Origin of the sequence: Bartonella sp. AA23NXGY, assembly GCF_042197165.1 — a bacterium.
Taxonomy (GTDB): Bacteria; Pseudomonadota; Alphaproteobacteria; order Rhizobiales; family Rhizobiaceae; genus Bartonella.
The window spans coordinates 1-57,671 of record NZ_JBHIRO010000003.1; the positions used below are offsets into that span (position 1 = coordinate 1).

The window sequence follows — 57,671 nt, forward strand, 5'->3', positions numbered from 1 at the left end:
GTTTTGCTATTCGTGAAGGTGGTCGTACTGTTGGTGCCGGTATCGTCTCTAAGATCATTGAATAAATAATGCTTGTTGAGTGCTTTGATTATTGAAGGCACTTTGTATAACAGGGAAATAAAGAGCATGAACAGTCAGAATATTCGCATTCGCTTGAAAGCGTTTGATCATAGAATTCTTGATACGTCGACGCGTGAGATCGTATCGACTGCTAAACGTACCGGTGCAAATGTCCGTGGTCCCATTCCGCTTCCAACGCGGATTGAGAAGTTTACGGTCAATCGTGGACCGCATATCGATAAGAAAAGTCGTGAGCAGTTTGAGATGCGAACACATAAGCGTCTTCTTGACATTGTTGATCCAACGCCGCAAACAGTGGATGCGCTTATGAAGCTCGATCTTTCTGCTGGTGTGGATGTAGAAATTAAGCTCTGAGGTTTGAGGACAGAAGGAACAGACCCGATGCGTTCAGGTGTAATAGCACAGAAGCTGGGCATGACCCGTATTTATAATGATGCTGGTGAGCATGTGCCGGTGACGGTACTTCGTTTGGAGAATTGTCAAGTCGTTGCTCAGCGTACAGTTGAAAAGAATGGTTATACTGCTGTTCAATTAGGTGTAGGCTTTGCTAAGGTTAAGAATACTTCACAAGCTCTTCGTGGACATTTTGCTAAGGCTTCTGTTGAGCCTAAAGCCAAAATAGCAGAGTTTCGTGTGAGTCCCGACAATCTTCTTGATGTTGGGACTGAGATTACAGTGGAACATTTTGTTCCAGGACAAAGAGTTGATGTGACTGGTACCAGTATTGGTAAGGGGTTTGCTGGTGTTATGAAACGACATAACTTTGGTGGGCATCGTGCTTCTCATGGTAATTCGATTACACATCGTGCTCATGGTTCTACAGGGCAGTGCCAAGATCCTGGTAAAGTTTTTAAAGGTAAAAAAATGGCTGGCCATATGGGGCAAGTGCGTGTAACAACACAGAATATTGAAGTTATTTCCACTGATAGTGAGCGTGGTTTAATTTTAGTGCGTGGTGCTGTTTCTGGTTCTAAAGGTTCTTGGATTTTGATACGGGATGCTGTGAAGAAGCGTCTTCCTGATAATGCTCCAAAGCCTGCTGGTATTCGCCGTCTTGTGAAGGAGAAAGCGGAAATGGTTACTCCGGTGACGGAAACCTCTGAGGTTGAGGGAGCCTAATAATGGATCTTGTAATTAAAACTCTTGATGGTAATGAAGCTGGCAAATTAAAGGTTTCTAAAGCTATTTTTGATCTTGTTCCGCGTGAGGATATTTTGCAACGTGTTGTTCGTTGGCAGCTTGCACGTCGTCAGCAGGGAAGTCATCAATCCCAAGGTCGTTCTGATGTGTCGCGAACAGGGGCAAAAATGTTTAAACAGAAAGGAACTGGGCGTGCTCGACATTCATCTGCACGTGCACCGCAGTTTAGGGGTGGGGGTAAGGCTCATGGACCAGTGGTTCGTAGCCATGCGCATGATCTTCCTAAAAAGATTCGTGCTCTTGGGTTACGTCTTGCTTTATCTGCAAAATTAAAAGCAAAAGATTTAATTATTGTGGATGAGTTGACTGTTAAGGATGCTAAAACGAAAATGCTTGTTTCTCATTTTTCTAAGCTTGGATTTAATAACGCTCTCTTGATTGATGGTAAAGAGATTGATATTAACTTTTTTCGTGCAGCCTCTAATATCCCTAATATTGACATTTTGCCTATTCAGGGAATTAATGTTTATGATATTTTGCGTCGCAGCAAACTTGTTTTATCAAAAGCAGCTGTTGAGGCTCTTGAGGAGCGTTTTAAATGACAGATCTTCGCCATTATGATATAATTATTAGTCCAGTTATTACTGAAAAGGCGACTATGATTTCTGAATATAATCAAGTTGCTTTTAATGTCGCGCCGAAAGCGACGAAGCCTGAGATTAAGGCTGCTATTGAAGCGCTTTTTAGCGTAAAAGTTAAAGCAGTTAACACGGTAGTCCGTAAGGGTAAAGTGAAGCGTTTCAAAGGTATAGTTGGTCGGCAGAGTGATGTCAAAAAAGCGATCGTAACTCTGGCCAGTGGTCAGACTATCGACGTTTCGACAGGTCTTTAAGAGGCTCGGAGATAGGAATAATGGCACTTAAGCAATTTAATCCAACGACACCTGGGCAGCGTCAGCTTGTTATTGTGGAACGTTCTTGTCTTTATAAGGGAAAACCTGTAAAGATGTTAACTGAGGGTTTGTCTTCAAAGGGTGGGCGTAATAATCGCGGTCGTGTTACTGCTCGTTTTCAGGGTGGTGGACATAAACGTAGTTATCGGTTTGTCGACTTTAAGCGTCTTAAACGTGATGTTTCAGCAAAGGTTGAGCGTTTAGAATACGATCCTAATCGTACCGCTTTTATTGCTTTAATCCGCTATGAGGATGGGCAATTGAGTTATATTCTTGCACCACAGCGTCTTGGTGTTGGTGATTCTGTTATGGCTGGTTTAAATGTGGATGTTAAACCAGGTAATGCTATGCCTCTTGCTAATATGCCTGTAGGTACAATTATTCATAATGTTGAGATGAAGCCAGGGAAAGGCGGACAGATTGCACGTTCAGCAGGTGCTTATGCGCAGTTGGTTGGACGAGATCATGGTATGGCTATTCTTCGTTTAAATTCTGGTGAGCAGCGTTTGGTTCCGAGTAGCTGTTTTGCAACTGTTGGCGCTGTTTCAAATCCTGATCATGGGAATATTAATGATGGTAAGGCGGGGCGGTCACGTTGGCGTGGTAAACGTCCACATGTTCGTGGTGTTGCTATGAACCCCGTTGATCACCCACACGGTGGTGGTGAAGGTCGTACATCGGGGGGGCGCCATCCAGTTTCTCCTTGGGGTAAACCTACAAAAGGTAAGCGTACGCGCTCCAATAAAGCCACTGATAAATTTATTATGCGTACGCGTCATCAACGCAAGAAATGAGAAAGGTAGTCTGAGGTGGTTCGTTCAGTGTGGAAAGGTCCGTTTGTTGACGGCTATCTTCTTGGTAAAGCAGAGAAGGTACGTGCAAGTGGGCGCAACGAAGTTATAAAAATATGGAGTCGTCGCTCTACTATTTTACCGCAATTTGTTGGTTTAACTTTTGGTGTTTACAACGGTAATAAGCATATTCCTGTTTCTGTTTCTGAAGAGATGGTTGGGCATAAGTTTGGTGAGTTCGCTCCTACCCGGACTTATTATGGTCATGGTGCTGATAAGAAAGCGAAGAGGAAGTAGGAATGGGAAAAGCTAAAGTTTCGCGCCAGCTTAAAGATAATGAAGCAAGAGCTGTCACGCGGACAATTCGTGTTAGTCCGCAGAAGCTTAATTTAGTTGCTGCAATGATTCGTGGTAAAAGAGTTAATGTAGCGCTCGCTGATTTGATGTTTTCACGCAAGCGTATTGCTGCTACTGTGAAAAAAACGCTTGAATCAGCAATTGCAAATGCAGAAAATAACCACGATCTTGATATTGATTCGCTTGTTGTGGCGGAAGCTTATGTTGGTAAGTCGATAGTGATGAAGCGCTTTCATGTTCGTGGTCGAGGGCGTGCTAGTAGAATTGAACGTCCATTTTCGCATCTTACTGTTATTGTTCGTGAAGTTACCGAAAAAGTGGAGGCCGCGTAATGGGGCAGAAGATCAATCCAATAGGACTTCGTCTTGGTGTTAATCGGACTTGGGACTCTCGTTGGTATGCTGATAGTGGTGAATATGGGCGCCTTCTTCATGAAGATTTGAAAATTCGTTCATATGTGCTTGAGGAGCTTAAACAGGCGGCTATTTCTAAGGTTGTTATTGAGCGTCCTCATAAAAAGTGTCGTATTACAATTCATTCTGCACGTCCTGGTTTGATTATTGGTAAAAAGGGTGCTGATATCGAAAAGCTTCGTCGTAAGCTATCAGAAATGACGGATGCTGAAACTTCATTGAATATTGTGGAGATTCGTAAACCGGAGATTGATGCGACAATTATTGCGCAATCAATTGCTCAACAGTTAGAGCGTCGTGTTGCTTTTCGTCGTGCAATGAAGCGTGCTGTTCAGTCTGCTATGCGTCTTGGTGCGGAAGGTATTCGTATCAATTGTTCTGGCCGTCTTGGTGGTGCTGAAATTGCTCGTATGGAATGGTATCGTGAAGGTCGTGTTCCACTTCATACCTTGCGTTCTGATGTTGATTACGGTACAGCAGAAGCTAAGACCGCTTATGGTATTTGTGGTATTAAAGTTTGGGTCTTTAAGGGTGAGATTCTTGAGCATGATCCGATGGCTTCAGAACGTCGTGCTACGGAAGCTGATCAATCTGGTTCTTCATCGAATCGTCGCCGCGAAAATGCTTAGTTTTTGAGATTGAACTAAAATTTGGAGTAGAGAACAATGTTGCAGCCAAAGCGCACAAAGTTCCGTAAACAGTTCAAAGGCCGTATTCACGGTTTTGCGAAGGGTGGTACGGATTTGAATTTCGGTGCCTACGGTTTGAAGGCTGTTGAGCCGGAGCGGGTTACTGCTCGTCAAATTGAAGCGGCGCGTCGTGCGATTACACGTTATATGAAGCGTTCTGGTCGTGTGTGGATTCGCATTTTTCCAGATCTTCCGGTTACATCTAAACCGACTGAAGTTCGTATGGGTAAAGGTAAGGGAAGTGTTGATTATTGGGCTGCACGTGTTGCTCCTGGGCGCGTCATGTTTGAGCTTGATGGAGTTCCGGAGGATGTTGCACGTGAAGCACTAAGATTGGGTGCTGCAAAGTTGCCTATAAAAACGCGTTTCATCCAGCGTATTGCTGAATAATGAGGTTAAGCGATGAGAGCCACAGAATTACGGGCGCAAACGCTCGACCAAATGAAAGATGAATTGGCTAAGTTAAAGAAAGAGCAATTTAATTTGCGTTTTCAAAAAGCAACAGGTCAATTAGAAAAGACTGCGCGCGTTAGACAAGTTCGTCGTGATATTGCGCGTATTAAAACTTTTCTTCGTCAAAAGATAAGTGAAAGTAAGGTTTAAGGAAATAAGAGATGCCTAAACGCGTTTTGCAGGGTGTTGTTATTAGCGACAAAAGTGATAAGACTGTTGTTGTCAAAGTTGAACGCCGTTATTCTCATCCGCTTCTTAAGAAGACTGTTCGGCAGTCTAAAAATTATAAAGCGCATGACGAAAACAACCAATTCAAGATTGGGGATCAAGTTTCTATTCAAGAATCTAGACCAATTTCGAAAGATAAATGTTGGATTGTTGTAAAAGACAATGTAGCGTAAAGAGTTAAGCTTATTGTTTTAGAATTTAACAGTGTGGTTATCATTGATAAATTTGAAGACGATAACTTTATCGTTATTTGGCAGGCAAATCCGAGTGTGTAAAGATACAATCGGATATATGTGTTAAGAGAAGGTGGCCAGTCATGATTCAGATGCAAACAAACCTCGACGTTGCTGATAATTCTGGAGCGCGTCGTGTCATGTGCATCAAAGTGTTAGGCGGTTCAAAGCGGAAATATGCTTCGGTCGGTGACATTATTGTTGTTTCGGTTAAGGATGCAATTCCTCGTGGCCGTGTTAAAAAAGGTGATGTTATGAAAGCTGTTGTGGTTCGTACTGCTAAGGATATTCGTCGCGCAGATGGTAGTGTCATTCGTTTTGATAGTAATGCTGCGGTTTTAGTGGATAACAAAAAAGAGCCGATCGGTACTCGTATCTTTGGACCTGTTCCTCGTGAATTGCGTGGTAGGAATCATATGAAGATCATCTCGCTTGCTCCTGAAGTTCTGTAAGGAGTAAATGTTATGCAAAAGATTCGAAAAGGTGATAAAGTTGTTGTTTTGTCCGGTAAGGATAAAGGATGTAGTGGTGAAGTAATTAAGGTTAATCCAAAAGAGAATAAGGCTTTTGTTCGTGGGATTAATATGATTAAACGTCATCAACGTCAAACGCAGAAGCAAGAAGCTGGAATTATTTCTAAAGAAGCTCCGATTCATCTGTCTAATTTGGCGATTGCTGATCCTAAAGATGGTAAGCCTACACGTGTAGGCTTTCGTATGAATGCAGATGGTAATAAAGTTCGTTTTGCCAAGCGTTCGGGAGAGTTGATTAATGGCTGAGGAAAGACAAATACCGCGTATGAAAGCGCATTATTTTGAAGTGATTCGTAAAGTGCTTCAAGAGAAGTTTAATTACAGAAATGCGATGCAAATTCCGCGGATTGATAAAGTTGTAATAAATATGGGGATAGGTGAAGCAACTGCTGATTCGAAGAAGCCTTCCCTTGCCGCTGAGGATTTAGGGCTAATAACGGGTCAGAAGGCTGTTGTTACGCGTGCGCGTAATTCTATTGCGACCTTTAAGGTTCGTGAAGGAATGCCTCTTGGGGCTAAAGTTACATTGCGTAAAGATCGTATGTTTGAGTTTTTAGATCGTCTTGTGACGATTGCTCTTCCGCGGGTTCGTGACTTTCGTGGTTTAAATCCAAAGAGTTTTGATGGTCGTGGCAATTTTGCTATGGGTATTAAAGAACACATTGTGTTTCCAGAAATCAACTATGATAAAGTTGATCAAATTTGGGGCATGGATATTATCGTTTGTACGACAGCGAAAACGGATGATGAAGCTCGTGAGTTATTGCGTGCTTTTAATTTTCCTTTTCGTTCGTAACGGCAAACGTAGTGAGGTGAAATTATGGCCAAAGTAAGTGCCGTTGAAAAAAATAAGCGTCGTGAGGTGATGGTAAAGCGCTATGCTGCCCGTCGTGCACGTTTGAAAGCAATAGTTATGGATCAGAAGGTTTCTCTTGAGGAACGTTTTAAAGCTTCTGTTCAGTTGGCAGAGTTGCCGCGTAATTCTTCGAAAGTTCGTATTCGTAATCGCTGTGAGGTTTCAGGTCGTCCGCGGGCTTATTATCGTAAATTAAAAATGTCGCGAATTGCGTTGCGTGAGCTTGGCTCTATTGGCTATATTCCTGGTATTGTAAAGTCTAGTTGGTAAGAGGAGATTATTTAATGTCTATGTCAGATCCTCTTGGTGATATGTTAACACGTATTCGTAATGCACTTGGTCGTAAAAAAGGTAAAGTAGTTACTCCAGATTCGAAGCTTCGTGCGCACGTTCTTGATGTTCTTCAGTCGGAGGGTTATATTCGCGGATATAATCGAATTGATTTAGGTGATGGGAAAGCGGAGATTGAAATCGAATTGAAGTATTTTGAAGGGCTGGCTGCTATTCGTGAGATTTCACGTGTATCAAAGCCAGGGCGTCGTGTGTATGTTTCTGCTAAGTCACTTCCTCAGGTGGCAAATGGCCTTGGTATTTCGATTTTATCGACTCCTAAAGGCGTCATGGCAGATCATGAGGCGCGTGAACAGAATGTTGGTGGAGAACTCCTTTGTCGTGTTTTCTAAGTTATGTCAAGAAAACGGAAGAAAAAGTAGGTTAGAACAATGTCTCGTATTGGAAAGAAACCCATTTCAATTCCTTCTGGAGTTGCTGCTACTGTTGAAGGACAGCTGGTTAAGGCAAAAGGTCCAAAAGGTGAGCTGAGTTACGTCGTCAATGATGAAGTCTTAGTCAAACTTGAGGAGAATATCATATCAGTTATGCCGCGGGATCAGTCAAAAGATGCGCGTTCTAAATGGGGTATGTCGCGCTCAATGATTGAGAACATTTTTTGTGGTGTGAAAGATGGTTTTGAAAAGAGGTTGGAGATTAATGGGGTTGGTTATCGTGCTGCTTTGCAGGGTAAAGATGTTCAACTATCTCTGGGCTTTTCGCATGATGTGGTTTATAAAGTTCCGTCGGGTGTTACTGTGACTGTTCCTAAGCCAACGGAAATTGTTGTTTCTGGAATTGATAAACAGCAAGTTGGACAAGTTGCAGCGGAAATTCGTGAGTATCGTAAGCCTGAGCCTTATAAAGGTAAAGGTGTTAAGCATGCAGATGAACGTATCTTCCGTAAAGAAGGTAAAAAGAAATAAGGATTTTGTATTATGGTTTCATCTAAGGACATTATCCAACGTCGTGCAAGGCGCGTTCGTCGTAGAATTAAAATGGTTTCTCATGATCGTCCTCGGCTTAGTGTTTATCGTTCAAATCAGAACATTTATGCTCAAGTTATCGATGATTTGCGGGGATGTACACTTGTTTCAGCCTCTACCCTTGAAAGTGATTTGAAAAAATCGTTAAAGAGTGGTGCTGATAAAAAGGCGGCCTTTGCTGTTGGTAAGTTAATTGCTGAGCGTGCGAAGAAAGCGGGTGTTAATGAGGTGGTTTTTGATCGTGGAGCGTATGTGTACCATGGTCGCGTCAAAGCTTTAGCTGAAGCTGCTCGTGAAGGTGGTTTGAGTTTCTAAAATTTCTTATTTATGAATGAGTAAGGAGAGTTTAGAGTATTTCGTTTAAGTTCTTCCAGTTTGATGAGGGACTTTGTTATCGTGCTTCCGGAAAAGAAAAAGGAATGAGGAATGGCACAAAAAGAACGTGGTGAGAGAGAAGAACGCGATAATGAATTTGTCGATAGGCTCGTTCATATCAATCGTGTTGCTAAAGTTGTAAAGGGTGGTCGGCGTTTTGGTTTTGCTGCTCTTGTTGTCGTTGGAGATCAAAAAGGCCGTGTGGGTTTTGGACATGGTAAAGCCCGTGAAGTTCCAGAAGCCGTTCGTAAAGCAACGGAATCTGCAAAACGTGGGATGATTTATGTTCCACTTCGGTCTGGGCGTACATTGCATCATGATCTTGAAGGTCGTCACGGAGCTGGGCGTGTTTTGCTACGCTCGGCTTCTGCTGGTACTGGTATTATTGCTGGGGGGCCAATGCGTGCTATTTTTGAAGCTCTTGGTATGCAGGATGTCGTTGCAAAATCACTAGGATCGTCGAATCCTTATAACATGGTTCGTGCAACATTTGATGCATTGAAACATCAAATGCATCCTAGAGATATTGCTGCTCAACGTGGTATAAAGTATTCGACTTTGCAGGCGCGTCGTCGCCATTTAGTCGACCTAGAAGGGTAGTTTCTGAGATTATCAGAAAAGGAATTAGGAAATGGTTCAGAAAAAATCTCAGAGTGGTAAAACTGTGACGGTGGAACAAATTGGAAGCCCTATTCGAAACTCACAGATTCAGCGTGCAACCTTAAAGGGGCTTGGACTAAATAAAATGCGTCGTCGGCGCGTTTTAGATGATACACTTTGTGTGCGGGGTATGATTGCTCGGGTTCGGCATCTTGTTCGCGTTATAGATGAAGGTTAAGGGTTGCGGGAGTATTAGATATGAAACTCAATGAACTGCGTGATTGCGAAGGCGCAACAAAAAATCGTAAGCGTGTTGGGCGTGGTATTGGTTCCGGTACGGGTAAGACTGGCGGTCGTGGTGTAAAAGGGCAAAAGTCACGTTCTGGTGTTTCCCTTAATGGTTTTGAAGGTGGGCAAATGCCCATCTATCGTCGTTTGCCAAAACGTGGATTTAGGAATTTCTTTACTAAAACCTACAATGAAGTTTCACTAGGACGTATTCAGTTGGCAGTTGATGCAGGTAAGTTGAATATTGAAAAGCCTGTTGATATGGTTTCTTTGAAAGAGGCTGGTATTATTCGTCGTGAAAAAGATGGGGTTCGTCTTCTTTCTGATGGTGATTTGAAGGCTAAGATTACCTTTCATGTTTCTGGTGCTTCACAAGCTGCTCGTGTTAAGATTGAAAAAGTGGGTGGTCAGGTTATTCTTCCTGATATTGCTCGATAATTTTTTAATATGAATAGAGACCTAAAGAAGAATAATATCTGTTTTGTGGGATCTTTTGTGGAGAATTGTTTAAGTTCTGCATTTGTTTGTGTATGCATATATGAATTTTAGGATTATACTTCTGTGATTTGAAGAACTGGAGTGTAAAGTGGAGACGTTTTATGGCATCAGCAGCAGAGCAATTTGCTTCCAATATAAATTTCGGCACCTTTTCGCGTGCAACTGAATTAAAGAAACGCATCTGGTTTACTCTGTTGGCGCTTCTTGTATATCGTTTTGGCACTTACATCTCTCTTCCAGGTATCAATATCGATGCTTTGCGGCAAACATTTGAACATCACGCGTCGGGTGTATTAGGACTCTTTAATATGTTTGCTGGAGGTGCTGTTGGGCGTATGGCTATTTTTGCGCTGGGTATCATGCCTTATATATCGGCATCTATTATTGTGCAATTGTTAACATCTATTATTCCTTCTTTGGAAACTCTTAAAAAAGAAGGGGATTTAGGTCGTAAGATTATCAATCAATATACGCGTTATGTAACAGTCGTATTGGCAATTCTACAAGCTTTTGGTATTGCGGTTGCGCTTGAAAGCGGTATAGGGTCGGGGCTTCAAATTGTTTTAGAACCAGGTCTTATGTTTCGTATTTCTTCTGTTATTACGCTTGTTGGCGGAACGATGTTTCTTATGTGGCTTGGCGAGCAAATTACGTCACGTGGTATTGGTAATGGGGTTTCTCTTATCATTTTTACAGGGATTGTAGCCAACTTTCCTTCTACTTTTGCTCAGCTTTTGACAGCTCATAGTCAGGCTGATTTATCAACTTTTCTTTTAATAGGAATCGTTCTTATTGCTGTTTTGGTTATTGGGCTTATTGTTTTTATAGAGCGTGCGCAACGGCGAATTCTTATCCAATACCCGAAACGTCAGGTCGGTAATCAAATGTTTCAAGGAGATATGTCGCATCTTCCTTTAAAGTTGAATACTGCTGGCGTTATTCCACCTATTTTTGCTTCATCTTTATTATTATTACCTGCCACTATTAATAATTTTTCTGATAAAATGCCACAATGGGTTCAGGAGATTTCTTATGCTCTTGGTCATGGACAGCCACTTTATATGATTGTTTATGCATTTTTAATGGCGTTTTTTTGCTTTTTTTATACAGCTATTGTGTTTAATCCAAGTGATACTGCAGATCAGTTGAAAAAACATTCTGGTTTTATTCCAGGGATTCGTCCAGGTGAGCGTACAGCCGAATATATTGATTACGTTTTGACGCGTATTACTGTTGTGGGCGCTATTTATATTATCTTGGTTTGTTTGTTACCTGAATTTATGATATCTGCATTACAGGTTCCTTTTTATCTTGGGGGAACATCCTTGTTGATTGTTGTTACTGTTACACTTGATACGGTTGCTCAAATTCAGGGGCATCTTGTTGCCCACCAATATGAAGGGTTGATAAAAAAATCAAAACTTCGTGGAGGTAGAAGGAATCGATGAGAGTTATTCTTTTAGGTCCTCCTGGAGCGGGAAAAGGTACGCAAGCAAAAATGTTGACTGAGGAATATAACATTCCTCATTTATCAACAGGGGATATGTTGCGTGAGGTGATTGCCAAAGAAACGGAGATTGGTAAAAAAGCTAAAGCTATTATAAGTTCTGGTGCTTTGGTACCTGATAGTATTGTTAATCAAATCGTATCAGATCGGATTGATGAAGCTGATTGTGTAAACGGTTTTGTTTTGGATGGATATCCGCGAACTGTGGGGCAAGCAGAAGCGTTGCAACAGATACTGGATTCAAAAAATATGCGGCTTAATGCTGTTATTGAATTGTGTGTTGATGAAGACGTGTTGATTGAACGTATGAAGAAGCGCGTTGAGGAAACAATAGCGGCTGGTGGACAGGTTCGTTTAGATGACAATCCTGTTGCTTTTGCAAAAAGATTAGTAGAATATCGTGAAAAAACAGCTCCCTTATCAAAATTTTATTCAGAGAGGGGAATGTTGAAGGTTATTGATGGAATGATTGGTGTTGCTGAAGTGACACGTATGATTAGAGGGTTTCTTTCATGAGATTTTTTTTAGAAATAAATGAAAAGAGTTGACTTTTGAGATGAAATCTATCAAAAGTGAATCTAATTTATTTTAGTGAAATAATAGGATTCGGAAGAATTTTTTTCTGAGTCTATTTTTTTCTGTAAGGTATATCAGGTATTTTATAACAATTTGTCAAAATAACTAAGGAGAGTAGGCGTGGCTCGTATTGCTGGCGTCAATATCCCGACAAATAAGCGTGTAATTATTGCGCTTCAATATATCCACGGGATTGGACCAAAATTTGCTCAAGAAATTATTGAAAGAGTTGGCATTCCTTTGGGGCGTCGTGTGCATGAGCTTTCAGATGCTGAGGTGCTGCAGATTCGTGAGGCAATAGATCAGGGGTATCAAGTTGAAGGTGATCTTCGTCGTGAGGTTGCTATGAATGTTAAGCGTTTGATGGATCTTGGTTGTTATCGAGGATTGCGTCATCGCCGGTCTTTGCCTGTCCGAGGACAGCGTACACATACGAATGCCCGTACACGTAAAGGTCCGGCTAAGGCAATCGCCGGTAAGAAGAAATAAGGGCCTTTGTGGAAGGTTTTTTATATATTCTTTTTCTTGTTTGATTTTTTTTGACAAGGAAAAAAGGTGGAGCTGCTGATGTTACGGCAGTGATGAGATCGTTGAAAGGGAAATTATGGCCAAGGAAGCCACACGTGTTCGTCGTCGCGAACGTAAAAATATTTCATCGGGTGTTGTGCATATTAATTCAACATTTAATAACACAATGATTACTATTACTGATGCTCAGGGTAATGCAATTGCTTGGTCATCTGCGGGAGCTCAGGGGTTTAAAGGTGCGCGTAAATCGACACCTTTTGCTGCTCAAGTTGCTGCGGAGGATTGTGCAAGAAAAGCGCAAGAGCATGGTATGCGTTCTTTGGAAGTTGAAGTTTGTGGACCTGGATCAGGGCGTGAATCTGCTTTACGTGCATTGCAATCTGTTGGTTTTGTCATTACTTCTATTCGCGATGTAACACCAATTCCTCATAATGGATGTCGTCCGCGGAAAAGGCGGCGTGTTTAATTGGGTGTTGTTTTTTGTTGTCGGAGATTTCTCTGATGTTCACATTGGTCGTTACGATTGAATGGTAACGGAACTAAAGAACGGGAATAAAAATATGATCCAGAAAAACTGGCAGGAACTTATTAAACCCAATAAGGTTGAATCATGTGCACATGATAATCCAAATATTATAAGTGTGATTGCTGAACCTCTTGAGCGTGGTTTTGGTTTAACGTTAGGAAATGCGCTTCGTCGCGTTTTGTTATCTTCGCTTCGTGGTGCTGCTATTACTGCTGTGCAGATTGATGGTGTCTTGCATGAATTTTCATCGATTCCAGGTGTGCGTGAGGATGTTACGGATATTATTCTGAATATAAAAGAAATTGCGCTTCGTATGGAAGAAGAAGGGCCTAAACGTGTCGTCGTTTATAAAGAGGGGCCTGGTGTCGTGAAAGCGGGAGATATCAGTACAGTTGGGGATATGGAAATTCTAAATCCAGATCATGTTATTTGTACTCTTGATGAAGAAGCTGAAATTCGTATGGAATTTATTGTCAACACAGGAAAGGGGTATGTTCCATCTGATCGTAATTGTGTTGATGATGCACGTATAGGGCTTATTCCAATTGATAGTCTTTATTCACCTATCCGTAAGGTATCTTATAAAGTAGAAAATACACGCGAAGGTCAAGTTCTCGATTATGATAAATTAACGCTCACGATTGAAACAAACGGTGCTGTTAATGGTGAGGATGCTGTTGCTTTTGCAGCACGCATTCTTCAGGATCAATTATCGTTATTTATTAACTTTGAAGAGCCACAGAAGGAGCCTGTTGAAGAGGCTGATTCTGAGCTTTCTTTTAATCCTGCTCTTCTCAAAAAAGTGGATGAATTAGAACTTTCAGTTCGTTCGGCAAACTGTCTTAAGAATGATAATATTGTTTATATTGGTGATCTGATTCAAAAAACAGAATCTGAAATGCTTCGGACACCGAATTTTGGTCGCAAATCGTTGAATGAGATTAAAGAAGTTTTGGCGTGTATGGGTTTACATCTTGGGATGGAGATTCCTGCGTGGCCGCCTGAAAACATTGATGATCTTGCAAAACGTTATGAAGATCAATATTAAAATTAGAATTTAAGGAGAGGGCTTATGCGCCATAGTAAGTCAGGACGCAAGTTGAACCGTACTGCCAGTCACCGTAAAGCGATGTTTGCAAATATGGCAACTTCGTTGATCGAGCATGAGCAGATTGTGACAACACTTCCAAAGGCTAAGGAAATTCGTCCTATTGTTGAAAAACTCGTTACTCTTGGTAAGCGTGGTGGTTTGCATGCGCGTCGGCAAGCTATTGCAGCACTTCGTGATGCAGGAAAGGTTGCAAAATTATTTGATACGCTTGCGCCACGTTATGCATCACGCAACGGTGGGTATTTGCGTATTATGAAAGCGGGGTTTCGTACCGGTGATAATGCGCCCATGGCTGTTATAGAATTTGTTGATCGTGATGTTGAAGCGAAGGGTGCTGGGGATCGTGCTCGCATGGAAGCTTCTGAGAATGAAAAGGGAACATCTTCGTAGAGTTTTTTATTCTGTTGGATTTTTAAAGGCCGCCTTGTCTTGGGCGGTTTTTTTGTGAGCATTTTTAAGTTTGTTTTAGTTGAGAAATAGGTGCAGAGAGAAAATTATAGAATATTGAATTATCTTATTTTTATAATATTTATTGTTCAAATAGGTTGTTTTTATTCTCTATTATGAAATATTAATAGAGGTCCTTAATTTGCGGGGATACGTTTTTTTATTCTATTAATCTTCAACAGAATGTGCTGATTTTATAAGGAGTGGATTATGAGGTATTCTTTTTGGGTGCGGATTTTTTTTGCAATTATGATGCAGATATCATTTGATCATGTATATGCTCATGTTCCTCAAACACAAACAGAAATCACCCTTTCATTTGCTCCTTTAGTTAAAAAGACAGTTCCATCTGTTGTAAATATTTATGCAGCTCGACAAATTAGAGCTCGATCACCTTTTGAAGGCGATCCATTTTTTGAGCAATTTTTTGGTCGTTTTCAAAATAAATTTCCTGTTCGTAAGCAATCGTCATTAGGATCAGGGGTGATTGTTGATGCACGTGGTTTGATCGTTACAAATTACCACGTCATTAAAGATGCAAGCGAAATTAAAGTGGCTTTTTCTGATGGACGGGAGTTTGAGAGTAAGGTCGTGCTCAAAGATGAAGCAACTGATATTGCAATTCTTGAAGTTAAGGAAAAAGATGCTCAATTTCCGGTTCTTTCTTTGGGAAATTCTGATACTGTTGAAGTTGGTGATCTTGTTCTTGCTATTGGTAATCCCTTTGGTGTTGGTCAAACAGTTACAAGTGGTATTGTTTCAGCGCAAGCGCGTACACGTGTTGGGATTTCTGATTTTGACTTTTTTATTCAAACAGACGCAGCCATTAATCCAGGGAATTCTGGTGGCGCTTTAATTGATATGAAAGGTCAGTTAATCGGAATTAATACGGCTATTTATTCGCGTTCCGGTGGTTCTGTAGGGATTGGTTTTGCTATTCCAGTTAATCTTGTAAAAGTGATGCTTGATACTGTTAAACGCGGTGGAAAATATTTTGTGCCGCCTTATATTGGGGCTTCTTTTCAAAATGTTACAGCCGATATTGCTGGTGGTTTAGGTTTAGAACGTCCCTATGGTGCTCTGATTATTGAAGTTATCAAAGATAGTCCTGCTGAAAAAGCTGGATTGAAAGTAGGTGATGTTATTTTGAGTGTGCAGGGGGTACGCGTTGACAGTCCAGATAGTCTTGGTTATCGTTTGATGACAGCTGACGTTGAGCATAGTCTTGCCTTGGAATATTTACGAAGTGGAAAAACTTTAAAAACACAAATAACAGTTTCATCAATATCAGAAACTGCATTTTTAAAATCTGAAAAAATTACGGGTGACAGTCCTCTTGCTGGTGCTGAGGTGGTAGATTTAACACCGCAAAATAGTCGACGTTTTCATCTTCCTATATCTGCAAAAGGGGTTGTGATTACCAATCTTGAGGAAATGAGCAATGCAGCTGGAATTTTTCAGTCAGGAGATATTCTACGTGTTGTAAATGGCCATAAAATTCAAACAGTTCATCAGTTGAAAAAGGTTCTTATGCAAGGTCGCTCAAATATGTGGCAATTGGAATATGAACGTGATGGTATGTATATTCGCCAATTTATTCGTTGAGGTTTTTTTTTGAAGAAAGATTTTTTTACTTCGTCGTTTGATTTTCAAGTTAATAAAAATCAGCCACTTGCAGAAAGAATGCGCCCTTGTTCTCTCAATGATGTTGTGGGACAAAAGCATTTGATTGGAGAGGATGGTTTGCTTTCACGTATGGCGGCAACAGGCTCAATTGGATCGATGATTTTTTGGGGACCTCCAGGGACGGGAAAAACGACCGTTGCACGTTTGTTAGCCCTTGAAACAAATTTCGCGTTTGAACAGGTTTCTGCTATTTTTACAGGAGTTTCTGAACTTAAAAAGATTTTTGAAGTTGCGCAGAGGCGTTTTATATCTGGGGATAAAACACTTCTCTTTGTTGATGAAATTCATCGGTTTAATCGTGCACAGCAGGATAGTTTTCTTTCTGTGATGGAAGAGGGTACTGTGGTACTTATAGGTGCAACAACCGAAAATCCTTCTTTTGAACTGAATGCTGCCCTTCTTTCGCGTGCACGTGTTTTAACATTTCTTTCTCATGATCATGAAAGTTTGGATATGCTTTTGAGGCGTGCTGAAGAAGTGGAGGGAAAAACTCTTCCCTTGGATAATGATGCCAGAGACGTTTTGATAGAGATGTCTGATGGTGATGCGCGGGTTGCGTTAACATTGGCAGAGGAAGTTTGGTCTATTGCGCCATTGGGAGAGATTCTTGATGTTGTTGCTTTGCAAAAAGTTATTCAGCGTCGTGCGCCTATTTATGATAAAGGACGAGATGGGCATTATAATCTCATTTCAGCGTTGCATAAATCCGTTCGTGGATCTGATCCTGATGCTGCGCTTTATTATTTGGCACGTATGTTGGATGCTGGTGAAGATCCTCTCTATATTGGGCGAAGATTGGTTCGTATGGCCGTTGAAGATATTGGTTTGGCGGATCCTCAAGCTCTTGTCATTTGTAATGCAGCAAAAGATGCCTATGATTATTTAGGATCACCAGAAGGAGAGTTGGCCTTGGCGCAAGCATGTCTTTATGTTGCAACTGCGCCAAAGTCAAATGCAGCATATCTTGCGTATAAAGCAGCACTGCGTTGTGCACGCAAAAATGGCTCTTTACCACCTCCTAAGCATATTCTTAATGCTCCTACGAAATTTATGAAGGAAGAAGGGTATGGAAGTGGTTATTGTTATGACCATGATGAACCAGATGCTTTTTCAGGACAAGAATATTTTCCCGAAAAACTTGGACGTCAGAGTTATTATAAACCAGTTGAGCGTGGTTTTGAGCGTGAAATTGTGAAACGTCTTGAGTGGTGGCAACAGTTGCGCAAAAAACGTAAAGATCAAAATAAAATTTGAGTTGAAATACGTTTTTTATTGATCTCTTATGTTATTGTATGAGAAATTTAGCTTATATTTTAAACAATTTATTGCATTGCTTGTAGAGATTTTTTTGATATCTTCAAAAGTGCATATTTTTTCAAATTTAAATATATCATTCAACTTTTAAGCTGCTTTATTTTTTTTGGTTTTATTAAATAATATATTGACTTATAATGATAATTAACTGTTTCGTAAGTTGAATGAAAGTTTCAAATACCGTAAATTTCTCTCATCCCAAGTCTGTTATTTGTTGAAGCAATCAAGTTATTCGCTTGCATGTTACAAGCAGGATTAGCGTGTGATAAAAACTGTACAAGAAAGGACTAAAAATCCCTCCTATGAATTGTCTCAAGTGCCGAGAGCTGTTGCAATATTGGAGGATGATAAATAGTGTGATGGTGCCGGCTTGCTCCTTCTATAGAGTAAAGATGGTGATGCCTAAAGGGTTTTGCAGTATACCACATTCATAGGTGTTGTCACAAAATGAGCTTGGAAGTTTTGAGAGATGTTTCTTAAATCAAGTGCATGAATATGCAACACAATAGCGTTTTGTTCTTCGATGCAATAGGGTATGAGGTTGATTGATGATGCGTTTTTTGTGTGATCAATAGCGGGAGAATTCTTAGTCTCTCAAGTATTTAATCAAAGGGATAAGCAGAAGGGTTGTAGAACATTGTGTTTAAAATTAAATTGTTCCTTTTCTAGAGAGATATAAATATGTTAACTATGCTCCCATAGAGATATTACTTTATTGGAGTTTATTATGTGTCATAAGATAAGCAATGCCAATTCTTTATTGTGATGGTCATGAATGTTTATGGACATAATGTGGAGATAGGAATGGAAATAGTCTGTGAAACTCTAAACTCAAACCTTTAGTTAAATTAAAAGTACAGTGTACACTAAAGTTTTAGGTTATTATGAATTCGGTCAAGGATATAATCGTGGATAAAACAAAAGCTCTCGATGCTGCTCTCTCACAAATTGAACGTTCTTTTGGTAAAGGCTCGATTATGCGTCTTGGGCAAAAAGAGCAAGTTGTTGAAATTGAAACAATTCCAACAGGATCGTTATCCTTGGATATTGCTTTAGGGATTGGTGGATTACCGAAGGGGCGTATAGTTGAGATTTATGGACCAGAAAGTTCTGGGAAAACAACATTGGCTCTCCATGCTATTGCTGAGGCACAGAAAGGTGGTGGGATTTGTGCTTTTATTGATGCAGAGCATGCGCTTGATCCTATTTATGCGCGTAAGCTTGGTGTTGATTTAGAAAACTTGTTCATTTCTCAGCCAGATACCGGTGAACAGGCATTGGAAATTACAGAAACGTTGGTTCGTTCTGGTGCCGTTGATGTGCTTGTTGTGGATTCTGTCGCAGCTTTAACACCGCGAGCAGAAATTGACGGTGAAATGGGTGATGCTTTGCCCGGATTGCAAGCTCGGTTAATGAGTAAAGCGTTACGAAAATTAACCGCAGCAATTTTTCGCTCTAACTGTATGGTTGTTTTTATTAATCAAATTCGCATGAAAATTGGTGTGATGTTTGGTTCTCCTGAAACGACAACGGGTGGAAACGCTTTAAAGTTTTATGCTTCTGTTCGTTTAGATATTCGTCGCATTGGATCCATTAAAGATAGGGATTCAATTGTTGGTAATCAGACGCGCGTTAAAGTGGTGAAAAATAAATTGGCACCTCCATTCAAACAGGTTGAGTTTGATATTATTTATGGTGAAGGTATTTCCAAAGTAGGTGAGTTGATTGATTTGGGTGTCAAGGTTGGTGTTGTGGAAAAATCTGGTGCATGGTTTTCTTATAATTCTCAGCGTTTAGGGCAGGGGCGTGAGAATGCAAAGCAGTTTTTACGTGAACATGTGGAAATAGCTACAGAGATTGAAGCAGCTTTGCGCCAAAATGCTGGTTTGATTGCGATTGAATTGTTAGAAAATGCAGGGTCAGAAAATATAGAAAGTGATGAAGCCATTTGATGGGGCGTTTTTTTCGTCTATAATTTTTTTCTTTAAGATTTTCCTGTTTTTTTGTTTGAGTTTTTAAATACGCAGTCATTTTTTTCTCAATTTTTTAAAACAAATATTCCATTTTTGATTAAATTGACTCCATGCGTGGCGAAGAGGATTTAATGAGGGGGGATTTTTCTTTTATGGTTTTGTGCTGTATTGAGCAGGTGTCAACATGAATAGTGTTAATAATATTCGGTCAACATTTTTGGATTATTTTCATCGTAATGGGCATAAAGTTCTTTCTTCTAGTCCGCTTGTTCCGCGGAATGATCCTACACTTATGTTTACAAATGCAGGGATGGTGCAGTTTAAAAATGTTTTTACTGGACTTGAACAACCTTCTTATACGCAGGCAACAACGGCACAAAAATGTGTTCGTGCGGGTGGAAAGCATAATGATCTTGATAATGTTGGTTATACGGCGCGCCATCATACATTTTTTGAAATGTTGGGTAATTTTTCTTTTGGTGATTATTTCAAAGAAGAAGCCATTTTTTTATCATGGAATCTTTTAACAAAGGAATTTTGCCTGCCAAAAGATAAATTGTTGGTGACAGTTTATCAGAGTGATGATGTTGCTGCTGAACTGTGGCGTAAAATTTCTGGTCTTCCAGATGAAAAAATTGTCCGTATTGCGACGGTTGATAATTTTTGGTCGATGGGAGAAACAGGCCCTTGTGGGCCTTGTTCGGAGATTTTTTATGATCATGGTGATGAAATATGGGGCGGTCCTCCTGGAAGTGCTAATGAAGATGGGGATCGCTTTATTGAGATTTGGAATCTTGTTTTTATGCAGTATGAGCAAGTTTCCAAGGAAGAACGTGTTAACTTACCTCACCCTTCTATTGATACAGGCATGGGATTAGAGCGTATTGCTGCTGTTTTACAGGGCGTTCATGATAATTATAATATTGATCTTTTTCGTGCATTAATTGCTGCATCAGAAGAAATTACAGGGATTGAGGCAAAGGGTGATTTTATTGCCAGCCATCGTGTCATTGCTGATCATCTTCGCTCATCTGCATTTTTGATTGCTGATGGTGTGCTTCCTTCTAATGAAGGAAGAGGATATGTTTTACGTCGTATTATGCGTCGTGCTATGCGTCATGCGCATCTTCTTGGTGCTAAAGAGCCCTTAATGTGGCGACTTTTACCTGCTTTAATTCGCGAAATGGGACAAGCTTATCCTGAGTTGACACGTGCTGAATCTTTGATTTCAGAAACTTTAAGGTTAGAAGAAATACGTTTTCGTAAAACGCTTGAACGAGGACTTGGTTTGTTGAACGAAGCAAGTACCGATCTTAAAGAAGGGGACTATTTGAATGGTGAAGTTGCTTTCAAGCTCTATGATACCTATGGTTTTCCGCTTGATTTGACGCAAGATGTTCTTCGTCGTCGCGGAATATCTGTTGACGTTGGTGCTTTTGATAAAGCGATGGAACGCCAAAAAGAGGAGGCACGTGCCAATTGGTCTGGTTCTGGAGAAGCTGGAACAGAGAAAATCTGGTTTTCTGTTCGTGATCAAGTGGGGGCCACAGAGTTTTTAGGTTATGAAACTGAGACAGCGAAAGGTATTCTTACAGCTCTTGTATGTGATGGTAAAATTGTTGATCATATTTCTTCAGATCAGAAAGCTATGCTTGTTGTTAATCAGACACCTTTTTATGGTGAATCTGGTGGGCAAATTGGTGATAGCGGTATCATTTCTGGTGAAAATTTTATTTTTAAGGTGCATGATACCCAAAGAAAGGGTGATGGTGTTTTTATCCATATTGGGGAGGTGAAATCTGGTCAGGCATCGAGGTCTGATTGTGTAGAATTAACGGTTGATATTGTTCGTCGTAAGAAAATTCGTGCGAATCACTCTGCTACTCATTTGTTACACGAAGCTTTACGCCAAACATTGGGGGACCATGTTACACAAAAGGGTTCTCTTGTATCGCCAGATCGGTTGCGTTTTGATTTTTCCCATCCAAAATCCGTTTCACCAAAAGAGTTGAAAAAAATAGAAGATTTAGCCAATGAGATTATTTTGCAAAATAGTAAAGTAATAACGCGCCTCATGGCTGTAGATGAGGCCATTTCTGAAGGAGCCATGGCATTGTTTGGTGAAAAATATGGTGATGAAGTTCGCGTTGTTTCTATGGGGGAGCCACTTGAACAGGAAAGATTAAAAAAGCGTTGGTCAATTGAGCTTTGTGGAGGGACACATGTGGAGCGAACAGGTGATATTGGTTTAATTCATATTGTTTCTGAAAGTTCTGTTTCAGCTGGAGTGCGGCGTATTGAAGCTTTAACAGGCAAAGAAGCACGTCTTTATCTTAGCCGCCAAGATGAACGTATTCATGAAATCGCTGATCTTTTAAAAACTTCTTCTGCTGGTGTGGAAGAACGGGTGCGAATTTTGCTTGATGATCGTCGTAAACTTGAAAAAGAATTGAATGATGTACGCAAGAAAATGATGTTGAGTGGTGGAGTAACAGAAAGGAGCCAAGGTGATATTACCATCATCAATGGGCTTTCTTTTACTGGACGCATTGTTAAAAATATTTTACCACGGGATCTTAAGGCGCTCGTCGATTCTGAGAAAAAACAAATTGGATCTGGAGTGGTTGCTTTTATTAGTGTCTCGGAGGATGGAAAAGGGAGTGCTGTTGTCGGTGTTACGGATGATTTAACGGATAAATTAAATGCTGTAGATCTCGTTCGTATTCTTTCAGCGATGCTTGGTGGTAAAGGTGGAGGTGGCCGTCCTGATATGGCGCAGGCTGGTGGTCCTGAGGGGAACAAAGCTGATGAGGCATTTGCGGCACTAAAAGATTTTCTTGAAAAAAATTAAAGAATGAAATCATTCTGCATAGGTATTTTTCACATTGTTATATTTGGTTGGCATCTATGTATCATGAATATCTGTCTGGTGTATTTCTGAAATGCAGATACAGCGTAATTGGGGAAAATATAATTGTTAAAGATAAAAACAGTGTTTGTCTTTATCACCACTTTATCATTTGGCTTTATAGCTTCCAAGCGTTTCAGGAGTTACCTTTTTAAGATAAGATAGATTATGCAGCACTTCATGCTTTACTGTGTATTCTTTTACTAGGAAGACTAGTTATTGTGTTGCTCTTATAGATTTTTTGAAGAAACATCTCTTTTTATGAAAGGAAAAATACAAGATTTATTGCATACGATTATCCTTATAAAGTTATAAGCTATCATTATTCGATTAGTTTTCAAATGAATAAAATTTCTTTCCTTGAAAAGGCTTATAAAAGAGTTGTTGTATCTTAGAGCTATTGTGTTGTTTTTATTTTGCTTGTTATGTACAAGAAAACAGTTTTTTGGTTTATTATTAAAAGGTTTGGAAAAGAATATTCTCCTATCTTTATAAATCTTTATTTCAATTTATAAAGTAATGAATTATCAATATAAATCAAATGAATATCACATAAATCTAAAGATTTAGATTAACATCTAATTTATTTATGATAAAATTGCTTTAATATATTGAATTATAATGATAATTTATCGTTTTATCTTTTGAATAAGAGCTACGAATATTCGTAGGATTTTATTATTTCAAATTCTGTGTATGTTAAATTAATCAAAACCACTCACGAATGTCGTTGTGAAATGGGCTTAAGAGCATTGAGAAATGTTTCTTAAAAAAAGTTATATGAATGTGCAAAACAATGATGTTCTGTTCTTTATGAGAGGACTATAAAGAAAGTGATAAACAAAAGTGCAACGCAATACATAATATTCATTATTTAAAAGATATTACTTTAGTTCGTTTTGAAATTCGTAAAGCTGAGTGAAAGGAAGACGGTAAAACTGGAAATTGTTTTTACCTTTACATCTTTACATTTTCCCTAAATGAGAATGTATACTCGTCAGTATGCACAGATATAGGAAAATATTTTTGTTCTAATCTAGTAAAATTGCAATAGCAGAGAAAATACTAAACTGTTTTAATATTTTTCTTAAATACCTAAAATGGATTGTGGCATTTTTAGAAATCTTTTTACTTGTATCATATATAAGAACTCTTGTTATCTGGAGGAGGATTTTTTTGCTTGAAAAAGAGTATCAATTTTATGATGCTATGGCTTCATGTAAGGGGATAACATTTTCTCCTTCTCTTTCTGGTGGTTTGATTGTTAAACCACTTGCCTTTAAAAAATTAGAGAAACGTCCCCCTTTATCGATCAATTCTTGAAAGTTTCCTTTTTCCATTAAGTGACCATGATCCAGAAAGAGTATCACATCAGCATTGCGTACTGTTGAGAGGCGATGTGCTATAATAAAAGTAGTGCGGTTATGGCTTATGCAATCGAGAGCATCTTTGACACGTGCTTCTGTTTCAACATCAAGAGCGCTTGTTGCTTCATCTAGAATGAGAATAGGGGCATTTTTTAAAACAGCGCGTGCAATTGCTAGTCGCTGTTTTTCTCCACCTGATAATTGAGATCCTCGTTCGCCCACCATTGTGTTATAACAATCAGCTTTTTTTAGAATAAAATCGTGAGCTTCTGCTATTTTTGCTGCTTCATAAAGTTCTTCATTTGTTGCGCTCGCTTTTCCTATTGAAATATTGTCATGAATAGTACGGTTGAAAAGACCCGAGTCTTGAAATACTGTTGCTAGAGATTTGCGTAAAGATTCGCGATTGATTGAGCATATATTTATTCCATCAATGGAGATATGCCCAAGGGTAGGGTCGTATACGCGTTGCAACAGATTGATCAATGTTGTTTTTCCAGCCCCTGTTGGTCCTACAATCGCAACAGTTTGTCCTGCTTTAACTTCAAAGGAAATATCAAAAACACCTTGAGAAGAATTTGGGAATTGATAGGTCACGTGATGAAATTGTATGGCGCCTTTAACATTTTGGAGGGAAGGAAGATTTTGCGGTTCGTTAATATGAAAGGTTGAGTCTTCCATTTCAAAAAATTCTTGCAGTTTTGCTTGTGAGGATATTGCACAATTAATAAAATTGCTCATTTGGTCTAGGCGGCTAATCATGAGTTGTGCAAATCCAACAAAAGCAACGACTTCACCTACTCGTAATTGATCTTTTGCAACAAAAAAAGCTCCAAGGAGAAGAACACAAACGATTGAAATTGTTGAAGCCATTCGATTTAAGCCACTGGCGAGCGCCCACCAATTGAGAACAGGATTTTGTGCTTTAAGAAGAGCATTTGTATGTTGATGCAGTATGGAAGTTTCTTCTTTTATTCGGTTATAACTTTGTACAATGGAAACATTAGAGATTGAATCACTGACATGTTTAAAAAGGTTATGATGATAGCATTCTACAGCGGCTTGTCCGTCTTTTGTTTTTCGCATCACTAAACGTGCAATTAATACATAGATGATGGCAAGCACAACCAAGACTATTGAAAGGCGCCAATTCATATTAAAGGCTATGGGGATGAGAACCAATAAGGCGACAAGCGTTGAGAGATGTTGTCGCATAAAATCAAGCCATATGGTTGACATGGAATCTATAGCGCGCAAAAGTGTATGGAGTGCGTTAGATGTTTCGCGTTGTTGATGCCAAATTAACGGCATGGCAATGATACGTTCGAAAGATTCTGTTAAAACCGTTAAGCGACGTCTATGGGCTAAGCGGTCTGCACCGCGAGCAACAAGGACATAAGCGATAATATGTGAAAGTCCAAAACAAACCCAAATGGCAAGAGTAGAGATGATACCTGTTTTTTCTGTAATAGAATCGATAACCCGTCCAAATAAAATAGGTTCTGCAATGGTGATAATCGCTAACATAACATTAGCGGTACAGATTAAAAGGGATGCATTTTTTTCTCTGTTTAGGTAAGTGAGAACACGTGCATAGGTTTTGAATAAGGACACTGTTAATTATCTCCATTCGCTGTTAAGCGTAAAGGCTATTGATTTTTTTTATAACGCTTAATTTTTAGCTAATAAAATTTGGACGTTAAGAAAAGGCAATTTTGGATACTAACTGTAATATGGTGTGATAAAGCCAACTAAAATATGAATTTTTGTGTTTATATTTGTGCTTATAAAGGCGCAAAAATAGATCAATAAAATTATCAGGCAAGGGAACTTTCATGGCAGGCGTAGAAATAAAAAAAGTTGAGGCAGATGAAGATGGAATGCGCTTAGATCGTTGGTTTAAAGTGCATTATCCAGGACTTGGTTTTGGAGCTTTGCAAAAATTGTTGCGTTCTGGTCAGATACGGGTTGATGGTGGACGTGTTAAAGCCGATACGCGTCTTTGTATAGGACAGGCTGTTCGTATTCCACCTCTCCCTATTAATGACAAGGAAAATTTTTCAATAACGGATAAAACACTTCGTGGGCAGGATGATGGGACCGTTTTGAAAAAAATGCTGCTTTATGAAGATCCAAAGGTATTTGTTTTTAATAAACCCGCTGGGTTGGCTGTCCAAGGAGGCTCTGGTTTAACACGTCATATGGATAGTATGCTTGAGGTATGGCGCAATAAAAAAGGTGAAAAGCCGCGTTTGGTTCATCGTCTTGATCGTGAGACGTCGGGGGTGCTTATTGTTGCACGATCAAGGGGAGCTGCTCAGTCCTTAACAGCTGCTTTTAGAGCGCGAGAAACAAAAAAGACTTATTGGGCGTTGGTTCGTGGCGTGCCTAAAAAAAAGCAGGACAAAATTTCAACGTGGATGGTTAAGGAAATGACTACACAAGGTGACAAAATGCGTGTTTGTGAACATGGGGAGCCAGATTCACATCATGCGGTTTCCTACTATCGCGTTTTAGATACACGAGGGCGGGCTCTTTCGTGGCTTGAAATGGAACCCTATACAGGGAGAACACATCAGCTTCGTGTGCATGCAGCCCATATGGATCATCCTATCATTGGCGATACAAAGTATTTTTTTTCTGATAGTAATTGGACATTACCAGGAGGAATTCAAAATCGTCTTCATCTTCATGCACGTCGTATTCGTATTCCGCATCCTTCAGGAGGAATATTGGACATTGTTGCACCTTTACCACCTCATATGGTCCAAAGTTTTAATCTTTTATCTTTTAATGAGAGTGATGCTGAAACCGACTAAACAAACTTCATTTGTTCTTTTTGATTGATACAAATTTTGTCTATAAATTTGATAAGATGAATAGGGCATTATTTGAAGAAAGTTTTTGATAAGTCGATCGCTATGAGAAAATTGTGTTTTTGAGTGATGAAATTTTCGAATATCATGGCTTTCTTTCTACAGCTCTTTATCCATATTGATTGTATTGTTATTTTTTGGATATGGTGTATCATTTAATAATCTGAGTTTATGAAGCTGCTTCTTTGAATTATCTATAGAGGTCATATATTGGGAAGGCGTGTCTGTTGAGGGAGATGAGTTAGATAAAATCTGAAAGATATTTACTAAAATAGAGAAAGCGATTTTAGTTTTTTATGGGGAATAATGAAGGCATTTTATAGTAATGCTTAGGAAAAGTAGACTCTCAAAAAAATCCTGTTGTCAAGGAAGTTTGTTCTGTTATAAATGTGGTTTGATATGCTTATAGTATAGATTTATGCTTTACTTACACAATGAAGCCTTCTTAGCAAAGTTCTCTTTTTAATGAGCAATTATTTTTCTACTTACTTAGTTTATCCAAAAGATCATCTTTCATAAAAGAAGAAATAAGTTTTTAGTATCTTAATGCTTCATTGAAGTGAACTCATCACATTAAAAAAATATCTAGACAAAAAATTGGAGATAAAACGTCAGGCGCGTTTTATTGCTCTAGGGAGGGCTTGAACACTTTTGTTTTTTCTAGTGAACAAAACAGATATTTATTATGGGAACATTCAAAGGGGAGATAAGTTGAAATTAGGAGTGACTGATGGGATCATTATTGATTGACGTTAATAACGTCTCAAAAATATATCGCAACATTGACAGAGGAATTGGTTTTAAAAACAAGGTGTTTTCTCTCTTCAAGCCGGTTTATACAAATCATCATGTGTTAAAAGATATGAGTTTCACCCTCTTTTCAGGGCAATCGTTAGCAATTCTTGGCCCTAACGGAGCGGGTAAATCGACACTGATTAAAATACTTTCTGGTATACAATACGCTGATGAGGGATGTGTTAAAGTCCTTGGTGTTGATCCTTATAAAGCGAAGAAAAATCTGTTCAAGTCTTTGGGTGTGGTCTTTGGTCACAAGAATTGTTTATGGTGGGATTTGCCCTTACGCTACAGTTTGGATATGGTTCAACCATTATATGGTCTTGAACGCGCCTCTTTTACCCGTGATCTTAAAGAGATCGCTGAGTTACTGGGCCTTGAGCATATTATGGATAAGCCAGTGCGGATGCTTAGTCTGGGTGAGAGAGTGAAAAGTGAATTGGCATTTAATCTCTCCTTTAGACCTAAACTGTTGTTTCTCGATGAGCCAAGTATTGGTCTTGATATTACATCTAAGCATGAAATCAGGGAGCTTCTTAAAAAACTGAAAAAGGAGCGTGGCACTGGATATATCATCACAAGTCATGATATGGGAGATATTGATGGATACGTTGATGATATTATTCTCTTGCATAAAGGAAAGAAACAGTTTCATGGTAATCTTCACGCGCTTAAAAATGTCATCCCTTCTTTGGTGAGAATAACGTTTTTTTGTGAACACATGGCTGTACCTTCAGCTGTTGTAGAAAAAATTGATGAGATTGCGTTGAAATTATCTACTTCTTTAAAAGATAAGCACTTTAACGCTGAAGAATGCTCGCTGGAGGTTTCGCTGCCCCGTGAGGATTTTGCGCGTTTTGTACGCGAAATTACAACCAAATTGAACTGTACGTTCTCTGTATCCACTCCCTCGCTTGAAGAGATGCTCCGTGTTAAATTTAAAGAATTTATCTAACCACTACTTTGGTATGTTTCTTTTTGCCAAGAATGGATTACTCACTGTTCTAAGTGATAGAGCAATGTTTTTTACCGATATTATCATTGGGACACTTTCGCCATTTGTTATTCAACTTCTATTATGGAATGCACTTTTCTCTGATACGGGCAACACCATAAATGGCTTTAGCTTTTATGATATGATGTATTATTATGCTTTTGCTTTAGTCCTAGGTCGCTTAAATAATGGTTATAATGTGATTAAGTTTTTCTCTCATCATGTTAAAGAAGGCCAATTAGAAGTATATCTTACAAAGCCCTTTAGTTATATGACACAAATGCTTTTTACTTTTTTAGGGGAGAGTGTATTATATAGCATCCCATTATTGGCTCTTTTTATTGTTAAGCTTGTTTTATCCTATGAAAATATTCTGGGATTGGTCATCGCTTTTCTGTTCTTTTTTCTGGTTGTTATTCTATCACAATTGCTTTGTTTTTTAATCTCTTTTGGAATTGCTTTATTAAGCTTTTGGGTGATTGAGTACAATATATTACTCTCTTTTAGTATTCTTAGTTCAGCGCTTCTTGGGGGTGTTCTTTTACCACCATCTTTTTGGCCGGTGTGGCTTATTCCGCTTATGCAATTTAATCCTTATCGTTTCATGATATCCGCTCCTGCCGAGTTTTTCGCGACGCAAAATTTAGCGTTGTTTCAGCAGTTTATTTTCGGAAGTTTTACTTATATTTTGTGTTTTTTATTCTTAATTTATATCGCTTGGAATAAAGGGATGAAAGCATATAATGGAGCAGGTGGTTGAGATGAAAATCATCCTTCATTTTATCAGTCTGAATATCCGCCGACAGATTGTTTATGGTAAGAATTTGGCTGGGGAGTTTATTCTTTCTCTATGCTATTATTTTATTCAATTCATATTTATTGATAGAGTATCTTCTTTTTCAGGAAAGATCGGTAACTATAGCAGAGATGAAATCCATTTTATCTTTGTTGTCTTTGTTTTACTTGGAATATTTTTGAATATTTTTATTAATTCTATTGAAACGTTTTTTGAAAAAGTAGCGGATGGTAAAATTGAACCATACTTGATAAAGCCCGTTTCAATTTGGTTGTTGATGTTGTTTGGTTGGTGTAAACCTCTTAATTTGATCAAGCTCTTTGTCCTTTATGTTAGTGCCTATTTATTTGTATCATTACCGAATATTTCTGATCTTAAGCTAAGATGGATCTCTTTTGTTGTTGCAATATTTTGTGTTTTTATTGTCAATATTTGTTTTTTTCTGATGTTCAATTTTATAACATTTATTATTAGCCGTAAGATGCCTGTCGAATATTTTCATGAAATGATTTATGAGCTTTCATTTGTGCCAATAGGAATTTATCCTTTAAGCATCGTAAAATGGCTTTTGTTTATGCTTCCCATGGCTTTTTCTGCTTCCTTGCCTGTGTCATTGTTGCTTGGTAAAGGCGAATGGAATATTGGATATCTTCTGTTGAGCGCTTTTCTTTCCATGGTCATGACTTTCATAAGTTATAAGAAAACAATGCGTAAATTTAATGGATTAGGGGGATAATATAAAAGTCATCATGATTATAAAAATAAAAAATTGAGTAAAAATTCTATCGTACTGTAAAATATCGTTATTTATGCTGGCGGTATAAGGCATGTAAAATTTACACATGAGGATTTTTTATTAGACATATTCATGCATAAAATCGGTTGTATTTCTATAGCTATGAGCAAAGAATTTACAATAAAAATCAGAGAATTAAATTTCTTGGTTTTAGATTAGTTTGAGTTTAGATGGCTGCTTGATGACACAAGCCAATGGTAAGATGGTGTACAATATTAGTAGTGCTTTCTCATCTGAGCAAAATTTATTTTTGTTGCATTTATAGTGCTAAAAAATTGTCAAAGATGGGTAATTTTTATATGTGTAGAATGTGGTTATTCGTGCGGATTTTGTTGGTGCATTCAATATATTATTACGTGGATGAGTTTTTGCTTAAACAATAAGAAAATTGACAGAATAAAGCTTTTAAGTTGCCCGATAGAAAGCTAAGAGCTTCGCCAAACAACATGATAGCAATTATCAAGACAACAATCACATAGAGATTTTTCAGCATGCTGAGCAGTCAAAATTCAGTTAATAATTGCTTGGAAATAAAAGGATTCACTAAGCAAAGCAGGAAAAAACGATGGCAACGCAACTGAGTTCAATAACATAATTAAATATATTTCTTTATTGTTCTTGTAAACTAAGAGAATTATACTTAATTTTATTGTGAATTTCTTATTTTATGTTATGATTTTATTTGATATAAAGATAATTATTATGTACTATTTTAGTGTTATTATAAATATTATTATTTAATTAAATATATACAATATAAACACATACAATATAAACATAATATATTTATATTATTTTAAATAGGTTATTTTAAAAATTAATTAAATAAGATATTATTTTTTAAAAAATTATTTTCTATTTTTTTAATATTAATAAGCTCATTTTTCAATTTTTCTTAACAATGATAAGAGAAAAATGGAGTTTTACATCCTCTTTACAATAAATAAAAATGATACTTTAATCTGGTTTTGCTCTCTAAGCTTAGAGCTATACAAATGTTATTGCTTATCATTAATAAAACTAATGTGATTGATGGCGTAGAGATTACAAAGGGCTAATTTTTTTTTGCATGTAATTCATATCTTTTACAAGACTTTAAAAATAACACAGAAAAAATGAGAGAGGAAGGAATAGTGAACAAGAGTGATAAGCTTTTTCATTTTCTAGTGTTATGATTACTTTTGTATTTTACGGTTCATTCATTGTATGTATGATCAATTCCAAAATTTTTATTTTAAGCTTATAGTGAATCTATATTTTAGTCTGTTATTGAAGTGTTGTCGTGATTGAGATTACAATATCACAGTAGTGAACACTCTGATTTAATAGAGAAGATTGTTTGCTAGCAAATAATCTATCCATATCAACGTTATTTAAATTTTTTTCCAAAATATATATATCTATGTTAATTTTCGTGATTGATATCTTTTCTAAGATGAAAAGGGGCATGAGCTGATTTAAATATCCATAAATTTTTCGTATTAACTCAAAAAATATACGATCATATAATTTTATGGCTATTCTAGATTATCATTTTGATAAACTGAAGAAGTATAACGATTAGCATTACAAAGGTTTGTGCAAAAATGCTTTTATTGGACATTATTAAATTTTTATGATTCATATTTTTAATCATTTTATCTTGGTTAGAAAAAAGGTGGACTCATTTTTATTTCTCTATTTTATCTTAAAGTCGTGGAATTATATTAATGTTAGAAAGTTATAATTGTGGAAGACAATGAACTTTATTAAAATTATTCCATGTTCTGGTAGAAACGCATGGCTGTGAAAACGTTGAAATGTGTAATAGCTTATGGCATTAGATTTAGCGCATTCACCAAAGTTATCCCTTATCTTATCTAATTTAGCTTTTTCAATCAAAGAGTTAAGCTGGTTCTTACGCTAATTGTAGCTGGGGCAAATATTTTTTCTCAATCTATACTAAGGAAAAATATTTTATAAAAATATTTATTTTAATATATTATACAAAAAAATAAAAACATTGCGTGTAACTAAAAAAACAACACATTGATATTTTTTATATTATAAAATCATAATAATATTTATGATAATAAAGCTAAATTTATAATAAAAACAATAAAATAACTTTATTTTAATATATTTTTATATTTAAATTACTAAATGTAAAGTACAAATAAAATAATTGACAATCGTTAAATAAACATGTAACGGAATATTGTAAGTGTAATATAATATAAAAATAACAATTAAAATAAAATTATTAATTGAATTTTGTATTATATTTTTATTATCAGAAAATAAATATACTTTATAGATAGATAACGGAATGTTTTCTATCTAGAGGGGGCGGTAAAGAAAATTTATTTTACTAAATATTGTAATTAGGTGGTTATGATGAAAATATTCAAGCATTGTATAGTATGTTTTGTTGCAGTAGCGATTTTCTTTTCACAGATTTTAAGAGCCAATGCTGATTCTTTAAATGGTAGATTTCAAAATGCTGGTTTTATTTCTGTAATGACACAGGAAAATAGAGTTATTAAAGCTGTCGATATGGTTATTAGCCAGTTTGGAGGACAAGGGGGTGAGAAAAATGTCCAAAAAGTCGCGGGTTTAATGGGGATGGAGACAGCGATTTTTGCTTTAATCGCATATTTTGTATATTTCTTTACTAGAAAGCCGCCCAGTCCTAACAGAGAGACAGGTGGAAGAACATTCGATGCTTTTGCTCATAGTTCATGGGCTTTGAATTAAAAGATATTATCCTTGATCAAATTTGAATTATGCTGTTATTGAATGTTTTATATTAAATAAATCGTGATATTTAATCACGGTTTATTTATTTTTTTTAATCTTAATGACATTGATAAGTTTATCTTTTTATATCATTAAGATATTGTTTTGTGGATGCCAGTATATGGTACATTAAATTCAGCTAATCAGTTGCTTTTTAAATTTACTTAAATTTTTTCCTCTTCAAAATGCGCATTTTAGCTAAGTTTGTGGTTGATATTTTTTTATGATGAAAACGCGAATGCATTAATTGAGATATCCATAAACTTTGTATATCAACTCAAAAAATACAAGGTCACACAATCTTACGACTATTTGTGGGTTTTATGTTGATGAACTGAATAAGTATAGCGATGCGTCTTACAAATATTTGCAAAAATGCTTTTATTGGAATCTTTTAATCTCTTTGTGGTTTACAATTCATTTTATCATTTTATCTTAAGCAAAGAGAATGTGGATTCATTTCTATTTCTCTATTTTATCTGAGAAGGGTGGAGTTATACGAATGTCAAAAAAAGTCATGATCGTGGAAGATAATGAGCTTAATATGAAGTTATTTCGCGATCTTGTAGAAGCGAGTGGTTATGAAACCGTTGAAACGCGTAATGGTCTTATGGCATTAGATTTGGCGCGTTCATCAATGCCATCTCTTATCCTTGTGGATATCCAGTTGCCAGAGGTCTCTGGAATAGATGTTATTAAACAATTAAAAGAAGATGAAGAACTTCGATCAATCCCCGTTGTTGCTGTAACAGCTTTTGCTATGAAAGGCGATGAGGAGCGAATTCGTGCCAGTGGATGTGAAGAATATATGTCAAAGCCTATTTCTGTCCCTCATTTTATCACAATGGTAAAGCATTTCTTGGACTAAAACTTGTTAAGTGGTGATAGAAAAAGCATTGAAAAGCTTATAAGATTGCTAAAGTTGTCGCGTAAATATTTTCGTGCTTCAGCACGTGGATATATTACAAGTTAGTAAAACAGATTTTAAAAATTGAAACTGAAGTTTTGAATTTTTTCGGTCTATTTTTCTTGCCTTTTATCTTAAGAGAAGAAGTTGTTTTGCATTCTTGTTTTTTCTAATCGGTATAGATTTGTTCCTACATTCATCTAAAAGTTTGTTTTAGTAGGGGAAAAAGCCCCGTTTTTGTCCGAGGCTTTATGCATTGCAAAAATTGAAATTAACGCTTTGAGAATTGGAAAGAACGACGTGCTTTTGCTTTACCGTACTTTTTACGTTCAACAACACGGCTATCACGGGTAAGAAACCCACCTTTTTTCAAGATTGAGCGAAGTTCTGGTTCGTAATAGGTTAAAGCTTTGGAAATGCCATGGCGCACTGCACCGGCTTGTCCAGAAAGACCACCGCCTGCAACGGTTGCAATAATATCAAACTGGGTATCCCTATTTGTTGCAACAATTGGTTGACGAAGAATCATTCTAAGAACAGGACGAGCAAAATATTTGTCAAATTCCTTATTGTTGATCGTGATTTTTCCAGAACCTGGTTTAATCCATACACGCGCAACAGCGTCTTTACGCTTTCCTGTTGCGTAAGCACGTCCTTGTGAATCAAGCTTCTGCACGTGAACAGGAACAACATTTTCATGTGTTTCTGTAATACTTGTTACTATGCTAAGCTCAGAAAGAGAATTAATTTCAGCCATAATCAAGCAATCCTTTTGTTTTTGCGGTTTAAAGCACCAACGTCAAGAGATTCAGGCTGTTGTGCTTCATGTGGATGTTGGCTTCCAGCGTAAACACGTAGATTCTTCAATTGACGGCGACCAAGAGGCCCTCGAGGAATCATGCGCTCTACTGCTTTTTCAATAACGCGTTCGGGAAAACGCCCCTCAAGAAGTTGACGTGCTGTACGTTGTTTGATTCCACCAATATAGCCGGTATGCCAATAATATTTTTTATCCGTATATTTTTTGCCAGTGAGAGCTATTTTATCTGCATTAATGACAATAACGTTGTCACCATCATCAACATGTGGAGTAAATGTAGCTTTATGTTTGCCACGTAAGCGGTTAGCAACAAATGTGGCAAGACGACCCAAAACAAGGTTTTCTGCGTCAATAATAACCCATTTTTTCACCACTTCAGTTGGCTTTTGTGAAAAAGTTGCCATAGAAGTATCCTTTATTAGAACCCTTTTAATATAAGGGAATTTTTACTGTTTTGCGTTGAAAATTGTTACCATAGCGAAATATTTAACGCATACTACTTGCTCTGATATAATGTCTTTTGATTGACGTCAAGAGAAAATAAAAACTTTATAAAACAATATGTTACAAGAAAGGTATTATAATACCCCATTAAAAGAAGTTTGTAGACCATTTAAACTTAAAATGAATGTTGCAAAAGACTATTTTATCTTTAACGCATGATTGTCTTTTATCGTTCTTCATTATAAAATAAGAAATAATGCAGTGGTCTCGTTATTTTCTCAATGTTGAATCTTCTGCTTGTGGTCAAGCTTGGTTAGATGCCCTTGATGTTCAAGGGATAAATAACGCGCGCGCTATTTCTCAAAAATTTGGCTTTCCAGATCAGTTAGCTCGAGTACTTTCAGCAAGAGATGTGGATGAAGCTGAGGCTGTTGCTTTTATTAATCCAACATTGCGTACGCTTATGCCTGATCCAGAAAGTTTTAGGGATATGCAATGCGCTGCAGAGCGCATTGTTAAGGCTCTTCTCAATCAAGAACAGGTTGCTGTGTTTGGTGATTATGATGTTGATGGTGCTTGTTCATCGGCACTCATAGCACGTTTTTTTCGTTATTTTGGTATTGAAGTCAAAATTTATATTCCTGATCGTATTGTTGAAGGCTATGGTCCGAATGAACAAGCAATGAGAATGCTTGTGCAAGAAGGCGCTCGGTTAATTATCACTGTTGATTGTGGCGCAAACAGTCCTGATGCCGTAAAAGCAGCGAGGCTTGCTGGTGCTGATGTTGTGATTTTAGATCATCATCAAATGTCAGAGATTCATCAAGAAGCTGTTGCTCTTGTCAATCCTAATCGTCCTGATGATTTTTCTAAACAGGGGCATTTATGTGCAGCTGGTGTTGTTTTTGTTACGTTAGCTTGGGTTCATCATTTGCTGCGGAAAAAACAATTCCAAGGACCGCTGCCTGATCTTTTAAGTATGCTTGATCTTGTTGCATTGGCAACCATATGTGATGTCGTTCCATTACAGGGGGTTAACCGTGCTTTTGTGTTAAAAGGGCTTCAAGTTGCTCGTTCTATGCATAATCTAGGAATAACAGCTTTAACAAAGGTTGCACGAATAGGGGAGCCGCTTAATAGTTTTCATTTAGGTTTTTTATTAGGTCCTAGAATTAATGCAGGAGGGCGCATTGGTGATCAAGCTTTGGGAGCACGTTTGCTTAGCTGTGAGAATAAAGATGAAGCGGACAGAATAGCAGAACAATTAGATCGGCTTAATCAAGAACGCCAAGAAATGGAGAATATTCAATTAGCACAAGCGGAATCCTATATTGCTTCTCTTTATCAAGGTCAAGAAACACCATTGTCACTTGTCATTTCTCATAAAGAATGGCATCCGGGGATTATTGGTATTCTTGCTTCCCGCCTCAAAGAGCGTTTTTTTTGTCCTGTTTTTGCTATTGCTTTGAAAGAAGATGGAAATGGCGTAGGGTCGGGACGCTCAATTAATGGTATAGATTTAGGAGCAATCGTTCGTGAAGCTGTTACACTCAATTTATTAGAAAAAGGAGGGGGGCATAGTATGGCAGCAGGAATTACAATTCAATCAACAAAAATTGAAATTTTTCGAAAATGGCTAGAAGAAAAAGTTTCTTTAATGGTTTCACAGTTGCGTGCAAAAAAATCTCTTAGTATAGATGGTTCTCTTTCTGCTTCTGGTGTTAATGAAGCGCTGTTTGAATTGCTTGAAAAAGCAGGGCCATTTGGGGCAGGGAATGCAACACCTGTTTTTGTTCTTCCCTCTCATCGACTGGTGAATCTATCTGAAGTTGGTAAAGGACATCTTCGCCTCATTGTATCTAATGTTGAAGGAAAAAAACTACAAGGAATAGCTTTTCGTGCTGTAGGGACATCGCTAGGTGATTTTCTTTTTGAAAATATTGGTGAAATGATTCATTTAGCTGGTCATCTTAGTTTGAATTATTGGAATGGAACGATCAATCCGCAACTGCGCGTGATTGACGCAGCTGCAGTGGTTTGAAAGGGATATTTTTTACATTAGATGTCTAGATTAGAAGCAAAAGTAGAGTTTTCTTGTATGAAACGAAATCGTGCTTCTGGTTTTGTTCCCATGAGACTTTCTACAGTCTTTTTCGTTTCTTGCATTTCCACGGCATCAATAGAAACACGAAGCAATGTACGTTTTTGAGGATGCATAGTCGTTTCTTTAAGTTGTTCTGCGCGCATTTCACCCAGCCCTTTAAAACGCCCGATTTCGATTTTAGCTTTTCCAGTAAATTCAGTTTTGAGCAATTCATCCTTATGAATATCGTCACGAGCATAAGCAACTTTTCCTCCTTGCGATATTCTATAAAGGGGAGGGACGGCAAGATATAAATGTCCCTGATGAATAAGGTCAGGCATTTCTTGAAAGAAGAAGGTAATGAGCAGTGACGCAATATGAGCACCATCAACATCAGCATCTGTCATGATGATAATACGTTCATATCTGAGATCTTTTTCACGATACTTGGAGCGTGTTCCACATCCAAGAGCAAGGATCAGATCGCTAATTGTTTGGCTTGAGTTCATTTTTTCATGTGCAGCACTGGCGACATTTAAGATTTTACCACGAAGAGGTAAAATTGCTTGGTTTGCTCTATTTCTTGCTTGTTTAGCAGATCCTCCTGCTGAATCCCCTTCAACAATGAATAGTTCAGCACCCAAAGCATGGTTCTGGCTACAATCTGCAAGTTTACCGGGCAGACGTAATTTACGGACAGCAGTTTTTCGACTTATTTCTCTATCTTGGCGTCGTCTAACACGTTCTTCAGCACGTTCAATAACCCAATCGAGAAGTTTTGTTGCTTCTTGTGGGGAATTTGCTAACCAATGATCAAAGGGATCGCGGATTGCATTCTCAACGATACGCTGTGCTTCAATGGTTGCTAATCGATCTTTTGTTTGTCCAACAAATTCAGGGTTACTGATAAAGACTGAAAGTATTGCGGCTGTTGAAATCATAATATCGTCAGACGTAATAATCGTTGCGCGCTTGTTTCCTATTAACTCAGCGTAGGATTTCAATCCACGCAAAAGAGCTTGACGTAATCCTATTTCATGTGTTCCGCCTTCTCCTGTAGGAATCGTATTGCAGTAAGATTGCACACAAGAATCACCACCATGCCAAGCGATAGCCCACTCAACGGAGCCATGGCCATTATTGTGGTGTGTTTTGCCAGAAAAAATTTCTGACGTTACTCGATATTCATCTTTTAGTGACGAAAGTAAATAGTCTTTAAGCCCATCGGGAAAATGAAAAACAGCTTTTTCAGGAATATTTTTTGCGCCTTCAAGTATGACGGGATCACAAGACCAGCGAATTTTTACGCCACCAAAAAGATAGGCTTTGGAGCATGTCATCTTATAGATTTTTTCTGGATCAAAAGCTGCTTTTTCACCAAAAATTTCATGATCAGGATGAAAACGAACGCGCGTACCACGACGATTATAAACATCTCCCAGATCTTCCAATCCAGATTGAGGAATACCGCGTGAGAAACGTTGGCGGTAAAGTTTTCGTTCTCGTGCAACTTCAACTTCCATATCATCAGAAAGAGCATTGACGACAGAAATTCCTACTCCATGAAGTCCACCAGCAGTTTGATAAGCCTTTCCATCAAATTTTCCCCCTGAGTGGAGTTGTGTCATAATAACTTCAAGAGTCGATTTCTCAGGCATTTGAGGATGATTTTCGACAGGAATACCCCGTCCATTATCTGTAACGGTTATATAACCGTTCCTATCTAATGAGACCTCAATAGAATCTGCATAACCCGCAACAGCTTCATCCATCGCGTTATCAATAATTTCGGCAAATAAATGATGAAGCGCTTTACTGTCTGTTCCACCAATATACATTCCAGGGCGTAAACGTACCGGCTCTAAACCCTCAAGAACTCGAATAGAGAGGGCATTATAGTCATCTTCTTGCGTATCTTTTGCACTTTTTCTTGAAATCATCGCGTTTGATTTCATTGGAGACTGCAGAGTGTTTTCTTTTGTATTTACCCGAGATTGGGCTTTATTTAAAACACTAAAAAGATCCTTTTTGTTATCGCTCATAGCGTTTAACTATCCACCTCATCAAATAAAATATTCATTAAAATAAATTTTATGCCTGTTTTTTATTTAAAAATCAATGCACTTAGGAAACATCAATTGTTGGACCAAAAATTTTTTCAAAAGCGTGTTTGAGAGCAATATCAATATCATGCATTGCTACAGGGCAACCTAGATCAAGAAAGCTTGTTACACCGTGGTTTGTAATTCCACAAGGAACAATTCCTGAATAATGGGCTAAATTAGGATTAACATTGATAGAAACTCCATGAAAACTTATCCATTTGCGCACTCGAATGCCAATAGCTGCAATTTTATCTTCGGAAGAAAGATCATTTTGTGTTGATGGGCAATGAGACTGTTTAACCCAGACACCAACGCGATCTTCTCTGCGTTCGCCTTTAATATTAAAGTTGGCAAGCATCTGTATGATCCATTCTTCTAATGCACTAATGAAAGCACGAATGTCTTGTTTTCGGCGTTTAAGATCAAGCATGATATAAGCAATACGCTGTCCTGGACCGTGATATGTAAATTCACCTCCACGTCCTGCTTCATAAACAGGGAATAAATTAGGCGCCAAAAGATCTTTTTTATTGGCACTCGTCCCCGCTGTATAAAGGGAAGGGTGTTCGAGAAGCCAAACTTGTTCATGCGCAGTTTTTGCAAGAATTTTTTCTACACGTTCTTGCATGTAACGTAAAGCTTCAGGATACTCAACTAGATGATCGCTTATTTTCCATTCAACGGGTGGATTTTCTAGAATTGCATTAAAATGATGTGATAAGTGATTACGATCTGTATGTTTCAATTCACATGTCATGGGTAATATTTATCTTGATGTTTGAGTTTGTATTGTAATCAATAAAAGTGATTACAGAGTAAGGTATAGAATTGTTGAATAAAAGAGAATACGTTCATAAAATTTTATCTTAAGAAGATTTGCTACGCTTAAAAATCCACGTTCCTTTTACCATCTTCCTGTTGCACCGCCACCACCTGATGATCCACCACCACCCCTAAATCCCCCTCCACCTCGAGGACCTCCGAACCTTCCACCAGGATATCTGCCACCGGCACTTAAGTTAAGAAACCAAGGTGTGAAGATGATCCCCAGCCAGAGATACTTTTGTGGACCCACTTTTTTACCAAAAATCATTGCAAGAATGGGCAAACCAACGACTATAAAGAGTATGAGAAACATGATTGTATTTATAATCATTTCTTCTTTTTCAGCTTGTTTACGTTGTTCTTCAACGATTTTAGCTTTTTCTTTGATGCGAAAAGTAAAATCAGAATCACTTTCTGTAATAACTTTGATAATTGCATCAACTGCTTCAGCAATTCCTTTTTGATAATTTCCTTCGCGAAAATTAGGAATCATGAAGCTATTAATAATGACAGAGGAAAGAGCATCTGTTAGCTCTCCTTCCAAACCATATCCAACTTCGATACGTGCTGTGCGTTCATTCGGTGCAATGACCAGTAATACACCATTATTGATCTTCTTTTGGCCTAATCCCCATGTACGAAAAAGAGAATTGCTGTATGTTTCTATATCATTGCCCGAAAGAGTAGGGAGTGTCACAAGAACAATTTGATCTCCCGTTTTCTCTTCGATTGCTGCCAGTTTTTTTGTCAAGTCTTCCTTGGTTGCATTATCGAGCAAATGAGCCACATCATTAACATAACCTGTTAAATGAGGAAATTTTATTTGCGAACAAGCGATACTTCCCAATGCAGCAACTAAATACAGAGAGCAGATAAAAACCCATAATTGTGAAAATACAATACGTTGCAAAGAGTATCGAAATGATTTCATTAATTAAAATTAACCTTTGGTGTTTGTTGGCTATCAGTATCGATGGTAAAAGTTGGCATAGGTTTAGCATCACGAAACCATAATTTTGCCCAAATCATCGTCGGCATTGTTTTGAGTGCAGTATTGTAGGCACGTACTGTTTCAATATAATCGCGGCGCGCAACGGAAATACGGTTTTCTGTTCCTTCTAATTGTGATTGAAGAGCAAGAAAGTTTTGGTTTGCTTTAAGATCCGGATAGTTTTCAACAACAGCCATAAGTCGCGAAAGTGCACTTGATAAATTTGCTTGATTTTTGAGATATTGCTGCATAATTTCTGGATTATTCAACATATCTGCATTAATGTTGACTTGTGTTGCTTTAGCACGTGCTTCAATTACATTTGTGAAAACACTTTGTTCATGAGCTGCGTAAGCTTTAACTGTTTCTACAAGATTAGGGATGAGGTCTGTACGACGTTGATATTGATTGAGCACTTCACTCCATGCTGCATGTGCTTTTTCTTCATTTGTTGGTATCGCATTGAATCCGCAACCACTTAAAAATGGCACTAACCATACCAAAAAAATAATAATTGAAAATCGTTTTAATATTCTAAACATTGAAGAAGTTTGTACATTTAACATAAAGATGTCTCCACAGATATTTTATGTATTATATAGAGTTTTTTTTCTTGGTGGAAAGTATTTTGAAATTTATAAACAGGCGTATTTATCAATAAATTGATATCTCTCTGCGTTTTAGGTACGCTTAAGTGACTTGTTGATATTAAAATAATAATAGTAATATAGATGTCATCTTATAAAAGATCAATAATATTCATATTAATTATTATTACAGAAAATTATATTATTTTCGTAGGAGTTTTGGGTTTCAAAATGTGCAGATAATAACTGGAAAAGAGAAAAATGTAAGGATCAATTTTATAGAAAAATAGAAGGTAAGGGCAGTTCCTATTTTCTTCCTTTAGAAGTTATGCTTAACGTATTGGATAAAAAGACTTTTTAATTATGTATATCAGCAACTGTAAGGAGAGACAAAGTTCTATGATAGAAAGTGTCCAACAGCAAAGTGAAAAATTTGACGGATTGGCTGATGATTATAATCGCTATCGTCCTCGCTATCCCCTTACTTTATTTAAGACCATGCTCTTTCCTTTTAAGAACAAAAAGAATTTGTCCATCGTGGATATAGGCGCTGGGACAGGCATCGCATTAGAGGGGATTGTTAAATTTTTAGGCAACGAGCATCAATATCATGCTATTGATGTATCGGAAGATATGATTAAGCAGGGACGAAGAAAATTTCCGAACGTGCGGTGGTATCAGGGCCGAGCCGAAGATCTATTGCCTCAAATAGGCAAGGTAGATCTTATCGTTGCAGCGCAGGCATTTCAATGGATGGATCGCCCTAAATTGCTTCGCGTTATTTCAGATCAACTTCGGGTCAATGGTGTCATGGCGGTTATTCAAAATAATCGTGATTTCAAGCATAGCGAATTTCTAGAGGCTTATGAGACATTGTTAGAGAAGATGAGTCCAAATTATTCCCGTTATTATCGTAATTTTGATTTTTTACAGGAAATGAGTGATGGCTTTGGGGTAGATACAGAAAAGATTTCTTTTCATACGCACAATTGGACGATGATGATCCCATCTGAAGCTTTTATTGGAATGAGCCGCTCTTCAACGCAAGTGCAACGCGCTATTGCTTGCTATGGGGAAGAATATTTGCGGCAATTGGTCGCATTGATAAAGAAATATGAAGTGCAAGGCAATTTGGAGCTTTTGTATCAAAGTGAGCTCTATATGTATGCAGGATAATCCGATATCGATGATTGCTTTTGCTCTTTTAACACATCAGAGTGGGCGGTATTCAGAAAATTAACGCCTTATTAAGTCAGACTTTGAGAGAGAAAGGTTTTTTCTTCTTCAGCATTCACATTGACATCTTATTACCGCTGATTTTCATTGTTCATTTAATATGAGAGAGTTTAAATAGAAAACTTATGCTCTGCATTATAGCATCGAAGCGCTTTCTTTACTGCAGTTTAACAACAGATTATTTTATAAAATGGAAAGAGGTAGATTGAATAGAAATATTTGATAATTCTTTGTTTTTATGATTGTTTTTTGTTATTAAATGAGAGTGTTTTTAATAAATTTTGACAAAAACAACTGAAAAAGTACAAAAAATTATCATAATCAGAAATTTGTAGTAAAAAAGGTAATGGCTTGGAAGAACCTTAAAAAAACAACTCATTTTGAAATTATCTCTAAATTTAGATTCAGTATAACAAAAAAGTAAAATATAAATATGCTATATGAAGCATTTCTCTGTTTAAAAGATATAATATAAAACAATATATTAATTATTTTTTTTGATATAAGAAAACTTCTTTTATTTTCTATTTTAAATAACGGGTTAGGCCGATTCTTATGTGGTTTTATTGAAGATGTGTTTTTCAAGATTTAATCTGGCGCTTTAAATACAATTTTAGAAGTGGCAAATAAGCTCAATTTCTTCTCTGTTGTGATGTGTTGAATAAGTTTTTTAATTTTCTATAGAGTTTAATTTTTGCAATCATGATAGATTGTGACAGCTATCTATTTAAGATTTTTATAAGTTTAGTAGGAATAGCTTGATGATAAATCCATTGAGTTCTCCATCTTTACGCTTCATAAAAGAATAAGCCTGCACCATCACACACTTTGTCATTTCCCAATGTTGTGACAGCTCTTGACACGGCTCATAAGAGGAGTAGTCCTTTTTTGTACAGTTTATCCATACGCCAATTTCGCTTATGACGTGCAAGCGAATGGTTTTGATTGATTCAACATACACAGATTTGGAATGAGAGAGTCTAAAGATATTCAGCTCTCTCATTTAATATGAATCATGCTAGATTATAATTATAAATTAATGCGTTATCTATTTTTAAAATCCATGACCTTGGTTGTGTTTGTCAATATTTCATTTTCATTTATCGTCAACTATTCTACTTTTGGATAATAATTCCATTGTAAGGAATACCTTTAAGAAAGCATTCTCGCTTTAAAGAGTCGTTATAGTTTTTTTTGTTTTATAGAAGGATCAATAATGCTAAACGTTATACTTTGATAAAAAAAAAGAAAGTAAATTATGACTATTATACTGAAACCGAGCGAGGTGACGCTTAGTGAGCTTGCAGCTATTTATTTTAATGGTGAAGTAAGTAAACTTCATAATGACACGCATTTAGCTATCGAGAAAGGGGCTCAGCGCATTGCTGAAATTGCTGCTGGAAGTGAGCCTGTGTACGGTATTAATACTGGTTTTGGGAAGTTGGCTTCCATTAAAATTGATGCGGACGATGTCGCTGTTTTACAGAGAAACCTTATTTTGTCCCATTGTTGTGGGGTAGGAGAGCCTTTAGCTGAAAATATTGTGCGTTTGATAATGAGCTTAAAGCTTATCTCTTTAGGAAGAGGGGCTTCAGGAGTTCGTCTAGAATTGGTAAATTTGCTGGAAAATATGCTTGCAAAAGGCGTCATTCCTGTCATCCCTGAAAAAGGGTCTGTTGGTGCTTCAGGTGATTTAGCTCCACTTGCTCACATGGCGGCTGTTATGATGGGAGAAGGGGAAGCATTTTTTCAAAATATTCGTATGAGTGGGGCGGTTGCATTAGAGAAAGCGGGATTGTCCCCTATTATTTTAGAGGCAAAGGAAGGTCTAGCTCTTATTAATGGGACTCAAACCTCAACAGCCCTTGCACTTGCTGGTCTTTTTCGAGGTTATCGGGCATTGTGTGGTGGATTGTTGGCAGGGGCTTTGACGACAGATGCTATCATGGGATCAACGGCGCCATTTCATCCTGATATCCATATTTTACGAGGACATTATGGGCAGATTGCCGTATCGAAAACATTAGAAAAACTTGTAGAGGATTCAGAAATTCGTGCAGCACATTTACAGGGGGATGAGCGTGTACAAGATCCTTATTGTATACGTTGCCAGCCACAGGTCATGGGGGCATGTTTTGATATTTTGCTGGCAGCAGCAAAAACACTGATTATTGAAGCAAATGCTGTTACAGATAATCCATTGATTTTAAGGAATGGTGAAGTTGTATCAGGTGGGAATTTTCATGCTGAACCTGTAGCGTTTGCTGCTGATCAGATTGCTCTTGCTTTATGTGAAATAGGATCTATTTCTCAACGGCGTATTGCTCTTATGGTTGATCCAGCAGTTTCTTATGGACTTCCAGCCTTTTTAGCACATAATGCGGGTCTTAATTCAGGTTTTATGATTGCTGAAGTAACAGCGGCAGCTTTAATGTCTGAAAATAAGCAAATGGCCCATCCTGCTTCCGTTGATTCAACCCCAACTTCTGCCAATCAAGAAGATCATGTTTCAATGGCTTGCCATGGAGCGCGTCGGTTATTGGTCATGAGCGAAAATCTTTTTACACTTATTGGTATTGAAACGCTTGTTGCAGCACAAGGAATTGAATATCGTGCACCTTTAAAAACAAGTACTTTTTTGCAATCTGTTATGGAATGTCTACGAAAAAATGTTGCTTCTCTTAAGGAAGATCGCTATCTGGCTCCAGATCTTCATCAAGCACATATACTTGTGCGTGAAGGGCACTTATTATCTGTTTTACCAGAAACAATTTTTCCTTCATTAAGTTTTCAATAGTATTTGTTTTAAGGTCAATGCTGAAGGGGGGATATTGAATTTTGAAACTTCCTCATATGAAAATATAGAGGAGAAATGCTATATTTGAATTATTTAATAAATTATATATTTATTACTGTATATATCTGATTTTTGTAGTTAACTAGATATTTTGTTATTTTATAGAAACTATAAAATTAAAGCACCTATATTTTCTGATTTATATCAGAAATTTTAATATAAGTTAAATAATATATACGAATTATATATTCGTGATATTGTATTTTTATAAATATAAATTATAATATATGTATTGTATCAAGTAAAAATAAAATTTTTATTTTATATTCTTCTTATTTTTAATACTTTATGAATTTTATAGTTCATTTTTGATATTTAAAATAAAAAAGGAGAAAAGAATGTTTAAAAGTGCTAAATTATGTGTTTCAATAACAGTTCTTTTTTTTTCTCAAATTCTTGAGATTCATGCAAATTTTAGGAGAGCTAGCTTTCAAGAGGAAGTTTTCATTATGATAGTGGCTCAAGAGAAAGAGCCTCTTATTTCAGCGAAAAACAAAGATTTTATTGCTATCTCAGGGCAAATTCCCAGAGGTAATGAGAACGCTATCATCGGACCAATAATCAAAGATGCTTTTTTTATCGTATATTTTTTTTTCATTGGAAAGCTTGTCGTTAAGGCAGCTGGAGTCCTTAAAAGATGGGTTGTAGATAAATTTTCTCATGCTTTTGAAGACTTGCGAGATTCGTATTATCATTGATTGAGCTATTCAATTGGCATAAAAAGTTTGTTTTATGGGCTCAAAGAAAGTTTGCTTAAAGTAACAAAAAATTAATTGTATGCATAGTTAATGTGTTTGTTATGAATTTTTAGGCTTCTATTTCAGTGCACCGAAATAGAAGCCTAAAAGTTTAGATTACATTAAGGTTAATTTTCTCTGTAAAAAACTAGAGAATACGAAATGAATTAAATGACAATTGTGAAAAAATTCATTATCACTTTATTTGAATAAAATAATACGAAATTGTAGGCTATAAAAGCTGAATAATTCGCAATAAAAGTATTTTTTCATTGTTTAGAGCAAAGTGTTGGACTGGCTGGTCTTCGATGTTTTTTGAAATATATTTGTGAAAGAAACATGAGGCTTTATTTATCATAGGGCTGTTATCGTGGTGTGGATTGTCAGCATTTCAAAAAGTAAGGAAAGAAATGGCAATAAATGAACTGAAACGGGGTATGAGTAAGCGCCAAGTTATTTTTTTAGCTCTTGGTTCTGCTATTGGAACAGGTCTTTTTTATGGGTCTGCACAGGCAATTAAGCTTGCGGGTCCCAGTGTTTTGATTGCCTATTGTATTGCTGGTTTAGCTATTTTTATGGTTATGCGGGCTCTAGGAGAGATGATACTTCATAATCCATTGCCTGGTTCTTTTGCTCGTTATGCGGCAAATTACATATCACCATTAGCAGGTTTTTTAACGGGATGGACATATGTATTTGAGATGATTCTTGTTGGTTTGGCTGATATTACAGCTTTTGCGACTTATATGGGGTTTTGGTATCCTGATGTTGCTCCTTGGGTATGGGCACTGAGTATTACATTAATCATCACAGGTATTAATTTAGCGGCTGTAGAAGTCTATGGTGAACTAGAGTTTTGGCTATCTTCTATTAAAGTTATCGCTATCATTGCGATGATTATTTTAGGAATAGCAATTATTTTTTGGGGGTGGGGTGAAGGTGCAGATTTTTCTACCGTTACTGTTCATAATTTATGGAAAAATGGTGGACTTTTTCCCAATGGTTGGTTTGGTTTTTTAGCTTGCTTTAGTGTTGTTGTTTTTGCTTTTGGTGGCATAGAAATCATTGGCATGGCAGTCATGGAAGTTCAAAACCCTCATCAAACGATTTCAAAGGCAATTAATTCTACTCCAGTTCGTATTTTGCTTTTTTACGTCATGACGTTAGCTATTTTAATGTCTCTTTATCCTTGGAATGAGATTGGTCTCATGGATAGCCCTTTTGTATCCATTTTTGAAAATCTTGGGATTTCATATGCAGCAAATATTTTAAATATTGTTGTTGTTACAGCGGCTATTTCAGCAATGAATAGTGGAATGTATGGTGCTTGTCGTATGATCCATGGTTTATCGCAGGAAGGTTATGCTTTAAAAAAGTTTCAATATTTATCAAAAAACGGTATACCAGTTTTTGTTATTTTGATGATCTTCGGTATTTTTCTTCTTGGTGCTGTCCTTAATTATTTTTATCATGAAAAGCTTTTTTTTCTTATTGCCGCAATGGCAACATTTGCGACAGTTTTTGTTTGGATGATGATTCTACTTTCACAATTTTCTATGCGAATTAAGATGCCTAAAGAAGCACAGAATGGTTTAAAATTTCCCATTCCATTTTGGCCAATAGGGTCGATTTTTTCTATTTTATTTATGGTTTTTATTTTTATTCTCTTATGGTATTTTGATGAGACACGACCGGTTTTAATTATAGGTGTTAGTTGGATTGCTTGGCTTGTTGTTTGTTTCTATGTACTTAAACTTTATAATTTTAAGCAAAAGAAGCTGAATAAAATGTGAATAGAGAAAAAACTCAAAACAAATAGCTGATGTCATCAGGAGAACAGGTGTTTGATTGTTTTCTCTAAAGGTTAGAACAATCTAGATTGAAAAAATCTGCTCGTTATTATTTTGCTTTGGAAGTTTTTGTGAGCCATTGCTTACGGTAACGACCAAATCATATAAATATTAGACGTTTTTTGATGGTGAGCTGTGCCATCAATATAAGTCTTTCAGGTTAAAATGCCTAACAGCGCAAATAGATTTTACCAGATACAAGATTATAGGCAGATATCTTTTTCTAAACGTATTAATGAAGTTCTGTTTTACGAAAGAAGTTATTGTAAGAATTGTTTTTTAGCTCTTTAAAAAATTGGTTGTTTAAATTTTGTTGTTTAGAAAATTACTATTGCTTTTAGAAGCGAAGATAAAGTTCTTTATGTATTTTTTCTCAAAGAGGATTGGCGTTGGTAGAAAATAGTGGATAACAAAGTTACATGAGGCATTGTATCATTGTTTTTACAAAAACTTTAATAAACAGCAGCAAGGTATTACAATAAAATTTCATAGAAGAGTAAATTAAAGAGAACAATGAACGTGTGACAGTTTTACGATTCTTATTGCTCTCACAAGAGGAAGGATCAAACTTATTTTTTTAATATTGATACAAGAGTAATTTTTATCACAAGTGGAGGCGGACAAAATGCACTCCGCAACTGTATTTCGGTGAAAAATTATTCGATATTACCATAAAATGCGCTCAAGAACACTACAACCAGCAAAAAAAAATCATCGGAAAGTGGCTTTTTACACGAGAAATCTTCCAATAGCTCTGAACACACACAACAACAATTCTCTCTATCCTTGAGGCAACAGGCAATGTTGATATGGATGTACAATGAGATGCTACGATTATTGCTTCTCATCTGATTTCTGGTCAAGATATTAATGTAATGGGGGAAAGTATGACGATTGTTGGCATGACAGACCATCATAGCAGCCATTCACAGACGCATGAAACAGGTTTTTTGATGGGTATAGATATGACTTTGTAAGCCGATGGATTGGCGGTAATGGCTATACCTACGAGACAATACCTGCTGGTAGTAACTTTTTGATAGAATGGTAGAGAGTGGCTACAAATCCCATAAATTCCCATACCTGTCTTGGAGATGTGGATTATAAATGCCAAAAGTTTTATGGCACATTTCATTTAGAACAAAAGCCTTGAATTAAATCATGGAGTAAAAAATGAAACAAACTTTAAAATTATTAAGTGCGATAACTCTATTGAGTATAGCCGGATGTCAGTTTAATAAAACTCCTGGAGGGTATTTGAGTGCGTGGGAAAAGCCAGGAGCAGATTTTACAGAGATAGGAAAAGGCTTGTTAGAATGTGGTATGCCAACTCCTTATGATGTCGATCCAGAAAATAGAAAGCAGAGCATCAATGCAAAAGCAACAATTTATGCTTGCATGCTTCAATCAGGTTTCCGCTATAAAGATGAAGAGGTAGCAAGAGCGGGTGGGCCATGTTATACTTTTAGAGCCGAAAACTTGCCGATTTGTCGTTCAGGCGCTGTCATCCCGAGGCGCAGTGTCAAGAAGCGCTTGAACAGCCCTTTTTGTAAAAAATATAAAAATGCACCTGAATGCAAACCTTAAGTCTTGCTGTTTGTGACGATCACAATCCCTACCTTCATGTTTCTCATACCCGTACGCGGGGGGCTTAATTCAGCATGTCAATGCTATTTATTTATGGGTACCACAACTGTTGGCGCAATAATATAAAATATCTATTTTGGTTGTAATCAAAATATTGATAATAATTATAAGCATATCGTTGATAGATAGATGATTTTAGTAATAATTTTACCGTATTTTTGATATAATAATTATGGCATAATCTTCGGAAAGATAAAATAATATAGGTTGATAATGTTCATCATTGTTTTGGAAATAAAAAACAGTATGTAAAATAATTTATAGATTGTTTCGTAATATCAAAATTACTCAAGGATAGGAAAATGAAGCAGATTTTAAAATTATTAAGCGGGATAACCTTATTTGTTATGGCTGGATGCTACCCTGAGCAGCCTTCTCGAACAGCTGTAGATGCATGGGAAAAATCCGGTGCTGATCAGCTTGAGATCAAAAAAGCTCTGTTAGAATGTGGAATACAGCATCTTGATGGTCGTCTTGATACAGAAACAAGTACTGATGAGAAATTCAATGCTGAGGAGTCTGTGAATGCATGTATGATCCAAGCAGGTTTCCAAGATAAATTGGGAAGAATGAAGTGGTGTGAGAAATATAAAAATCTTCCAATTTGTCAGCCTGATGCAGTTATTCCTCAGCGAAGTGTAGAGAGGCGTTTGAATAGTCCTCATTGTCAAGAGCATAAAGAACAACCTGAATGTCAACCTTAAGTATTGAGGCTGCTGTAATCAAAAATCCTTCCATTCTTGTTTTTGCATGGGGGGTGGGATTGTTTCTTCAATATCTATATGCTAACAAAAGTCATCTTGCGTGTGAGAAAATATTAGAAGACTTATCAGTCTTTCTATCGTAAATATTGACGGAGGGGGAAATGAAAAAAACATTGAAATTATTGATTGCTATAATTTTATTAAGCTCTGCTGGGTGTATTAGCAAACCTCCCCCATCGACGTTAGAATTATGGGAAAAGTCTGGTGTCAGTAAGTCTATGGTCCAACAAGCACTGTCAAAATGTGGTTGGAAACCAATCTACGCTTCTTCTAAAAATATGGATTCGCGTGCAAGTGATTTTGCAGCAGTTTATGAGTGCATGACTAAAGCAGGTTATCGGTACAAATTACAAGATTCAAAGGGAATCTATTTTTCATCAACGCCGCGAAGTGATTCATTTTTAGTCAATTTAATGGTAGCAGGGTATCAGCAGGTTATGGACAATGATACTTTTGGTGTAACCAATTCGACACAACAAGAGCGAGATTTGATGTTACGTTTTGAAAATGATAAAAAGCGCCAGAAAATAAAAAAAGCTTTGCACAAGTGATCATCAACAGTAGAACATTAATTTTTAAAGCAATAATTAAATAAAAATATTAAACGGGAGAAGAGAGATATAGCTCTTTTTCTCTAATGTAGTTATATTCATCAGCTACGAGATTGGCAATAGTGTTGTTATCAGATGATGCTAGCGGAGGATAGTGAGTTGTTGTTTAGAGAAATTTATTCCATATAAAGAATGTCAAATAATAGCTTTGCTAAAATATCTTCTTTAACGATAATAAACAGATAGCTTTCATAGAGCTAATTTTGATGAAATTTTATTTTGGTGTTTTTTAAGTTCAGAATGGTGAGTGTTTTACTGTGTTTTAGATTTTATCAAAAGATCTAAAATATTACATTTATTAATTCAAATCATTGATGATAGGGTATTAGGAGAAGTTTTTTATTTATTCAAATTTCTTTGTTAGATATCTAGCATTTTTAATATAGAAATTGTGTACATTAGCTTATACATTAGTGTGCAATTTCTTGTTTTTTTGTTGTAGTTGAAGAGATGATGCGGTTATAGATTTCGTATACTGTATCTTTTTGTGCTGTGTTTTATTAAAACGTTTTAATCGTTTAATCTTAGAAGTTATTCTCATTTTGTTGTATTTTTATTTTTCGGTGGTGAGATAAATTGAATATTATATCTCTTCAAAATTCGCATTTTTTCACGTTTTTTTAAGATTGGTTTTTTGGCCTTTTGTAATTGCAGTTTCCAGCGGTTTTTGAGATGCATTCTTTAAAGGGATTTTCATCCTAAATGGTATTTTTAAACTTTTTGTTCTTTCTTTACATAAAACACAAAACATATTATTGAATGCTATGATTTTATCATAAAAAAAATAAAATAATTTTGTTTGTTTTATTCTTGTTGTGTTTAATTTGTGGTTTATTTTTTTGCCAGCATTTTTTGTTTTTGTTGAAAAAAGAAAGTTTTGAAAAACAATGATAATCAAGGTATCTAACAATCACTTGTATTCGTGCGTTTTTACAGCAGCTATTTTTTCTTTTTTGTTAAATATAAATATTGAGGCACATTCTCATTCATATACATCACTGTCATGTGACAAAAACAAATTACCTTATGAATGCAGTGATGGTTCAAAGCATACAATTAGTGATAAAGTATATAAATTCACGGCGCCTGTTAAAGAAAAGAATGGGGAGGATCGTTCTCTCATGTTACCTGCTGCTATAGTAGTGCAGGAGCCAAATACAGTTATTCAGGCAACGCGTGTAGAGGTTGAAGGGACTGCGGGTATAGAAGATATTTATGGTGTTTTTGTATCACGAGGGGGAAAAATTGTTTTGAGCGATTCAGCTTTTAAAAATGTATCAATAGGTCTTAAAGCTGATAATGGAATGATTGAGGTTGATCGTGGAACAATTGAGGCTTTTCAGATTGCTGCTTATGCAGAGAAGCGAGGAGCATCTGTTACGTTAACGAATACAAAAATTAAAGTGGAAGGTTTGGGTATCGGTCAAGAGAGTGCTCTTTTCGTTAGTGCTGATGCGGGTATTCAGATGAAAAGTGGATTTATTGATGTGAATGATGCTGCTGCGCTTTATGTGGGGAGAGGGGGGAGTGCGACTTTAGATGGTGTTACCATTGCTTCAAAATATCAAAAAACAGAAGACAAAGAAAATACAAATGAAAAAATTACACATACAGTTTTCAATGTAAAACATCAGGGTTCTGTTTATGTAAAAAATACGAATATTATTTCTACGGATGTTCATGTTTTAACAGTTGGACAAGATTCTAACACGCCATCCAATAACGGCAGGGAAGGAAATATTTTAATTTCGCGGGTTAATATTGAAGATTCAACAATTAAAGCAATAGGTAACAAACATGGTATGTATTTTGAGAGGGATGAGGAAAATGATGCGTATGAACAGGGGCTTGTCTTTTTGAAAAGGACGATTTTTGAGGTTCCAGATGGGACAGCTGTTCATAGTCATAACAGTCGTATTTATATTGGAGTAACAGAAGGTACAAAAATTTTTGGTGACTTATTATTAACAGCTAAAAAGGGGGGAAGTGTAGCGATTTTGGCTAATTCTTCTTCATTGATAGGAGGGACTCGTGTTGCCGATGATTCTATTGCTGAGCTTTATTTAACAGGGGGATCAAAATGGTTTTTGACAAAAAGAAGAGAGATCGATTTGCAAGTTGCAAACCGTACAAGTTCGTCTATTTCATTTGTGAAAGTTTCTGATAGTTTTATTGCTTTTGAGACTCCAATGTTTCAGGAGTATCAGACACTTCATATTGGGAAGGGAGAAAAAGAAGTTTATAGTGCGCAAGATAGGGCAGATATTTATCTCAATACGCATCTCAGTAGTGATGGTTTGCTCGATAATACAAAAACTGATCGGCTTTTAATACATGGTGATGTTTCTGGAAAAACAACAGTTTATGTGCAATTTTTTGCAGAAAATCAGGGTGAGATAGCAACCGGTGAAAATGCTCATAGTATTTCACTTATTCAGGTTTCTGGAAAAGCGGCAGAGGATTCTTTTCAGTTAAATCGTGCTTATATCGCATTAGAGGGTTTGCCTTACCAATATTATCTTCATGCTTATGGTCCAGCTTCTGCTCTTGGAAATGCACAAACTTCTCAAAGATTGGTTGAAGGAGATGGAGATTTTTGGGATTTCCGCCTTGAAAGTAAATATATTCAGCCTGCTTTAGAGGTGCCTGCTATTCCCCCTTCTGAGTTAAAGGTCAGAGAGGTTGTTCCACAAGTTCCGACCTATCTTTTGTTACCAAATGCGTTGTTTCATGTTGGGCTCATGGATATGAGTCATCAACAAAAGCAGTTGCAAGTTAGGCGGTCTATTCCTCGTAAATTATTAAAAGTTGAAGGGAACTTTGCTTTATCTGTCCACGGTTATGGTGGGAGTTATCGTTATGTCTCAGATCTTTCTACACTTAAATATGGGTACGATGGTCATGTTGATTATAACGCTATAAAAACAGATATTTTGCTCAAAACAATAGAGCGTGCATATAGTACGACATCTTTTGGGATTATGGGAACCTATGGAAAGCTTTCCTTACAACCTCATAACGTGGAACAAAGTCAAAAGAGTACATTTAATAAATGGTCATTTACGGCATATGCTAGTGTGAAACATTACACTGATTTTTATATAGATAGTTTTTTATCTTATGGTTTGTTTAAAGGGGATGTGCGTAGCCGTGTTTGGGGTAAGACGGCGACATTAAAAGCAAATCCTTTGAACGTGTCGTTTTCTGCTGGTAAAGTGTCTATGACAGGATATAAAGATCTTATTTTTGATCCGCAACTTCAGCTTATTTATCAACATCTTCAATTTGATAAGTTTCGTGATATTGATGGATTTGATGTTGAGATGAAAAAAATAGATCAATGGTTTATGCGTGTTGGTGGGCGTTTAAGTAAAACATTTACAGCCTCTGAAAAGGATCGTATCATTTCTTTTTATGGCAATATTCATCTTGCTCATTGTTTTGGTAAAGAACAATTTGTTCATTTTAAAGATGTTTTTCAGTTGAGTTCTTTTGGTTCTTCCTTAGAAGTTGGCTTGGGTGTCAATTCACAGTTTTCTTCTAAAGTTACACTTCACAGTGATCTTAGCTATCAGCATAGGTTAACCAAGGCTGGTTTTTCTGGAGTTCGTTTTTCTGGTGGATTGCGCTATCATTTTTAAGCAATCTTTTTAAAAATAATAAATGTGATTTTCGAAGTCTTGTTCTACTATCGGAATTAAAACCATTGTTTGTGCAGAATTTTTTAATAATGGTACCATGTGCTTTAATAAATATGAAAATATCATGTTGATTTATTTTTATCTGCTATAGCATTTCTCAAATGCTTTAAAAAATTTGTCCATCTGATAAACAGATTAAAATGAGAAAATCCTACAATATCGGGGTTCTTATTCAATATGAATAAAGATAAATTATCATTATAAATCAATGTTTTGCCATATGATGCTTAAGGTGTCATCGAGCCATTTGTGATAATTGCGTGCTTCTTCGTTTGAGTTATGAACAGAGAAAATAAAACCAGGATATCCACCAAATGCTGGTGGAGGTGGTGAAAGATGATTGGTTTCAAAGAAAATGATAGTTCTGGCGGTTTGAGGATGCTGTGCAACCTTATCGAGACCTAAAAATCCAGAAAACCGTCCATGACCACGAAGAGGAATAATATAATTTGCCGCCACTTTTTCAGCTGGAAGTATATCGGGAAGGTCTAAGTTTTTTTCAGCTAAAGCGGTATTCATACATAGTTTTGCAAATGAAATCCCTGTACTTTGCTCAACAATAAAATGGGAGACACCCGATCCACCTATACGAGCGCCAATCTCAATGATATAAGGTAAATTATGAGCATCTAGGCGTAGCTCTACATGGGCAGCACCTATATTTATACCAAGAGCTTTAACTCCAGAGCATGCAGCCTCACATAAAGCAATAATTAAAGGATCATCTATATCACAGCGTTGACGATAAATTGTTTCTTCAAACCATGGTCCCTCAGGCTGTCCCTTGTCTCCAATGGCCAGAACGTGTACACCTGCTGTATCAACAAAGCATTCTACGACAAACTCTTTTCCTGGCAAATACTGTTCTACTACTAAACCTACAGGTTTATTTTTATCATTAAAACGTGCCATGTCTTTATGCTGAACATTCCATACGGCTTTAATGAGATCAGGAAGTTCGGCGGAATTTTTAGCTAACATGACGCCTGTACTTGCCCATCCAGAGACGGGTTTAATAACGAGTGGATAATCCAAGGCTTGTGTTTGTGATAGGTCTTCTGGATGATCTATATAAAAGAATCCTGGTGTTCTTAAGCCTGCTTTAGCGAAAGTTTGACGCATGAGATATTTATTTCTGGTTAATGCTGCTACTTCTGGTTCAATACTTGGAGTATTGATTTTTTTTGCAGCCAAAGCTGTCCATAGGATGGCTTCTTCGCGAAGGGTCATAACCCCAGAAATATTGCGTTCTTTTGCTTCCGTTGCAAAAGTGTCTAGAGCTGCCTCTGGGTTATCAAAAACAGGAAGTTGCCAAGTTGAAGTTACTGCTGCGGGGTGTTGAGAGGGAACGCTTTCAGCGGTATCATAGATCATTACTAATTCGATATTAGCTGCTTGTGCTGCTTCAAATATAAATGGTAATTTTGCATTGCGCTGGCAAACTAACGCGAGTTTTTTCATTTTGTTTCCTCATTAAATTTGGAGTTTTGAGAATGGCGTTTATGTTGCCATGTAGATACCTTTGATGCATCTATAAATAAGAGTGTCATCCCTATAACAACTACAATCATAGCAATTATTTTGATCATATTGAGAGAAGGGCTCGAGCCGATTATCCATTCACATGCAATCACTGCAAAAGGGGATAATACGCCGATAGTGTTGGCGTATAATACGCCTCCTTCGGCTAAAACTTTTTGATATAATACGTAAACTGGTGCCGAGCAAACAGTTCCTAAAATCAATATTTTAAATATATCTTCTAACTTAAGATAGAAGAGTGGGGCAGGATCAAAAATAAATAATGGCATAAATGATGCTGCAGAAATTGTCGTGATCCAAGCCAGTGAGGTGAGCAAAGGTAGATTTTTAAGATAACGTTTAGACAATAAGCCATAAGCAGAATAAGAAAGTGCTGCTGTTAAGGCAAGCACTACTCCTATCAGGTTATAATATCCACCTTCTCCACTATTTATATTGAATACTACAGCTGCTACACTGACAATTATCACTCCACTAAGCTTCAGCCATGAGAATTTAAGGACATTTGTCAATGCACCTAATATATAAGTAATTCCTGGAATAGTAGCGAGCACCATGGTTAAATCACTGGCTTTGAGCGATTTTAATGCACCAAAGCTGCATACAAAATACAGCGAAAATCCTAACACTGAGAGAATTAAAAAAGAAGGTATCATGGAAAGCAATGGTAGGGATCTGAAAACAGCTTTCTCACGAAATATTGCAATCAGCCATAAGGTGGCAGCGGTGGCAAACAACCTAAGTCCAACTGCATGCATGACGGGTATATTGCTAACCAAATTCTTAGATAATAACCAACTTATGGAAAACAATGCTAGAATGGCAAAAGTAAATAATAATAATCGTCCTTTTATAAAACTCAATGATTTAATCCTCTAATCACTCGCTGTGCATAAGATGATGTTGAAAAATTAAATCGTGACTGTGAAGTTTGCGGCTTACCAAGATTATTTTGGATATAATCTTTAGCTCCTGCCAAATAAGCGTCACCATCTAATGCTTCAAGTGCTTCTATATCTGCTATCATCAATATTATTACTTTTTCAAGACGCTCCAAATCAAATTGAAGATAACCTTGATTTGTTTCAATCAATGCTTTGTTCCGCATCAATATTTCAAAAAGCAAGATCCCTGTACCAGCATCGAATGTCATATGCTGATCAGAATCTTTTGGATAACGAAA

General features: G+C 37.0%; 58 protein-coding genes and 2 pseudogenes (1 of these 60 running past the window's edge). 48 read left to right on the forward strand and 12 right to left on the reverse strand.

Annotated features, from left to right (window positions below; all coding sequences use genetic code 11):
- The 32 genes and pseudogenes from ACFINY_RS02165 to alaS form a co-directional block, all read left to right on the forward strand.
- Positions 1-65 (forward strand): annotated as a pseudogene (locus tag ACFINY_RS02165) (elongation factor Tu); the annotation flags it as partial.
- Positions 66-126: 61 nt separating this feature from the next.
- Complete coding sequence (rpsJ, locus tag ACFINY_RS02170; protein ID WP_005773267.1) at positions 127-435, forward strand: 30S ribosomal protein S10; 309 nt, start codon at positions 127-129, stop codon at positions 433-435.
- 27 nt (positions 436-462) lie between these two features.
- Positions 463-1,200, forward strand: coding sequence for a 50S ribosomal protein L3 (gene rplC / locus ACFINY_RS02175; protein ID WP_273791404.1), 738 nt, complete (start codon positions 463-465; stop codon positions 1,198-1,200).
- A gap of 2 nt (positions 1,201-1,202) precedes the next feature.
- Complete coding sequence (gene rplD, locus ACFINY_RS02180) at positions 1,203-1,823, forward strand: 50S ribosomal protein L4 (RefSeq protein WP_375611472.1); 621 nt, start codon at positions 1,203-1,205, stop codon at positions 1,821-1,823.
- Complete coding sequence (locus ACFINY_RS02185) at positions 1,820-2,113, forward strand: 50S ribosomal protein L23 (RefSeq protein WP_375611473.1); 294 nt, start codon at positions 1,820-1,822, stop codon at positions 2,111-2,113. Before rplD ends, ACFINY_RS02185 begins: the two co-directional genes overlap by 4 nt.
- 20 nt (positions 2,114-2,133) lie before the next feature.
- Complete coding sequence (gene rplB / locus ACFINY_RS02190) at positions 2,134-2,967, forward strand: 50S ribosomal protein L2 (protein ID WP_375611474.1); 834 nt, start codon at positions 2,134-2,136, stop codon at positions 2,965-2,967.
- Positions 2,968-2,982: 15 nt separating this feature from the next.
- Positions 2,983-3,261, forward strand: coding sequence for a 30S ribosomal protein S19 (gene rpsS, locus ACFINY_RS02195; protein ID WP_004855734.1), 279 nt, complete (start codon positions 2,983-2,985; stop codon positions 3,259-3,261).
- A gap of 2 nt (positions 3,262-3,263) precedes the next feature.
- The gene (rplV, locus tag ACFINY_RS02200; protein ID WP_273791407.1) at positions 3,264-3,653 is read left to right on the forward strand and encodes a 50S ribosomal protein L22; all 390 of its coding nucleotides are present in this window, start codon (positions 3,264-3,266) and stop codon (positions 3,651-3,653) included.
- Positions 3,653-4,363, forward strand: coding sequence for a 30S ribosomal protein S3 (gene rpsC / locus ACFINY_RS02205; RefSeq protein ID WP_273791408.1), 711 nt, complete (start codon positions 3,653-3,655; stop codon positions 4,361-4,363). The genes rplV and rpsC overlap by 1 nt, the downstream gene beginning before the upstream one ends.
- A 36-nt stretch (positions 4,364-4,399) precedes the next feature.
- Positions 4,400-4,813 carry a 50S ribosomal protein L16 gene (gene rplP, locus ACFINY_RS02210; protein ID WP_375611475.1) on the forward strand — a complete coding sequence of 138 codons (414 nt, stop codon included), beginning with the start codon at positions 4,400-4,402 and terminating at the stop codon, positions 4,811-4,813.
- Positions 4,814-4,825: 12 nt separating this feature from the next.
- The gene (gene rpmC, locus ACFINY_RS02215; RefSeq protein WP_375606714.1) at positions 4,826-5,026 is read left to right on the forward strand and encodes a 50S ribosomal protein L29; all 201 of its coding nucleotides are present in this window, start codon (positions 4,826-4,828) and stop codon (positions 5,024-5,026) included.
- Positions 5,027-5,037: 11 nt separating this feature from the next.
- Positions 5,038-5,277, forward strand: coding sequence for a 30S ribosomal protein S17 (gene rpsQ / locus ACFINY_RS02220; protein ID WP_012231991.1), 240 nt, complete (start codon positions 5,038-5,040; stop codon positions 5,275-5,277).
- A gap of 143 nt (positions 5,278-5,420) precedes the next feature.
- Positions 5,421-5,789, forward strand: coding sequence for a 50S ribosomal protein L14 (gene rplN, locus ACFINY_RS02225; protein WP_004855715.1), 369 nt, complete (start codon positions 5,421-5,423; stop codon positions 5,787-5,789).
- 12 nt (positions 5,790-5,801) lie between these two features.
- A complete protein-coding gene (rplX, locus tag ACFINY_RS02230) occupies positions 5,802-6,116 on the forward strand; it encodes a 50S ribosomal protein L24 (RefSeq protein ID WP_375611476.1) in 315 nt (104 codons plus the stop codon).
- Positions 6,109-6,666 carry a 50S ribosomal protein L5 gene (gene rplE / locus ACFINY_RS02235; RefSeq protein ID WP_375611477.1) on the forward strand — a complete coding sequence of 186 codons (558 nt, stop codon included), beginning with the start codon at positions 6,109-6,111 and terminating at the stop codon, positions 6,664-6,666. Before rplX ends, rplE begins: the two co-directional genes overlap by 8 nt.
- A gap of 24 nt (positions 6,667-6,690) precedes the next feature.
- Positions 6,691-6,996 (forward strand): 30S ribosomal protein S14, encoded by a 306-nt coding sequence (rpsN, locus tag ACFINY_RS02240; protein WP_273791412.1) that lies wholly within the window; start codon positions 6,691-6,693, stop codon positions 6,994-6,996.
- Between the two features lie 14 nt (positions 6,997-7,010).
- The gene (gene rpsH / locus ACFINY_RS02245; protein ID WP_375611478.1) at positions 7,011-7,409 is read left to right on the forward strand and encodes a 30S ribosomal protein S8; all 399 of its coding nucleotides are present in this window, start codon (positions 7,011-7,013) and stop codon (positions 7,407-7,409) included.
- Positions 7,410-7,448: 39 nt separating this feature from the next.
- A complete protein-coding gene (gene rplF, locus ACFINY_RS02250) occupies positions 7,449-7,982 on the forward strand; it encodes a 50S ribosomal protein L6 (protein ID WP_375611479.1) in 534 nt (177 codons plus the stop codon).
- Positions 7,983-7,994: 12 nt separating this feature from the next.
- The gene (gene rplR, locus ACFINY_RS02255) at positions 7,995-8,357 is read left to right on the forward strand and encodes a 50S ribosomal protein L18 (RefSeq protein WP_375611480.1); all 363 of its coding nucleotides are present in this window, start codon (positions 7,995-7,997) and stop codon (positions 8,355-8,357) included.
- A gap of 111 nt (positions 8,358-8,468) precedes the next feature.
- Complete coding sequence (rpsE, locus tag ACFINY_RS02260; protein ID WP_015856574.1) at positions 8,469-9,017, forward strand: 30S ribosomal protein S5; 549 nt, start codon at positions 8,469-8,471, stop codon at positions 9,015-9,017.
- A gap of 31 nt (positions 9,018-9,048) precedes the next feature.
- On the forward strand, positions 9,049-9,255 hold the full coding sequence (gene rpmD / locus ACFINY_RS02265) for a 50S ribosomal protein L30 (protein ID WP_375611481.1): 207 nt from the start codon (positions 9,049-9,051) through the stop codon (positions 9,253-9,255).
- A gap of 20 nt (positions 9,256-9,275) precedes the next feature.
- Positions 9,276-9,743, forward strand: a complete 468-nt coding sequence (gene rplO / locus ACFINY_RS02270) for a 50S ribosomal protein L15 (RefSeq protein ID WP_375611482.1) — start codon at positions 9,276-9,278, stop codon at positions 9,741-9,743.
- 161 nt (positions 9,744-9,904) lie between these two features.
- Complete coding sequence (gene secY, locus ACFINY_RS02275) at positions 9,905-11,251, forward strand: preprotein translocase subunit SecY (protein WP_375611483.1); 1,347 nt, start codon at positions 9,905-9,907, stop codon at positions 11,249-11,251.
- Complete coding sequence (locus ACFINY_RS02280; RefSeq protein ID WP_375681800.1) at positions 11,248-11,826, forward strand: adenylate kinase; 579 nt, start codon at positions 11,248-11,250, stop codon at positions 11,824-11,826. The genes secY and ACFINY_RS02280 overlap by 4 nt, the downstream gene beginning before the upstream one ends.
- A 180-nt stretch (positions 11,827-12,006) precedes the next feature.
- A complete protein-coding gene (gene rpsM, locus ACFINY_RS02285; protein WP_026500557.1) occupies positions 12,007-12,375 on the forward strand; it encodes a 30S ribosomal protein S13 in 369 nt (122 codons plus the stop codon).
- Positions 12,376-12,490: 115 nt separating this feature from the next.
- The gene (gene rpsK / locus ACFINY_RS02290; RefSeq protein ID WP_007347762.1) at positions 12,491-12,880 is read left to right on the forward strand and encodes a 30S ribosomal protein S11; all 390 of its coding nucleotides are present in this window, start codon (positions 12,491-12,493) and stop codon (positions 12,878-12,880) included.
- 94 nt (positions 12,881-12,974) lie between these two features.
- Complete coding sequence (locus ACFINY_RS02295) at positions 12,975-13,988, forward strand: DNA-directed RNA polymerase subunit alpha (protein ID WP_375611485.1); 1,014 nt, start codon at positions 12,975-12,977, stop codon at positions 13,986-13,988.
- Between the two features lie 24 nt (positions 13,989-14,012).
- The gene (gene rplQ, locus ACFINY_RS02300) at positions 14,013-14,441 is read left to right on the forward strand and encodes a 50S ribosomal protein L17 (protein ID WP_273791421.1); all 429 of its coding nucleotides are present in this window, start codon (positions 14,013-14,015) and stop codon (positions 14,439-14,441) included.
- 267 nt (positions 14,442-14,708) lie between these two features.
- Positions 14,709-16,103, forward strand: a complete 1,395-nt coding sequence (locus tag ACFINY_RS02305; protein WP_375700789.1) for a DegQ family serine endoprotease — start codon at positions 14,709-14,711, stop codon at positions 16,101-16,103.
- A 9-nt stretch (positions 16,104-16,112) separates the two neighbouring features.
- Positions 16,113-17,438, forward strand: a complete 1,326-nt coding sequence (locus ACFINY_RS02310) for a replication-associated recombination protein A (protein ID WP_375613137.1) — start codon at positions 16,113-16,115, stop codon at positions 17,436-17,438.
- 968 nt (positions 17,439-18,406) lie between these two features.
- Entirely contained in the window at positions 18,407-19,450 is a 1,044-nt protein-coding gene (gene recA / locus ACFINY_RS02315) for a recombinase RecA (RefSeq protein WP_273791424.1), read from the forward strand.
- Positions 19,451-19,655: 205 nt separating this feature from the next.
- A complete protein-coding gene (gene alaS, locus ACFINY_RS02320) occupies positions 19,656-22,322 on the forward strand; it encodes an alanine--tRNA ligase (RefSeq protein WP_375700790.1) in 2,667 nt (888 codons plus the stop codon).
- A 1,256-nt stretch (positions 22,323-23,578) separates the two neighbouring features.
- On the opposite strand, the gene ACFINY_RS02325 is transcribed toward alaS, so the two are convergent.
- Positions 23,579-25,360 carry a glucan ABC transporter ATP-binding protein/ permease gene (locus tag ACFINY_RS02325; protein ID WP_375645912.1) on the reverse strand — a complete coding sequence of 594 codons (1,782 nt, stop codon included), beginning with the start codon at positions 25,358-25,360 and terminating at the stop codon, positions 23,579-23,581.
- 221 nt (positions 25,361-25,581) lie between these two features.
- Between ACFINY_RS02325 and ACFINY_RS02330 the strand changes: the two genes are divergently transcribed.
- From ACFINY_RS02330 to ACFINY_RS02355, 6 genes are all read left to right on the forward strand, one after another.
- Complete coding sequence (locus ACFINY_RS02330; protein ID WP_375700791.1) at positions 25,582-26,565, forward strand: RluA family pseudouridine synthase; 984 nt, start codon at positions 25,582-25,584, stop codon at positions 26,563-26,565.
- Positions 26,566-27,352: 787 nt separating this feature from the next.
- Complete coding sequence (locus ACFINY_RS02335) at positions 27,353-28,372, forward strand: ATP-binding cassette domain-containing protein (protein ID WP_375629017.1); 1,020 nt, start codon at positions 27,353-27,355, stop codon at positions 28,370-28,372.
- Positions 28,347-29,171 carry an ABC-2 family transporter protein gene (locus ACFINY_RS02340; protein WP_375650466.1) on the forward strand — a complete coding sequence of 275 codons (825 nt, stop codon included), beginning with the start codon at positions 28,347-28,349 and terminating at the stop codon, positions 29,169-29,171. Before ACFINY_RS02335 ends, ACFINY_RS02340 begins: the two co-directional genes overlap by 26 nt.
- Positions 29,155-29,943 carry an ABC-2 family transporter protein gene (locus ACFINY_RS02345; protein WP_375613131.1) on the forward strand — a complete coding sequence of 263 codons (789 nt, stop codon included), beginning with the start codon at positions 29,155-29,157 and terminating at the stop codon, positions 29,941-29,943. Before ACFINY_RS02340 ends, ACFINY_RS02345 begins: the two co-directional genes overlap by 17 nt.
- 2,436 nt (positions 29,944-32,379) lie before the next feature.
- A complete protein-coding gene (locus ACFINY_RS02350; protein WP_375611583.1) occupies positions 32,380-32,739 on the forward strand; it encodes a hypothetical protein in 360 nt (119 codons plus the stop codon).
- Between the two features lie 544 nt (positions 32,740-33,283).
- Positions 33,284-33,649 carry a response regulator gene (locus tag ACFINY_RS02355; RefSeq protein WP_273724078.1) on the forward strand — a complete coding sequence of 122 codons (366 nt, stop codon included), beginning with the start codon at positions 33,284-33,286 and terminating at the stop codon, positions 33,647-33,649.
- 78 nt (positions 33,650-33,727) lie between these two features.
- On the opposite strand, the gene ACFINY_RS02360 is transcribed toward ACFINY_RS02355, so the two are convergent.
- From ACFINY_RS02360 to rplM, 3 genes are all read right to left on the reverse strand, one after another.
- A complete protein-coding gene (locus tag ACFINY_RS02360; RefSeq protein ID WP_375606729.1) occupies positions 33,728-33,805 on the reverse strand; it encodes a hypothetical protein in 78 nt (25 codons plus the stop codon).
- 154 nt (positions 33,806-33,959) lie between these two features.
- On the reverse strand, positions 33,960-34,445 hold the full coding sequence (rpsI, locus tag ACFINY_RS02365) for a 30S ribosomal protein S9 (protein WP_015856545.1): 486 nt from the start codon (positions 34,443-34,445) through the stop codon (positions 33,960-33,962).
- Between the two features lie 2 nt (positions 34,446-34,447).
- On the reverse strand, positions 34,448-34,912 hold the full coding sequence (gene rplM, locus ACFINY_RS02370) for a 50S ribosomal protein L13 (RefSeq protein WP_015856544.1): 465 nt from the start codon (positions 34,910-34,912) through the stop codon (positions 34,448-34,450).
- A 296-nt stretch (positions 34,913-35,208) separates the two neighbouring features.
- Between rplM and recJ the strand changes: the two genes are divergently transcribed.
- Positions 35,209-36,993 carry a single-stranded-DNA-specific exonuclease RecJ gene (recJ, locus tag ACFINY_RS02375; protein WP_375629022.1) on the forward strand — a complete coding sequence of 595 codons (1,785 nt, stop codon included), beginning with the start codon at positions 35,209-35,211 and terminating at the stop codon, positions 36,991-36,993.
- A 17-nt stretch (positions 36,994-37,010) separates the two neighbouring features.
- On the opposite strand, the gene parE is transcribed toward recJ, so the two are convergent.
- The 4 genes from parE to ACFINY_RS02395 all read right to left on the reverse strand — a co-directional run bounded on the left by parE (position 37,011) and on the right by ACFINY_RS02395 (position 41,522).
- On the reverse strand, positions 37,011-39,077 hold the full coding sequence (parE, locus tag ACFINY_RS02380; protein ID WP_375681805.1) for a DNA topoisomerase IV subunit B: 2,067 nt from the start codon (positions 39,075-39,077) through the stop codon (positions 37,011-37,013).
- Between the two features lie 82 nt (positions 39,078-39,159).
- Positions 39,160-39,897 carry a lipoyl(octanoyl) transferase LipB gene (gene lipB / locus ACFINY_RS02385; protein WP_375616196.1) on the reverse strand — a complete coding sequence of 246 codons (738 nt, stop codon included), beginning with the start codon at positions 39,895-39,897 and terminating at the stop codon, positions 39,160-39,162.
- Positions 39,898-40,044: 147 nt separating this feature from the next.
- Positions 40,045-40,896, reverse strand: a complete 852-nt coding sequence (locus ACFINY_RS02390; RefSeq protein ID WP_375616197.1) for a TPM domain-containing protein — start codon at positions 40,894-40,896, stop codon at positions 40,045-40,047.
- Positions 40,896-41,522, reverse strand: coding sequence for a LemA family protein (locus ACFINY_RS02395; RefSeq protein WP_375606689.1), 627 nt, complete (start codon positions 41,520-41,522; stop codon positions 40,896-40,898). The genes ACFINY_RS02390 and ACFINY_RS02395 overlap by 1 nt, the downstream gene beginning before the upstream one ends.
- Before the next feature lie 420 nt (positions 41,523-41,942).
- Here ACFINY_RS02395 and ACFINY_RS02400 point away from each other — a divergent pair, with 420 nt between their 5' ends.
- From ACFINY_RS02400 to ACFINY_RS02435, 8 genes and pseudogenes are all read left to right on the forward strand, one after another.
- Complete coding sequence (locus tag ACFINY_RS02400; RefSeq protein WP_375611499.1) at positions 41,943-42,719, forward strand: class I SAM-dependent methyltransferase; 777 nt, start codon at positions 41,943-41,945, stop codon at positions 42,717-42,719.
- Between the two features lie 1,318 nt (positions 42,720-44,037).
- Positions 44,038-45,576: a histidine ammonia-lyase gene (gene hutH, locus ACFINY_RS02405; protein WP_375611500.1), complete on the forward strand. Its 1,539-nt coding sequence runs from the start codon at positions 44,038-44,040 to the stop codon at positions 45,574-45,576.
- Between the two features lie 398 nt (positions 45,577-45,974).
- Complete coding sequence (locus tag ACFINY_RS02410; RefSeq protein ID WP_375611501.1) at positions 45,975-46,334, forward strand: hypothetical protein; 360 nt, start codon at positions 45,975-45,977, stop codon at positions 46,332-46,334.
- Positions 46,335-46,783: 449 nt separating this feature from the next.
- Positions 46,784-48,166 (forward strand): amino acid permease, encoded by a 1,383-nt coding sequence (locus ACFINY_RS02415; protein WP_375611502.1) that lies wholly within the window; start codon positions 46,784-46,786, stop codon positions 48,164-48,166.
- Between the two features lie 719 nt (positions 48,167-48,885).
- Positions 48,886-49,182 (forward strand): annotated as a pseudogene (locus tag ACFINY_RS02420) (hypothetical protein); the annotation flags it as partial.
- A gap of 214 nt (positions 49,183-49,396) precedes the next feature.
- The gene (locus ACFINY_RS02425; RefSeq protein WP_375611503.1) at positions 49,397-49,810 is read left to right on the forward strand and encodes a hypothetical protein; all 414 of its coding nucleotides are present in this window, start codon (positions 49,397-49,399) and stop codon (positions 49,808-49,810) included.
- A gap of 362 nt (positions 49,811-50,172) precedes the next feature.
- Positions 50,173-50,574: a hypothetical protein gene (locus tag ACFINY_RS02430; RefSeq protein ID WP_375611504.1), complete on the forward strand. Its 402-nt coding sequence runs from the start codon at positions 50,173-50,175 to the stop codon at positions 50,572-50,574.
- 161 nt (positions 50,575-50,735) lie between these two features.
- Positions 50,736-51,185, forward strand: a complete 450-nt coding sequence (locus ACFINY_RS02435; protein WP_375611505.1) for a hypothetical protein — start codon at positions 50,736-50,738, stop codon at positions 51,183-51,185.
- A 670-nt stretch (positions 51,186-51,855) separates the two neighbouring features.
- On the opposite strand, the gene ACFINY_RS02440 is transcribed toward ACFINY_RS02435, so the two are convergent.
- Complete coding sequence (locus ACFINY_RS02440) at positions 51,856-52,155, reverse strand: hypothetical protein (RefSeq protein ID WP_375650624.1); 300 nt, start codon at positions 52,153-52,155, stop codon at positions 51,856-51,858.
- Here ACFINY_RS02440 and ACFINY_RS02445 point away from each other — a divergent pair.
- On the forward strand, positions 52,133-54,886 hold the full coding sequence (locus tag ACFINY_RS02445) for an autotransporter outer membrane beta-barrel domain-containing protein (protein WP_375700792.1): 2,754 nt from the start codon (positions 52,133-52,135) through the stop codon (positions 54,884-54,886). The two genes, ACFINY_RS02440 and ACFINY_RS02445, sit on opposite strands and share 23 nt — an antisense overlap.
- Before the next feature lie 258 nt (positions 54,887-55,144).
- Here the strand turns inward: ACFINY_RS02445 and ACFINY_RS02450 are convergent, their stop codons facing one another.
- The 3 genes in view from ACFINY_RS02450 to ACFINY_RS02460 are tightly spaced (each overlapping or abutting the next) and all read right to left on the reverse strand, a layout consistent with a single transcriptional unit that may run on beyond the window.
- Complete coding sequence (locus ACFINY_RS02450; RefSeq protein ID WP_375700793.1) at positions 55,145-56,407, reverse strand: acetyl-CoA carboxylase biotin carboxylase subunit family protein; 1,263 nt, start codon at positions 56,405-56,407, stop codon at positions 55,145-55,147.
- Positions 56,404-57,351, reverse strand: a complete 948-nt coding sequence (locus ACFINY_RS02455) for a DMT family transporter (protein WP_375613117.1) — start codon at positions 57,349-57,351, stop codon at positions 56,404-56,406. Before ACFINY_RS02455 ends, ACFINY_RS02450 begins: the two co-directional genes overlap by 4 nt.
- A protein-coding gene (locus ACFINY_RS02460) for a DUF6421 family protein (RefSeq protein ID WP_375611509.1) crosses the window boundary here: on the reverse strand, positions 57,348-57,671 show its 3' portion. It continues 294 nt past the right edge of the window; the window shows 324 of its 618 coding nt (coding positions 295-618); the start codon falls outside the window, past its right edge; its stop codon occupies positions 57,348-57,350. Before ACFINY_RS02460 ends, ACFINY_RS02455 begins: the two co-directional genes overlap by 4 nt.

Coding starts and splice junctions, on each gene's coding strand:
- rpsJ (WP_005773267.1), top strand. CDS start 127: ATGAACAGTCAGAATATTCGCATTCGCTTGAAAGCGTTTGATCATAGA.
- rplC (WP_273791404.1), top strand. CDS start 463: ATGCGTTCAGGTGTAATAGCACAGAAGCTGGGCATGACCCGTATTTAT.
- rplD (WP_375611472.1), top strand. CDS start 1,203: ATGGATCTTGTAATTAAAACTCTTGATGGTAATGAAGCTGGCAAATTA.
- ACFINY_RS02185 (WP_375611473.1), top strand. CDS start 1,820: ATGACAGATCTTCGCCATTATGATATAATTATTAGTCCAGTTATTACT.
- rplB (WP_375611474.1), top strand. CDS start 2,134: ATGGCACTTAAGCAATTTAATCCAACGACACCTGGGCAGCGTCAGCTT.
- rplV (WP_273791407.1), top strand. CDS start 3,264: ATGGGAAAAGCTAAAGTTTCGCGCCAGCTTAAAGATAATGAAGCAAGA.
- rpsC (WP_273791408.1), top strand. CDS start 3,653: ATGGGGCAGAAGATCAATCCAATAGGACTTCGTCTTGGTGTTAATCGG.
- rplP (WP_375611475.1), top strand. CDS start 4,400: ATGTTGCAGCCAAAGCGCACAAAGTTCCGTAAACAGTTCAAAGGCCGT.
- rpmC (WP_375606714.1), top strand. CDS start 4,826: ATGAGAGCCACAGAATTACGGGCGCAAACGCTCGACCAAATGAAAGAT.
- rpsQ (WP_012231991.1), top strand. CDS start 5,038: ATGCCTAAACGCGTTTTGCAGGGTGTTGTTATTAGCGACAAAAGTGAT.
- rplN (WP_004855715.1), top strand. CDS start 5,421: ATGATTCAGATGCAAACAAACCTCGACGTTGCTGATAATTCTGGAGCG.
- rplX (WP_375611476.1), top strand. CDS start 5,802: ATGCAAAAGATTCGAAAAGGTGATAAAGTTGTTGTTTTGTCCGGTAAG.
- rplE (WP_375611477.1), top strand. CDS start 6,109: ATGGCTGAGGAAAGACAAATACCGCGTATGAAAGCGCATTATTTTGAA.
- rpsN (WP_273791412.1), top strand. CDS start 6,691: ATGGCCAAAGTAAGTGCCGTTGAAAAAAATAAGCGTCGTGAGGTGATG.
- rpsH (WP_375611478.1), top strand. CDS start 7,011: ATGTCTATGTCAGATCCTCTTGGTGATATGTTAACACGTATTCGTAAT.
- rplF (WP_375611479.1), top strand. CDS start 7,449: ATGTCTCGTATTGGAAAGAAACCCATTTCAATTCCTTCTGGAGTTGCT.
- rplR (WP_375611480.1), top strand. CDS start 7,995: ATGGTTTCATCTAAGGACATTATCCAACGTCGTGCAAGGCGCGTTCGT.
- rpsE (WP_015856574.1), top strand. CDS start 8,469: ATGGCACAAAAAGAACGTGGTGAGAGAGAAGAACGCGATAATGAATTT.
- rpmD (WP_375611481.1), top strand. CDS start 9,049: ATGGTTCAGAAAAAATCTCAGAGTGGTAAAACTGTGACGGTGGAACAA.
- rplO (WP_375611482.1), top strand. CDS start 9,276: ATGAAACTCAATGAACTGCGTGATTGCGAAGGCGCAACAAAAAATCGT.
- secY (WP_375611483.1), top strand. CDS start 9,905: ATGGCATCAGCAGCAGAGCAATTTGCTTCCAATATAAATTTCGGCACC.
- ACFINY_RS02280 (WP_375681800.1), top strand. CDS start 11,248: ATGAGAGTTATTCTTTTAGGTCCTCCTGGAGCGGGAAAAGGTACGCAA.
- rpsK (WP_007347762.1), top strand. CDS start 12,491: ATGGCCAAGGAAGCCACACGTGTTCGTCGTCGCGAACGTAAAAATATT.
- ACFINY_RS02295 (WP_375611485.1), top strand. CDS start 12,975: ATGATCCAGAAAAACTGGCAGGAACTTATTAAACCCAATAAGGTTGAA.
- rplQ (WP_273791421.1), top strand. CDS start 14,013: ATGCGCCATAGTAAGTCAGGACGCAAGTTGAACCGTACTGCCAGTCAC.
- ACFINY_RS02305 (WP_375700789.1), top strand. CDS start 14,709: ATGAGGTATTCTTTTTGGGTGCGGATTTTTTTTGCAATTATGATGCAG.
- alaS (WP_375700790.1), top strand. CDS start 19,656: ATGAATAGTGTTAATAATATTCGGTCAACATTTTTGGATTATTTTCAT.
- ACFINY_RS02330 (WP_375700791.1), top strand. CDS start 25,582: ATGGCAGGCGTAGAAATAAAAAAAGTTGAGGCAGATGAAGATGGAATG.
- ACFINY_RS02335 (WP_375629017.1), top strand. CDS start 27,353: ATGGGATCATTATTGATTGACGTTAATAACGTCTCAAAAATATATCGC.
- ACFINY_RS02345 (WP_375613131.1), top strand. CDS start 29,155: ATGGAGCAGGTGGTTGAGATGAAAATCATCCTTCATTTTATCAGTCTG.
- ACFINY_RS02350 (WP_375611583.1), top strand. CDS start 32,380: ATGAAAATATTCAAGCATTGTATAGTATGTTTTGTTGCAGTAGCGATT.
- ACFINY_RS02355 (WP_273724078.1), top strand. CDS start 33,284: ATGTCAAAAAAAGTCATGATCGTGGAAGATAATGAGCTTAATATGAAG.
- rpsI (WP_015856545.1), bottom strand. CDS start 34,445: ATGGCTGAAATTAATTCTCTTTCTGAGCTTAGCATAGTAACAAGTATT.
- rplM (WP_015856544.1), bottom strand. CDS start 34,912: ATGGCAACTTTTTCACAAAAGCCAACTGAAGTGGTGAAAAAATGGGTT.
- recJ (WP_375629022.1), top strand. CDS start 35,209: ATGCAGTGGTCTCGTTATTTTCTCAATGTTGAATCTTCTGCTTGTGGT.
- parE (WP_375681805.1), bottom strand. CDS start 39,077: ATGAGCGATAACAAAAAGGATCTTTTTAGTGTTTTAAATAAAGCCCAA.
- lipB (WP_375616196.1), bottom strand. CDS start 39,897: ATGACATGTGAATTGAAACATACAGATCGTAATCACTTATCACATCAT.
- ACFINY_RS02390 (WP_375616197.1), bottom strand. CDS start 40,896: ATGAAATCATTTCGATACTCTTTGCAACGTATTGTATTTTCACAATTA.
- ACFINY_RS02395 (WP_375606689.1), bottom strand. CDS start 41,522: ATGTTAAATGTACAAACTTCTTCAATGTTTAGAATATTAAAACGATTT.
- ACFINY_RS02400 (WP_375611499.1), top strand. CDS start 41,943: ATGATAGAAAGTGTCCAACAGCAAAGTGAAAAATTTGACGGATTGGCT.
- hutH (WP_375611500.1), top strand. CDS start 44,038: ATGACTATTATACTGAAACCGAGCGAGGTGACGCTTAGTGAGCTTGCA.
- ACFINY_RS02410 (WP_375611501.1), top strand. CDS start 45,975: ATGTTTAAAAGTGCTAAATTATGTGTTTCAATAACAGTTCTTTTTTTT.
- ACFINY_RS02415 (WP_375611502.1), top strand. CDS start 46,784: ATGGCAATAAATGAACTGAAACGGGGTATGAGTAAGCGCCAAGTTATT.
- ACFINY_RS02425 (WP_375611503.1), top strand. CDS start 49,397: ATGAAACAAACTTTAAAATTATTAAGTGCGATAACTCTATTGAGTATA.
- ACFINY_RS02430 (WP_375611504.1), top strand. CDS start 50,173: ATGAAGCAGATTTTAAAATTATTAAGCGGGATAACCTTATTTGTTATG.
- ACFINY_RS02435 (WP_375611505.1), top strand. CDS start 50,736: ATGAAAAAAACATTGAAATTATTGATTGCTATAATTTTATTAAGCTCT.
- ACFINY_RS02445 (WP_375700792.1), top strand. CDS start 52,133: ATGATAATCAAGGTATCTAACAATCACTTGTATTCGTGCGTTTTTACA.
- ACFINY_RS02450 (WP_375700793.1), bottom strand. CDS start 56,407: ATGAAAAAACTCGCGTTAGTTTGCCAGCGCAATGCAAAATTACCATTT.